Source organism: Kitasatospora papulosa (assembly GCF_000717245.1).
Classification (GTDB): Bacteria; Actinomycetota; Actinomycetes; order Streptomycetales; family Streptomycetaceae; genus Streptomyces; species Streptomyces papulosus.
Genome location: NZ_JNYQ01000003.1, coordinates 226071 through 283741, shown reverse-complemented (window position 1 = coordinate 283741; position 57671 = coordinate 226071). Strand labels below are relative to the sequence as shown.

The following is a 57671-nucleotide window of genomic DNA, read 5'->3' as shown; positions in this document are numbered from 1 at the left end:
GCCGCCCTGGGCGGGTCCGGGCACCTGCGCCGTGACCACGCGTCGCCCCTGGCGGGGGCGGACCAGCAGGACCAGTCCGCCCACCAGTCCGCCCGCGCTGGCGCCGACCGCCGTACCGAGCGGCGTGGAGGGGGAGACCGGATCGACCGGGGGCACGGCGTGCGAGAACTTGATCAGCTTCACCCCCGTGTCCTTCGCGACGTGCCCGCTGCTGACGACCACGGCCTCGGTCACCGCGTTGGCGATGTCCGCCGCGCGGTCCCGGTCGGCCGACGTCCCGGTCACGGCGATCATCGGCGAGTCCGGGGAGGTCTCGGACCGCACGTGGGTGCGCAGTTCGCGCACGGGCTCGCCCGCGGCGCCCTTGGCGTAGGCGAGCGTGGCGTCACTGGTGGCCAGCCGGCCGTAGGACTGCGCGTAACCCAGGGCGGCGGCCGGGTTGATGTCCTTGCCCGCGGTGACCATGGCGTAGCTGGTGGCGGCGTACTCGGGCTGGGCGAGCACACCGTAGGAGAATCCGCAGGCGGCTCCGAGCAGGACGCAGGCCGGCAGGGGCCACCGGCCGGTACGGGCGAAAGCGGGGCGGAGCGCGCGCAGCCGTCCGGCGACGGTCGGCTGCTGCTCGGGCGAGTCGGTCATGGATGTGCTCTCTCGGTCGGGGGAACGGTGACGGTGTCGACGGCCTGTGCGTAGACGTCCATGAGGCGCCGGCTGCTCAGCCGGATGTCGTAGTGGTCCACGGCGGAGGGCGGCGGCAGCCTGCGCGCGCCGCCCTCCACGTGGTGCCGCAGGGCGGCCGCCAGCTCCGCCGTGGCACCGGTCGTGCCGGAGGCCGATCCGATGCGGGTGGTACCCGGCACGCGGCCCGCCGGCAGGTCCTCGACGGCGGGGCAGGCCGCGTGCACCACGGGCAGCCCGGCGGCCAGGGCCTCGACCACGGCGAGTCCGAAGGACTCCTCGCGGGACGCCGAGACGAACAGGTCGACCGCGCCGAGCACCGCAGGGACGCCGGGAGCGCTGCCCGCCCCGCCGCACTCGCCGAGGAACCTGACCCGTCCGGTCACCCCGAGCCGGGAGGCGAGAGCCCGCAGCGGCGCGGCTTCCGGGCCGTCGCCGGCCAGGACGAGCCAGGCGTCCGGGACCGCCGCGACGGCACGGATCAGCACGTCGAAGCGCTTGCCGGGAACCAGCCGGCCCACGCCCCCCACCACGTAGGCCGCGTCCGGGAGCCCGAGCAGGGCCCGTGTGCACCGCCGCAGACCGCTGTCGAAACCGAAGGCCGCGGCATCGACGCCGTTGGGCACGGTGTGGATCCGGGCGGCCGGCACACCCCAGTCCCGCAGCCTGCGCGCGACGGTGTCGGAGACCGCGACCGTCGCCGACCCCAGCCGCTCGGTGCGCAGATAGAGCTCACGGGTGCCCCGGGTCAGCGGCCGTCCTTCGATCTCCGCGCGCCCCAGCGAGTGCTCCGTCGCCACGACGGTGGTGCCGGCCAGGCGTGCCGCGACCCGGCCATAGACACAGGCGCGGTACAGGTGCGTGTGCACGAGGTCGTAGGAGCCGCGCCGGATGAGCCGCGCCAGCCGGGGCACCGCGCCGAGGTCCCGGTTGCCCCTCATCCCCAGGTTCCGGACGTGTACGCCGTCGGCCCGCAGCCCGTCCGCGACCGTCCCCGGGTTGGTCAGCGTCACGACGTCGCAGCGCACCGGAAGGTGCCGGAGCAGCAGCCGCAACTGCTGTTCCGCCCCGCCGGCGCCCAGCCCGGTGATGACGTGCAGCACCTTCATCCGGCCTCACCCCGGTGCGCGTTCCCGGCCGAGCGGTACCGCAGCCGGTGCCGTACCTCCTTGGCCCGCAGCCGGGCGCCCCGGTCGGCATGGCTGACATGCGTGCGGGGCAGGGCGAGCGGCCCCGTGAGGGCGCCGGGTACCAGGGCGCACCCGTAGGCGTATCCGGCCTCACGCACGGACTCGGCCACCCGCCGGTCGGCGATTCCGTACGGATAGCAGAAACCGGAAGGCGCCCGGCCGGTGACGCGGCGCAGTTCCTCCCGGCTGCCGTGGGTCTCCCGCCGGAGCTCGTCGTCCGACAGCTCCGTCAGATCCCGGTGCAGCAGCCCGTGCGAGCCGATCTCCATACCCGCGGCGGCGACGGTACGGACGCCCTCCTCGGTCAGGAGCGGCCTGCGCGGACCGAGAGGGTCCCAGTCGTTGGAGCCGCCGGGCCGTCCCGGCAGGACGAACACCGTCGCGGTGCAGCCGTGGGCGAGCAGCACCGGGAGCGCCTCGTCGAGGAAGTCCGCGTACCCGTCGTCGAACGTGAGCCCGACCAGCCCGCGCTTCCCGGCGGCTCGGGCGCGCAGCAGTGCCGCGGTTCCCACACCGGTCAGCCCCCTGCGGCGCAGCCAGGTCAACTGCTCGTCGAGGCGGTCGGCGGAGACGGTGATGCCGTACGGGTCGTCCGTGGGATCGCTCACCGAGTGGTAGGTCAGGATCCACGGCCGGGACCTGACCGGGAGCGTACGGGCACGGGGTGGCGAGGTGTCAGCGGCCATGGGGGAACCTCTGTCGGATGAGAGCCAGCAGATGGACGGCTTCGGGAGCCCGGAGCACGAGGCCGGTGAGCAGGAACGTCAGGGGTACGACGAGACAGCCGGCGGCCAGCCCCGTGACCGGACCGGGCACCAGGTCCGTGGCCAGCCGGCCCGCCGCCGCCGCGACCGCCGCGGCCGCCACCGGGCGGGCCAGGGAGAGCGCGACCGTCCCGGGGCGCACGGCGACCGCTCGCGTGCCCAGTCCCAGCAGCATCAGCAGGGCGGCGGTGGTGATCCCGACGGCGTTGGCGGCCGCGATGCCTTCGACACCGTACGGACCGGTCAGGAGCAGACCGGCGGCCGTGGTGACCAGGAGACCGGCGCCCATCGCGCCGAGCGGATACCAGGTGGGCCGGCCCGCCGAGAAGTACGGACGGCACAGGGCGCCGACCAGCGTGTGGCCGAGCAGACCGAGCGCGTAGACCCGCATGACACCCGCCGTGGCGGCGGTGTCCGCGGCATCGAAGGCACCGCGTTGGAAGAGGACTTCGACGATCCGGGGCGCACAGCCGAGCACCGCCGCCGTGCCCAGCAGCACCACGGTGCCGGCCAGGGCGAGATCGCGTTCGACCCGCCGCCTGGCTCCCTCCCGGTCCCCGGCCGCCAGGGCCCGCGCGACGACCGGGAAGGTCACCGTGCAGATCATCATGGACAGCACCATCGGCAGCTGCGCGACCTTCTGGGCGTAGTTGAGATGGGAGATGGCACCGTCCGGCAGGGACGAGGCGAGGAACCGCTCCACGAAGACCTGCGACTGACGGCTCACCACGAACAGGACCACCGGGGCCAGGACCGTCGCGCCGAGAAGGGCCGACCCCCCTCCCCGCACCGTCCGCCTCCCGCTCCGGCCGGGCATCAGCCGTACGAACGTGGGAAGCAGGGGCAGCACCATCAGCAGGCTCCCGACGGCGACACCCGCGGCGGCGGCGCGTACCCCCCACACGGAGTGCAGGGCCAGGGTCATACCGATGATGCCGATGTTGTAGGCGATGTACACACCGGCCGGCGCCAGGAACCTGCCGTGCGCCCGCAGCGCCGCGCTGAAGTACCCCGTGATCCCGAAGGTCAGCACCGTGACGGCCGTCAGACGTGTGCAGTCCACGGCGAGCCGGGGGTCGTCCAGTCCCGGCGCCAGGACGCCGACGGCCCAGGGTGCGCCCCAGACCAACAGCCCGCCCGCGCACGCGAGCGCGGCGGACAGCCGGGGGAGGGTGTCGGCCACGAGGGTACGGACCGGGTCCTGCACATGGCCGCCTTCGGCCCGGCGGGTCAGCGCCAGGCTGAACGCCGGGACGAGCAGCAGCGCCATGCCGTCCTCGATCAGCAGAGTGGCGGCCATCTCCGGGACCGTCCACGCGATCAGGAAGGCGTCACTGGCATGACTGGCGCCGAAGAGCCGGGCGATCGCCTGGTCCCGGACGAGCCCCAGCAGGGCGGCGACCACGGTCAGTCCCGCCGCGCCGCCCGCCGCCCGCGCGAGGAGACGCCCCGGCCGCGTCCGCGCACCGGGCGTGGACAGCTTGTCCGCCGTCGTCCCCGGATCCGGATCCGTGGCCGTCCCGCTCACGCGTCGGCCGTCCTCTCCGTGCCGCCGAGCGCCCACCACGCGGCGAGGCCGAGCACGACGCCGGTCAGGACGGTGGAGGGACCGCCGATGTCCGCGTACAGGAAGTCGACGGTCTGCCAGGTCATCAGCCCGACAGCCGCGAGACCGCAGTCGACGGCCGCGGCCCCCGTGGCCCGGGCGAGGACCAGCCTGCGCACCCCGCCGGCCAGGAGAGCCGCCCACGAGCCCACCAGCGCGGTGAAGCCGATGAGTCCCTGCTCGCTGAGCACCAGCAGGTACATGTTGTGGGGGGAGAGCAGGGGCTGCCTGCGGAACTCCTGGCCGGCCCCCGCCGTGTCACTCCCGGCGGAGAGCCCGATCGAGGCGTGCCCGTCCCGGTGCGCCGGGAAGCCCTTGAGTCCGACGCCCGTGGCGGGGTGCTCGCGCCACATGCCTGCCGCGGCGGCCCACATGGTGTAGCGGTCGTTGACCGACCGGTCCGGGGCGCTGGTCACCTCGGTGATGCTGGTCAGCCGCTGCGAGATCATCTCGGACCCGACGCCGAGACCACCGACCAGGACGACTCCGGCGGCGCCCAGCACGGCCAGGGCACGGACGGCCTGTCGCAGGCCGGTCAGCGCGATCACGGCGAGGGCCCCGGCCGCCGTCGCGATCCACGCCCCCCGGCTGAAGGACAGCGCGAGCGGGACCACCAGCAATGCGGCGGTCACGGGAGCCCACAGCCGCAACCGGCGAGGGGTGCCGGCGGCCGGGCGGAGCGCGTACGCCGTGGCCGCGACCAGGCCGTAGCCGACCACCGTGGCCATCCCCATCACGTCACCGGGGCCGAACGTACCGACCGCGCGGACGTCCTCGCCCATGTAGGAGGCGCCGGAGCCGGTGACGTACTGGTGGACACCCGTGGCACCCTGGACGAGCGCCAGCAGGACGAGCGCGCCCGCGACGGCACGGAACCCCTGGGCGTCCCTGACCAGCAGAAGGACGGCGGCCGGCACCAGCACGAAGATCTGCAGGTACCGGACGAAGCCGGGCAGCGCCGCCACCGGGTCCGCGGCGGTGACCGTGGCCAGGGCGAGGCCCACGGCCGGCAGGCCCAGCACCACCGCCGCTGCCGGGGTGAGGGGACGGCGCCGCAGGTGGAGCAGAAGGCCCGCGCAGACGAGGACGGCCACGCCCGAGAGCAGATCCGCCGCCGGTACGCCGTACACGGTCCCGGCGCCGTCGCCCGGCAGGGCCACGAGCAGGACCGTCGCGATCAGCGGCAGTACCTGCCACCGGTGGGCCCACCCGGGAGGGCGCTCCTCCTCCTCGACGGCGGGTACGGCAGGCGCCGCGCTCACGGTGAGTGCCACGGGTCAGCTGCCTCCGAGCCGGAACACCGAGCCGGCCGTGCGCGCCAGCACGCACAGGTCCTGCCACAGCGACCACGTGTCGATGTACCTGTTGTCGAAGCGGGCGCGGTCCTCGATGGAGGTGTCGCCGCGCAGGCCGTTCACCTGCGCCAGCCCCGTGATCCCGACGGGCATCCGGTGGCGGGCCCGGTAGCCGGGGTGAATGCGGCTGAACTGCTGCACGAAATACGGGCGTTCGGGCCGTGGACCGACCAGGCTCATGTCGCCCCGTACGACGTTCCACAGCTGTGGCAGCTCGTCGAGCGACGTCCTGCGCAGCAACCTGCCGACCCGGCTCATACGCCGGTCCTCCGACACGTTCCACCGGGTGGCCGACTCGTGGGCGTCGGCGGGCCGCAGGGTGCGGAACTTGAGCAGGACGAACGGCCGCCCGTGTTCACCGATCCGCTCCTGGCGGAAGATGACACCGGGGCCGTCGGACACGCGGACGGCGAGCGCGCAGACGGCCAGCACCGGCGACGCCACGACCAGGGCGAGTCCGGCCAGCACCGCGTCCATGGCCCGCTTCACCCGGTGCGCCAAAGGCCGTCGGGATCCGGCGGACAGCGACTGCGCCGCGAAACCCCAGACATGGTCCGGTCTGCCCGTCGGCCGGACCTGCGCGACCGCGCCCTGATCGGTGATCAGCCACACCTGGCAGCCGTGCCGTCTGAACAGGGAGAGGAGTTCCGCCCCGTCCGGCGCCGTCTCCGGCGCGACCGTGAACACGGCATGCCGGACGGAGTTCTGGACGACCGCCCGGCCCGCGTCCTGCACCGACGAGAGGACGGGCAGCGCCACCCGTCCCGGCGTCTCCTCCGCTCCCGTGCCGGAGCCGGCCACCCTGCCGACCGGCCGCATCCCGTACCGCCGGTGTTCCTGCAGCACGGCGATGACGCGGTCGCCGACCGGACCCTCGCCGACCACCAGGGCCGAGCGAGGACTGCGGGCGGCCGACCACAGCCGGACCCTGTGGACGACCGCGCGGGCACTGCAGCCCACCAGGGTCTGGATGACGGCCGCACAGCCCAGGACCGTCCAACCCACGGCATCGCGCGGGTCGTCGAGCGTCACCGCCTCGGCCACGACGTACCACTGCACGACGGCCAGCCACGCCAGCGCGGGCAGATCGGCCAGGACGGACGGTGAGAGCTCCGGCCGGTAGAGACCCCGGTACGCGTGCAGAAGCAGCTGGACGGCGGCCTGTACGAGGACGACGGCCGGCGGCCACAGCCCCGGCGCGACCACGGCCACCGCCACGCCGAGCGCGAGGACGTCGGCGGCCATCAGCGCCGCCGGGGCGCGCCGCCGGGGCGCGCGTACGGCGGACCGTGGGGCCGTGGCGTCCTCCCCGCCGCTGCGGGGCGGCCGGACCGCGGTCGCCGCACGCCGTACGGCGGTCGCCTGGGCGGCCCGGGGGACAGGTGCACTCTCCGTCGTCATCGCTCGGTGCGCTTCCTCGTCGTGGAGTGGGACTGGCCGACAAGTTCCTCGTAGAGATTCAGGACCGCGCCGGCGGTCCTCGACACGTCGAAGACCGACCGTGTGCGGTGCTGCGCCGTGCGGCCCAGCTCCGACCGGAGCGCCGGGTCGCCCAGCAGCGCGGTCAGCGCCGTCGCGAGGGCCGGTGGGTCGTCGGGCGGGACGAGACAGTGGGGCAGGTGCCCGGGCGGCAGGCTCTCCCTGGCCCCGGCGACGTCGGTCAGCAGGACGGGGACGCCGCAGGCCATGGCCTCGAGGGGAGCCAGCGCCATCCCCTCCCAGCGGGAGGGGAGGACCAGGAGGTCAGCCGCGTGGATCCAGGGCCGCACATCCGCGGTGGCACCCGCGAACAGCACGTCGGCGGGTGCGGCGCGCCGCAGTTCGTCCCCGTACGGTCCGTCACCCACCAGAACCAGCCGCGCACCGGTCGCCGCTGTTGTCCGCCAGGCCCGGAGCAGTACGTCCTGGCCCTTCTGCCTGCTCAGGCGTCCCACGCACACGGCGAGCGGCACGTCTGCCGGAACGCCGTCGAGGAGGGGGAGGGCGGCCCGGGCAGCCGTCCGCGCGTCCTCACCGCCGGGGTGGAAGCGGCCGAGATCGATGCCGTTGTGGATCACCGACCAGCGTGCCGTGATGCCGGCGCGCTGTCCGGCCCCGCGCTCGGACTCGCTGACACAGAGGATGCGGTCGCTCCACCGGGCGCCGAACCGCTCCCATGCCACGGCCAGTCGGGCCGCCCTGCCCTCCAGGGCCTCGAACGACCAGGCGTGCGGCTGGAAGACGGTCGGAACCCGGCCGCGTACGGCCAGACGTCCGGCGAGTCCCGCCTTGGCGCTGTGCGCGTGGATCAGGTCGGGAGCGCACGCGCGGATCAGCCCGAGCGCGCCGGCCACCTCCCGTCCCAGCCCCGGACCCGGGGCCCGCTCAGCGGGCCACGCGCACACCCGGGCTCCGGCGGTGGACGCCCCGGCGGCCAGCGTCCCGTCCGGAGGGCAGGCGACGACGGGACGGAGCCCTGCCCGTACCTGCGCCGTGACCAGGTCGGTCACGACCCGTGCGACGCCGCCCTCCACCGGCTGGACCAGATGAAGGACTGTCAGCCGACTTCTGTCGGTGCAACTCTTCTGCAGCACACATGGCTCTCTTTCATATGCCCCCGAAGAGCCGGTTCGGGTGAACACCGGCGGCAAGGAATTTGGCGGCGGAGATCAAATGAGTAGAACGGTAAACCGAAACGCACTGTTGCAGACCGTGGGTGGGAAAACACGCAGATTCGTGCTCGTGTCCACATGGATTGACGCCCCACAGGCCGCCGACCAGAGGTTCCCTGAATCGTGCGGCGTGTCAGTCGGCAATGTCTCCCCTTGCCCGCAGCTGTGGCGCATGATGGCCGGACTGTATGTCTCTGTGCATTCCCGGGGCCGCGTATCCGGCGAACGGTAAATGCGCCGCATTCACCGGCGAGTTGCGCGGCCGAATGTCAGGCCGGGGCTGTTCCGGTCGTCCGGGCGGTATTTCCCGGCCCCTCTGCGTGCGTACGTGTTCCGCACGAATCCGCCGAACACGCCGGCGCGGCCGTGGTGTCCGCAGCGCACCGGACCGGCGCCGACCGGGCGGTGTACCCGCGCGGGGGGCCGAAGGGGCAGTATCGGGTACGACTCGTGATGATCGTCCGCCCCGTGGCGGTCCGCGAACGGCCGATGAGTACAGAGGAGAAACGATGGTTCACGAACGGGCCGGTCAGCCGGCGCAGCCCGGAGACCTGGTGGATGTGGCACGGCTGGTGACGGCGTACTACACGGTCCGACCCGACCCGGCCGAGCCCGGCCAGCGCGTGGCCTTCGGAACCTCTGGGCACCGTGGATCGGCGCTCGCGGCAGCCTTCAACGAGGACCACATCGCCGCCACCACCCAGGCGATCTGTGACTACCGGGAGCGCCAGGGCACCGACGGCCCGCTGTTCCTCGGCGCCGACACCCACGCACTGTCCGAGCCCGCCCGGATCACGGCCGTGGAGGTGCTGGCCGCCAACGGCGCCACCGTCCTCATCGACAGCGACGACGGCTACACCCCCACCCCGGCCGTCTCGCACGCGATCCTGACGTACAACCGTGACCGCACGGGCGGCCTCGCCGACGGCATCGTGGTCACGCCCTCGCACAACCCGCCCGCCGACGGCGGTTTCAAGTACAACCCGCCGCACGGCGGTCCGGCCGGTTCGGACGCCACCTCCTGGATCCAGGACCGGGCCAACGCCCTGATCGAGGGAGGGCTGAAGGAGGTCCGGAGGATCCCCTACGCCCGGGCGCTCGCCGCGGAGACCACCGGACGGCACGACTTCCTGACCGGTTACGTCGACGACCTCCCCGCGGTCCTCGACCTGGACGCCGTACGCGATGCGGGGATCCGGATCGGTGCCGACCCGCTCGGCGGCGCCTCGGTCGCCTACTGGGGGCGCATCGCCGAGCGCCACCGGCTCGACCTCACCGTGGTCAACCCGCTCGCCGACCCCACCTGGCGTTTCATGACGCTGGACTGGGACGGCAGGATCCGCATGGACTGCTCCTCGCCGTACGCCATGGCCTCCTTGATCGAGCGCCGCGACGCCTACACCGTCGCCACCGGTAACGACGCCGACGCCGACCGGCACGGCATCGTCACGCCGGACGGCGGACTGATGAACCCCAACCACTACCTCGCCGTCGCGATCCGGTACCTCTACGCGCACCGTGAGGGATGGCCCGCCGCCGCGGGCATCGGCAAGACCCTGGTCTCCTCCTCCATGATCGACCGCGTCGCCGCCGATCTGGGACGGCGGTTGGTCGAGGTCCCGGTCGGCTTCAAGTGGTTCGTCGACGGTCTCTACGACGGAACACTGGGGTTCGGCGGCGAGGAGTCCGCGGGGGCGTCCTTCCTGCGCCGCGACGGCCGGGTGTGGACCACCGACAAGGACGGAATCCTGCTCGCGCTGCTCGCCTCGGAGATCACCGCCGTCACCGGCTCCACCCCCTCGCAGCACTACGGTGAACTCACCGCCAGGTTCGGGGATCCGGCCTACGCCCGGGTCGACGCCCCGGCGACCCGTGAGGAGAAGGCGGTACTGGCCCGGCTCTCCCCTGAACAGGTCAGGGCCGGCACGCTGGCCGGCGAACCGATCACGGCCGTGCTCACGGAGGCGCCCGGCAACGGCGCGGCCCTCGGAGGACTCAAGGTGTGCACCGACAGCGCGTGGTTCGCCGCGCGCCCCTCGGGCACGGAGGACGTCTACAAGGTGTACGCGGAGAGCTTCCAGGGGGCCGAGCACCTGGCAGAGGTCCAGGACGAGGCACGCGCCCTGGTCTCCGACGCACTCGGCGCCGCGGGCTGAGCATCCCCCTCCCGTGTCCGGCACCGCCGGACACGGGAGGCGGGCAGGCCCCAGGCCGCTCAGGCGTCGGGCACGGTGTGCCTGACCTGCTGGAGGAAGGCGGCGTTGTCGGGAGTCCTGCGGATCCTGTCCAGCAACGCCTCCAGCGTGGCCTGGGCGTCCCTCGTGCGCAGGGCACGCCGTAGGCCGCGCACGGCGGCCAGGTCGGCCGGGGGCAGCAGGAGTTCCTCGCGGCGGGTGCCGGACGGCGTGACGTCGACCGCGGGGAAGACCCGCCGGTCGGCCAGTGCCCGGTCGAGACGGAGCTCCATGTTGCCGGTGCTCTTCAGTTCCTCGAAGAAGTAGTCGTCGGCGCGGGAACCGGTCTCCACGAGCACGGTCGCCAGGATGGTGAGCGATCCGCCCTCCTCGGCGAGCCGTGCCGCCCCGAACAGCTTCTTGGGCCCCATGAGCGCCGCCGCGTCGACGCCGCCGCTCAGCGTCCGTCCGCCGGCGCCGGCGCTGTTGTTGTGAACGCGGCACAGCCGGGTCAGGGAGTCCAGCAGGACGACCACGTCCCGGCCCTGCTCGACCAGGCGCTTGGCACGTTCCACCGCGAGGTCCGCGAGCGCGACGTGCTCCTTTGCTGGCCGGTCGAACGTCGAGGAGTAGACCTCTCCCCGCACCGAACGGCGCATGTCCGTGCCCTCCTCCGGGCGTTCGTCCAGGAGCACCACCATCAGATGGCACTCGGGGTGGTTCTCTGCGACCGACGCGGCGATCTGCTGCAGCAGGACGGTCTTCCCGGTCTTCGGCGGCGCGACGATCAGGCCGCGCTGGCCCTTGCCCACCGGTGCCAGGAGGTCGATGATCCGCGGGGCCGGGCCGCCCTCCGGGCGCTCCAGGCGCAGTCGCTCCCTGGGGTGCAGGGGCGTCAGATCGCGGAAATGCGGCCGGCCCCGGAGCGTGTGAGCGGGGCGGCCGTTGACGGTGTCCACCCCGGACAGGGCGCGAGGGCGCTCACAGGTCCCTTCGACGAGGTCGCCCCTGCGCAGGCCGTACCGCCGGATCAGCGCGGGCGGCACCTGGACGTCGCGTGAGGAGGGACGGGCCCCGTCGGCGTGCAGCACGCCGTGTCCGCCGGCCCCGGTGTCGAGGACACCGAGGGTACGGACGGGCTGATCCTGGGAGGTGACGGGACGTTCGAGTGTGCTGGTCATGGTGTGGTCCTTTCGCGGACATGGCGCGTGAGGGGTCCGGCGAAGGCGAGGCGGTGTGATCACGCCTCGTACGACGGGCACGAGAAGCCCGGACCGGACGGAAAAGGTGATGCGAGAAGCTGATCGCCGGTCGTCGAGGACGGGCGTAACAGCGAAGGGGAAGCACCGGCGCCCGAACCGGGCGTTCACGTGTGCTGCTCGCACCGTACCACGCGATGTGGCGAACGGGAAGAGGCGGGGCGCGTCACCGCGTGCGGTGCGCCCCGTTCCGCCGGGACCGGGCGGGGACGGCGTACGGCCCCCGCCCGGTCTGTCCTCAGCGTTCGCCGCGAAATGCCCTCAGGATCTGCTCGGCGGCCAGCGTGGCCGTCAACTCGCCTGCGCGTACCTGTTGTTCGAGCTCCGGGGTCAGGGTGCGTACCGCCGGATGGCTGCGCAGGCCGTCCAGCAGCTCGTCGCGGACCATCGCCCAGGTCCAGTCCACCTGCTGCTCGCGGCGCTTGGCCGCCAGCCGCCCGGTGGACTCGAGGAGCGTACGGTGCTGTTCCAGCCGTTCCCACAGGGCGTCCAGCCCGGTCGACTCCCTGGCGCTGCACGTCAGCACCGGGGGAGTCCAGGCCGCGTCCACCGGGTGCATCAGCCGTAGCGCTCCCGCCAGTTCACGCGCCGCCGCGCGGGCGTCGCGTTCGTGCGGGCCGTCGGCCTTGTTGACCGCGATGGCGTCGGCCAGCTCCAGGACACCCTTCTTGATGCCCTGCAGCTGGTCGCCCGTACGGGCCAGGGTGAGCAGCAGGAAGGTGTCGACCATGTTGGCGACCGCCGTCTCCGACTGCCCCACGCCCACGGTCTCCACCAGCACCACGTCGTAGCCGGCCGCCTCCATCACCACGACGGACTCGCGGGTCGCCTTGGCCACCCCGCCGAGCGTCCCCGCGGTGGGGGAGGGGCGTACGAACGCCCTCGTGTCCACGGCCAGCCGCTCCATCCGGGTCTTGTCGCCCAGGATCGAACCGCCCGTACGGCTGGACGACGGGTCCACGGCAAGCACCGCGACCCGGTGCCCGAGCCCCGTGAGCAGGGTGCCGAGGGCGTCGATGAAGGTGGACTTGCCCACCCCAGGAACCCCGCTGATCCCGATGCGCCGCGCCCGCCCGGAATGGGGCAGCAGCTCACTCAGCAACCGCTGCGCCTGCACCCGGTGGTCGGGACGGGTCGACTCGACGAGAGTGATCGCGCGGGCCACGAACGCCCGCTTCCCGCCGAGCACGCCCTCGGTGTAGGCGCCGATGTCGATCTCGGTGTGTCGCGCCATCCGTCAGCGGCTCACAGCTCGTGGCCGAGCGCGGCACCGAGCCGCGTGACCAGGTCGTGGGCGGCGTCCGGGATCACCGTGCCGGGCGGGAACACCGCGGCGGCACCCGCCTCGTGCAGCGCGTCGACGTCCGCCGGCGGGATCACCCCTCCCACCACGATCATGATGTCCTCCCGGCCCTCCGCGGCCAGTTCCTCACGCAGTGCCGGCACCAGCGTGAGGTGACCGGCGGCCAGCGACGAGACGCCCACGATGTGCACGTCCGCCTCGACCGCCTGCCGGGCTACCTCACCCGGCGTCTGGAACAGCGGGCCGACGTCGACGTCGAAACCCAGGTCCGCGAAGGCCGTCGCGATGACCTTCTGACCGCGGTCGTGCCCGTCCTGGCCCATCTTGGCGACGAGGATGCGCGGACGCCGCCCCTCCGCCTCCTCGAAGTCGTCGACCAGAGCGCGTGTGCGGTCCACGGACGGGGACTCTCCTGCCTCTTTGCGGTACACCCCGGAGATCGTACGGATCTGGCCCGCGTGCCTGCCGTACACCTTCTCCAGCGCGTCCGAGATCTCCCCCACCGTCGCCATCGCCCGGGCGGCGTCGACCGCCAGCGCCAGGAGGTTGCCCTCGAGACCCGGCCCGGGGTCCCGCTCCGCCGCGGCGGTCAGGGCGGCCAGCGCGTCCTGGCAGGCCGATTCGTCGCGCTCCTCACGCAGCCGGCGCAGCTTCTCGATCTGCTGGGCGCGCACGGAGGTGTTGTCGACCTTGAGCACGTCGATCTCCTCGTCGGTCTCCACCCGGTACTTGTTCACCCCGATGACGGGCTGGCGCCCGGCGTCGATCCGCGCCTGCGTCCGGGCCGCCGCCTCCTCGATCCGGAGCTTCGGGATGCCCGCGTCGATGGCCTTGGCCATCCCGCCGGCCGCCTCGACCTCCTCGATGTGCTGCCAGGCCCGCCTCGCCAGGTCGTGCGTCAGCCTCTCGACGTACGCACTGCCTCCCCAGGGGTCGATGACCCGGCAGGTGCCGGACTCCTGCTGGAGCAGCAGCTGGGTGTTGCGGGCGATCCGGGCCGAGAAGTCCGTCGGGAGGGCGAGCGCCTCGTCGAGCGCGTTGGTGTGCAGCGACTGGGTGTGCCCCTGGGTCGCCGCCATCGCCTCGACGCAGGTGCGCGTCACGTTGTTGAACACGTCCTGCGCCGTCAAGGACCACCCGGACGTCTGCGAATGGGTGCGCAGGGAGAGCGACTTGGCGTTCTTCGGGCCGAACTCCCGGACCATCTTCGCCCACAGCAGGCGCGCGGCCCGCAGCTTCGCGATCTCCATGAAGAAGTTCATGCCGATCGCCCAGAAGAAGGAGAGGCGCGGGGCGAACGCGTCCACGTCGAGGCCCGCGGCCTGCCCGGCCCGCAGGTACTCCACCCCGTCGGCAAGGGTGTAGGCGAGCTCCAGGTCGGCCGTGGCCCCGGCTTCCTGGATGTGGTAACCCGAGATGGAGATGGAGTTGTAGCGGGGCATCTTCTGCGAGGTGAACGCGAAGATGTCGGAGATGATCCGCATCGAGGGGGCGGGCGGATAGATGTAGGTGTTGCGGACCATGAACTCCTTGAGGATGTCGTTCTGGATGGTCCCGGCCAGCTTCTCGGGTGCGACCCCCTGCTCCTCCGCGGCGACGATGTAGAGGGCGAGCACGGGAAGCACCGCGCCGTTCATCGTCATCGACACCGACATCCGGTCCAGCGGGATGCCGTCGAAGAGCTGGCGCATGTCGTAGATCGAGTCGATCGCCACACCCGCCATGCCGACGTCACCCGTCACCCGGGGGTGGTCGCTGTCGTAGCCGCGGTGGGTGGGCAGGTCGAACGCGATCGACAGCCCCTTCTGCCCGGCCGCGAGGTTCCGCCGGTAGAAGGCGTTGGACTCCTCGGCTGTGGAGAACCCGGCGTACTGACGGATCGTCCAGGGCTGGTTCACGTACATCGTCGGGTACGGCCCGCGCAGATACGGCGCGATGCCCGGGTACGTACCGAGGGAGTCGAGCCCTTCCAGATCCCTGCCGGTGTAGAGCGGCTTGACCTCGATGCCCTCCGGGGTCTCCCAGAGCAGCTCGTCCTCGGACCGGCCGGCCGACTCCTTGACCGCGGTGCGCCACCGCTCCTCGGACACCTCGGCGGGAGCGTCTCCCGCCAGGGGCACGTCGGAGAAGTCCGGCACCACGGGCACGTCGGTCCCGGTCGTCTCAGGGGTCTGCATCACGCCACTCCCATGCGGTCGAGTTCGGAGGAGAGAACGGCGACCACGTCGCATCCGGCGAAGACGTGGACGTCGGCGCCCGCGTACTCGGCGGGGCGACCGGCCAGGAAGACCTGCTCGGCGCCGGCCGCCCGCAGGGCCGCGGCGACGTCGTCGGCCTGTTCGGCGTACAGGGCCTCGGTCGAGCACAGGCAGGCGATGCCCGCGCCGCTGGCGGCGAAGGCCGCGGCGGCGGTCGACGCGTCCACGGAAGCCGGCTCGTGGACGGGCTCGATGCCGCCGGACAGGAAGAGATTCGCCGCGAAGGAGGCACGGGCCGTGTGCACCGAGGCGGGACCGAGAGCGGCGAGGAACACCTTCGGGCGGCTGCCCGTGGCCGCGAGATGCGCGTCCGACCTGGCCCGAAGCGTCTCGAAGGCTTCGTCGCGCCGGACCGTGGGCAGCCCGCCGCGGGCCGGCCCCGCCGGTGCGGTCTCGCGCTCGACCGGCCGCTCGTCGAGTGCCGGGAACTCGCTGACCCCGGTGACCGGTTCCTTACGGCGCGCCAGGTCCTTGCTCCGGGCCGCCCAGGTGGCCGCGAGCCGCTCCTGGACCATGCCCGACCGCAGCGCGCCGGCCTGACCGCCGGCCCGCTCGATCTCCTGGAAGAACGCCCAGGCGGACGAGGCGAGTTCGTCGGTCAGCCGCTCGACGTACCAGGACCCGCCCGCCGGGTCCGTCACCCGGGCCAGGTGGGACTCCTCCATCAGGATCGTCGAGGTGTTGCGGGCGATCCGCCGGGCGAACGCGTCCGGAAGCCCGAGCGCGTGGTCGAACGGCAGCACGGTGACCGACTCGGCCCCGCCGACGCCGGCGCCCAGACAGGCCAGGGTCGTCCGCAGCATGTTCACCCAGGGGTCACGGCGCGTCATCATCACCGACGACGTCACGGCGTGCTGGCGCTGCGCACCGGCGTCCGGAGCCCCGCAGACCTCCGCTACCCGGGCCCACAGCCGCCGGGCCGCACGCAGCTTGGCGATGGTCAGGAACTGGTCGGCCGTCGCCGCGTACCGGAACTCCAGCTGTGCGCAGGCCTCCTCGACGGAGAGCCCGGCCGCCGTGAGCTCCCGGAGGTAGGCGACGCCCGTCGCCAGCGAGAGCGCCAGCTCCTCGGACGCCGAGCCGCCCGCGTCGTGGTAGGGCAGCGCGTCCACGGCCAGGGCGCGCAGCCCCGGGTACAGGCGGGAGCACAGGAGCGCCCAGTCGACGGCGGTGCCGAGCTCCGGCTCCGCACCCGTACGGGCAGCCTGACCGAGCGGATCCACCCCGAGGCTGCCGCGCGCGGCCTCCTTCGAGAGTCCCCGGGCCTCGTACAGACCCAGCAACTCCCGTACGGCGGGGTCGGGATCGGCCCCCGCGTCGAGCACCAGGGGAGCCAGGTCGAGGTGGACACCCTCCAACGCCCGGGCGAGGCCCTGGACCGGAACACCACCGGGCCCGCCGACAGCCAGCCAGAGCGACGTGACACCGTTCTCCAGGTCGCCGAGCAGGGCCTCGTTCAGGCGTACGGGATCGGCCAGTTCGTGACGCTGGCGCACGTCCCAGCCGTCCGTGGTGTTCCCCGTGGCCCTGCTGCCCCGGGTGAAGGGGGCGAAGCCGGGAAGACCGGGGTCCGGTGACGCGTCGGCGGAGGTGTACAGAGGGCGGACCGTGAGTCCGTCCTCGATCGAGGTGGACAGTGCTTCCTCTGCTGCCGCGCCCGCGACGTCCTTGCCCGACCTGCGCAGCACGCCTTCGACGAGGCTCTGCCACTGATCGTGGGAAGGGTCGGTGAACTCGGCGGCCGGAGAAAACCCGTCAGCAGGCAGGACCGTCATGCTCAGATGCTAGGTCAGCACTCTGGAGCGCAGCAGGGCAACTGGCTGTGACCTTGCACTCTCCGAAATGTGCGGGATCTCCCGGGTGGGCGGGCCTTGTCCTCGGGCCGTGAGGGGGAGGGCGGAGCCCGGCGCGCGCGGAGGACGGGCGCCGGGCAGCCCCTCTCAGGCGCCGACGTAGGCAGCGAGGTGCTCGCCGGTGAGGGTGGCGCGGCCGGCGACGAGGTCGGCAGGCGTGCCCTCGAAGACGATCCGGCCTCCGTCGTGACCGGCTCCGGGCCCGAGGTCGATGATCCAGTCGGCGTGTGCCATGACCGCCTGATGATGCTCGACGACGACGACCGACGTGCCGGAGTCGACGATCCGGTCGAGCAGGCCGAGCAACTGCTGGACATCGGCGAGGTGGAGGCCCGCGGTCGGTTCGTCGAGGACGTACACGCCGCCCTTCTCCGCCATGTGGGTGGCCAGCTTCAGCCGCTGCCGCTCGCCGCCGGACAGCGTGGTGAGCGGCTGGCCCAGGCTGAGGTAGCCGAGTCCCACGTCGGAGAGCCGGCCGAGGACGCGGTGCGCGGCGGGGACACGCCCCTCGCCCGTGCCGAAGAACTCCTCGGCCTCGGTCACCGACATCGCGAGCACCTCGCTGATGTCACGGCCGGCGAAGCGGTACTCCAGCACGGCGGGCTGGAACCGCTTACCCTCGCACTCGTCGCACGTCGAGGCGACACCGGCCATCATCGCCAGATCGGAGTAGACGACGCCCGCCCCGTTGCAACCGGGGCACGCGCCTTCGGAGTTGGCGCTGAACAGGGCCGGCTTCACGTCGTTGGCCTTCGCGAAGGCCTTGCGGATCGGGTCGAGGAGCCCCGTGTACGTCGCCGGATTGCTGCGCCGCGAGCCGCGGATCGCGCCCTGGTCGACCGACACGACGTTCTCGCCGGGCGGGATCGACCCGTGCACGAGCGAGCTCTTGCCGGAGCCGGCCACACCCGTGACCACGGTCAGCACCCCGAGCGGCACGTCGACGTCCACGTCGCGCAGGTTGTGCGTGTGCGCGCCGCGGATCTCCAGCACACCGGTGGGCTCGCGCACGGTCTTCTTGACGGCGGCCCGGTCGTCGAAGTGCCGGCCGGTGACGGTGTCCCCGGCCCGCAGCCCCTCGACGGTGCCTTCGAAGCAGACCGTGCCGCCCGCGGAACCCGCCCCGGGGCCGAGGTCGACGATGTGGTCGGCGATCACGATGGTCTCCGGCTTGTGCTCCACGACCAGCACCGTGTTGCCCTTGTCGCGCAGCCGCAGCAGCAGGCCGTTCATCCGCTGGATGTCATGCGGGTGCAGGCCGATGGTCGGTTCGTCGAAGACGTAGGTGACGTCGGTGAGCGAGGAGCCGAGGTGCCGGATCATCTTGACGCGCTGCGCCTCGCCGCCCGAGAGCGTGCCCGACGGCCGGTCGAGCGAGAGGTAGCCGAGGCCGATCTCCACGAAGGAGTCGAGTGTCCCGCCCAGCGCGGTGAGCAGCGGTGCCACGGACGGTTCGTCCAGACCGCGGACCCAGGCGGCCAGATCGCTGATCTGCATCGCGCAGGCGTCGGCGATGCTGATCCGGTCGATCTTCGAGGATCTGGCACCCTCGCTGAGCCGGGTCCCCTCGCACTCGGGACAGGTGGTGAAGGTGACCGCCCGCTCCACGAACGCCCGGATGTGCGGCTGCATCGCCTCCTTGTCCTTGGACAGGAAGGACTTCTGGATCTTGGGGATCAGGCCCTCGTAGGTGAGGTTGACCCCGTTGACCTTCACCTTGACCGGCTCCCCGTACAGGAAGTCCTGGAGCTCCTTCCTGGTGTACCGGCGGATCGGCTTGTCCGGGTCGACGAAGCCCGACTGGGCGTACACCTGCACGGTCCACTGACTGTCCGACTTCCAGCCGGGGATGGTGAAGGCGCCCTCGGAAAGGGATTTGGAGTCGTCGTAGAGCTGGGTGAGGTCGATGTCGGAGACCGTGCCCCGGCCCTCGCAGCGCGGGCACATGCCGCCCGTCCGGTCGAAGGTCGCCTTCACGGTCTTCTTGTTGCCGCGCTCGACGGTGATCGCTCCGCTGGCCCTGACCGAGGGCACGTTGAAGGCGTAGGCGCCGGGGGGACCGATGTGCGGTTCACCGAGACGGGAGAAGAGGATGCGCAGCATCGCGTTGGCGTCGGTGACGGTACCGACCGTGGAGCGCGGGTCGGCGCCCAGTCGCTGCTGGTCGACGATGATCGCCGTTGTCAGTCCTTCGAGCACGTCGACCTCGGGCCGTGCCAGCGTCGGCATGAAGCCCTGGACGAAGGCGCTGTAGGTCTCGTTGATCATCCGCTGCGACTCGGCGGCGATCGTGCTGAACACCAGTGAGCTCTTGCCTGAGCCGGAGACCCCCGTGAACACGGTCAGCCGGCGCTTCGGGATCTCGACGCTGACGTCCTTGAGATTGTTCACGCGTGCGCCGTGCACGCGGATCAGGTCGTGGCTGTCGGAAGCCTGCGGCGCGGGCGCCCGCGTGTCCGTCCTCGTGGCCATGCTCGTCGATTCCCCATCTGTTACGCGGCGGCTGCCGTCGGTGTCGCCTGCGCGGTGGCGGCAACGGTCGTTGTCTATCAGAACTGCGGTGTCGGCCGGGGCTGAATCATGTGCGGGGCGGGCCGCGGCGCCGCACGGTGCCGGAGGGACCGTCGCGCCCCGCCGCGCCGAGGACGCCCCGCGGGGAGGCCGTGACCTCGTCGCGCTCGTCGGCGCTGAAGGGGCGGGATGAAGGGGCGACAGGCATGCGGTCGACGCTACTGGGCGGCGGAGGGCCCTCGCTTCTTCATTCCTGACCGGTCGCAGGGCCGCAACGGGGAGGCGGCTGCCACGCTCATATCGCTTCTGTCAGTACTTCTCACAGTGCGTCACCGATTGCCCGAAGTTATGCTGCTGTCGATCCACCACCTCAGTCGATCCACCACCTCAGGGGAAGGACGCATCGTGGCCGTGGGACCCGTGGAGTACCTCGTCGTCACCTTTCCCGGCGGCCGCTTCGCCGACGCGATCGCGCCCGTGCTGGCCGACGCCGTCGCGTCCGAGGCGGTCCGCATCCTCGACCTCGCCTTCGCTCGCAGAGCAACAGGCGGAGCCGTCGAGCAGGTCGAGCGGGGTGAGATGGACCCGCAGGGGCTCGTCCCCTTCGACCCGCCGGACGACCGGCCGGCCGGGCTGCCCCGGATCACCGAGCTCGGTGCGCTCGAAGGCCTGCACGAGGGGAGCGCTGCCGCGCTGATCGTGTGGGAGGACCTCTGGTCGGTACCCCTCACCCGGGTGGCCGAGGAGGCGGGCGGCCGGCTCCTGGCGCACGAGAAGGTCCCGGCGGACGGCGGCGACGACGTCATCACGCTCCTCGAGAGGCTCGCGGACCTGAAGCAGCGGGGCATCCTCACCGACGAGGAATTCTCGGCGCAGAAGACACGGATCCTCGCGGACTGACCCGCACCGGCCGACGCCCGTACCTCACGTTCCCTTTGTCGATATGCGCACGCCGTGCGACGTTGATTCCGACCTGCAGTCTGTCGGGAAAGAGGCAGTTCATCGTGCAGACCGCCCGGGCCGTCCCCGCCACGACCATCGTCAATCTGCGCGATCTGGGCGGAATCGCCCTGGGGCGCCACCGCCGCCTGCGCCAGGGAATCCTCCTGCGCTCCGGGCAGCTGAGCGACTTCGACGCCGACCACGACAGGGCGGTGGCGGCACTCGGCATCCGGACCGTCGTCGACCTGCGGACCGCGGACGAGCGCCGATGGGCGCCGGACCGCCTCCCGGCGGGCGCGCGGCTCTTCGTCGCCGACGTGCTCGGCGACGACCCGGGGGTCACGCCCGCCCGTCTCAAGGCGCTGCTCGGTGACCCGGTCGGAGCAGCCGCTCTGCTCGGCGGGGGGAGAGCGGAGGAGCTCTTCGCGCAGACGTATCGGAAGATGGTCCTCTCCCCGGGGGCAGCGGCCGCCTACCGCGCCTTCCTCGACACCGCGTCCGATCCCCGGGCGAGGCCGCTGCTCTTCCACTGCGCGACCGGCAAGGACCGGACCGGGTGGGCCGCCGCCCTGCTGCTCATGATGGCGGGTGCGTCCCGTGAGGCCGTCCGGGCGGAGTTCCTCGCGGTGAACCGTGCGGTGCCCACCGCCTTCGGACCCGCGGTACGCCGTTTCCTCGACGAGGGCGGGGACCCGGGCATCGCGTCCGCGGTCGTCGAAGCCCGGCCGCGGTATCTCGAGGCGGCCCTCGACGCGATGGACGAGCGCTGGGGCGGGCTCGACGGCTACCTCGCCAAGGCGCTGCGTCTTCCCCCGGCGGTGGCCGAGCGGCTGCGCGCCGACCTGGCCGTCCCCGCCTGACCGCCGGCCCGGAACGCGCATGGGCCCGGTGGCACGTCCGCGGACGTGCCACCGGGCCCATGCGCCGTACGGCGACGCTCAGATCTTCAGCAGATGCTCGCTGAGGTCGCGGTAGTGCTGAAGCGCCACACGGAGCTCCTCCGTCTGGGCTTCGGTGTCCTGATCGTGCCAGCTCGCACGCAGGACGCGCTTGCGCTCGGCCAGGGCCTCGGTCAGGCCGGAGACGATCTGGTCGAACGTGCTCTCCGCCTCCTCGACGGCCCGTCGCGGGCTCTCGACGAAGTCGGTCACCGCGTGCTGCATGCGCTGCGACAGCTTGTCCTGGTCACCCCGGGGGACCAGGGGCGAGCCGGTGCCTGTGGCCTCCCGACGGCCGGGCCGCTCGGCATGGGTGGCCGTGGGGGCCGTTCGCGGGGCGGGCGGTACGCCGGCGTCGTCAGCGCCGCCGAGCTTGCGGTCCAGGCCCTTTCTGTTTCCCGGATCGACCGAGCCCGCTGCCTCCGGGGTCCTGCCGGGGGTGGTCACGGGCGTCCGCTCGGGGGCGTTCGCCGCCGGGGCGCCCTGACGGGGCTCGGTGCCGAGAAGGGGCTTCGTCGTGCGCTCGGTGTGGTCGTTCATGCTGCACTGCCTTTCGCCTGATGCCGGTCCGTGCGGACCGACTCGTCGTGCCGGTCCGTCGTGGCCGACTCGTTCGGTGAGTCCGCGAGGAGTACGTCGAAGAGGGCCCGGGACTCGATCAGGGCCTTCCGCATCTCCTCGGTGCCGCCCTGGCCACGCACGGCGGTGTGCACCCTGCGGTAGCCGTCGACCTGCTCGGCGTGGTGGACCGAGAGGGCGTCCGTCTGCTCCTGGAAGCTGTCGCCGTCCGGGAAGCCCCGGTCGTGCGCCAGTTGGGCGAGCAGTGCGTCCGCCTCGACGATCGCGTCCCTGGGGGAGTCGATGAAGCGTTCCTGGACCTCGGCCCAGCGGCGGCTGTACGCCTCGCGGGCCTCCGGCCGCAGAGGCCGCTCGGAGAGGGAGCCGTGTGCCTTCACACGCTCGGAGAGCTCGTGCTCGGCCGCCTTGGTGTCGCCGTCGTGACGGGCGACCGTCCGGTCGTACTCGGGGCCGAAGCGGCGCTGCAGTCCTCGTCCGCCGGTCCCACGCCCGCGAAGGAGGAAAGCGGCGACGGCTGCCACCAGGACGACGGCGACGATGATCACCACGATCGTCATGGCCGACGCTCCCGTCGGCTCGCGGTCGGTGCGTCGTGCTGTTCCACTCTCGTCAACTCCTTCCAATGCGGGCCCGGTTCGGTGTAGGGGGCCGGGCCGCGTGCATCAGGCGTGTAACCCCCTCCACGCCGTTCATGCAGGAAGGCCGCCGGCAACCTGGAAATGGCCGGACCGGACGGTGTTCCACCGGAATCGGCGCCGTCCCTCACGAGTGGCCCGAGGGGCGCGTGGTGACCGAGCGCGGAACCGCGGGGGTCGCCTCCGGGACCCGGGCGGACCGGCGGATCCGCGAGGCCTCGCCCGTGCGTGCCCCGTCTCCCCGCATGCGTGATACTCGACCGATGAGATCGAGCACGACGGACCGGCGCGGCGGGGTCCGGGTCAGACGGGCCGTCGCGCGCGACGCCAGGCGGCTCACCCGGCTGGTCACCACGTCGGGCGCCTACGAGGGCCCCTATGCCCCCATGGTCCAGGGGTACAAGGTGGGTCCCGACTACATCGAGGCGCACGACGTCCATGTGGCCGTGGACGACGACGGCCTGGTGCTCGGCTTCTACGCGCTGGTGCTGTCCCCGCCGGAGCTCGACCTGATGTTCGTCGCCGACGCGGCCCAGGGGAGGGGTATCGGGAGGCTCCTCGTCGGCCATCTCCTCGGACAGGCACGCCGAGCCGGCCTCACCGCCGTGCGCGTGGTCGCGCACCCTCCGGCCGAGGGGTTCTACCGCAGCGTGGGCGCCGAGCGCACCGGAACCGTAGCGGCCCGTCCGCCCGCGGTGATGTGGGACCGGCCCGAACTGCTGCTTCCGGTCGACGCCGGCCCCTGAGCCGGAGGGCCCGGCCGTGATCGGGGATCACGGCCGGGCCCTCCGCGCCGGTGCGGGAACCGCTACGACCAGCCGCCGTACGGACGGGTGATGAGCTCCATCCCGTGACCGCTGGGATCCGGGAAGTACACCCCGCGTCCGCCGTCGTTGTGGTTGATCTCGCCGGGGTGCCTGCGGTGGGGATCCGCGTAGTAGTCGATCCCCTGCTCCTCGATGCGGCCGAAGGCCGTGTCGAACTCCGCCTCCGAGATGAGGAACGCGTAGTGCTGCACCGTGATCGATCCGGCGGGAACGGTCGCGAAGTCCAGCGTGACGCCGTTCGCGAGGACGACGGGGATGAAGGGTCCCCATTCGGTACCGATGGTCAGACCCAGAAGATGTGCCAGGAACTCCGCGGACTCGCGGTTGTCCCGGCTGTGGATGATGGTGTGGTTCAGCTCGACCGACACTGTGGAATGCCTCCAACGGGCATCTCACGGGCTACCTCCACGCCTCACCCGGCCGGTGACCGACGCGCGATGCCGTACCTCGATCTTAAGCGAGTTGTCACGGTGCGTCGAGGTTTGGCCCTTGGTCGGTGTCGACATCCGGCCGCCGGTGTGGTGCTTTCCCCGGTGGCTGCCACCATGAGGAGACCGGCGGGTGGGCTGTCCCGCGGCTGCCGACGACGTCGGGAGCCCAGGAATCACCGGGGCTCCGCGGGGCACCAGTACCACCTCGACGAGGTGGGGAGGCACCATGGGACAGATACCCGCGGGCAGTGATGGAGCCGGAAGAGACCGGGACGGAGGAGATCCGGCCGGATTGGACCCGCGCAGCGGACGGCGGGAGACCGAGGAGGAGCGGGCGGACCGGCAGTGGGGCGAGTTGCTCCAGGAACTCCGGGTCGCGCAGACCGGCGTCCAGATTCTCTTCGGCTTCCTTCTCGCGGTCGTTTTCCAGCCCCGCTTCGCGGACCTGTCCGACGTCGACCGGAACATCTACGTCGTGACCGTGATGCTCGGCTCGGCGACCGCGGCCGCGCTGATAGGCCCCGTGTCCTACCACCGGCTCCTCACCGGACGCCGGATGAAGCCGCAGACCGTGACCTGGGCCTCACGCCTGACGAAGCTGGGGCTCGTGCTGCTCTTCTGCACGATGTGCAGCACGCTGCTCCTCATCCTGCGCGTGGCGCTGCACAACGTGACCGCACTCTGGCTGGTGGGTGGAATGGCCCTCTGGTTCCTGGTCTGCTGGTTCGTGTTCCCGCTGTGGGCCATCGCCCGGGGCGACGGCGGTGGGCCGGCCGACGGGGAGGACGCCCGGGACGCCGACGACTCCGGGCCCAGGTCCTGACCACCGTCAGCCCTCGTCCACGGTCGCCGGGCTGCGTACGTCCGTCACGGTGAAGAGTCCGCCGTCCGGGTCCCGCAGGGTCGCCTCGCCGCCGCGCCGCACCGCGCGCCGCTCCATGAGCGTGCCGCCGTGCCGCTCGGCGGCGAGGACCGTCGCGTCCACGTCCGCCACCGGGAACTGCACCTGCCAGTGCGGGCGCACCTGCGGATCCGGAGCCGCTTCCACGGCGCCGGAGCTGATACGGGCCAGCGGGCGTCCGTTGCAGCGTACGAGCACTTCCTCCCGCACATAGGCGATGTCGCAGCCCCCGGGCTCCCCGCTCGCCCAGCCGAGGACCTCGCCGTAGAAGATCGCGGCGTCGAAGGCGTCCCTGGTGCGCAGCCTGAGCCAGGCGTGCGCCCGGTTCCCGGACGGCGCCAGCGTGGCCGCGCGTCCCGTCCACTCCCAGACGCCGAAGGACGCGCCGTCCCGGTCGGCGGCAAGGACCGCCCGGCCCTGTCCCACCGTCAGCGGCCCCACCGCCACGGTGCCGCTGCGTTCACGGATACGAGCCGCGACGACGTCGGCGTCCCGGACCGAGAAGTACGGCATCCAGGCCACGGCCACCTGGTAGGCGGACGCGACCGCGCCGATACCGGCCACCGGCACTCCGTCGGACCGCGCCATCACGAAGTCCCTGCCCAGCGGTCCGGCGCGGAACGTCCACCCGAGAACGGCGCCGTAGAAGAGCTGGGCGTCCCCGAGGTCCCGGGTCACCAGATGGACCCAGCACGGGGCGCTCGCGCCGCTCAGCACCGCCGGTTCCGGCACAGTCCGCGGATCGCCAGGAGTCATGGTCCACTGCCCTATCGGTACTGCGGCACGACTTCTTCCGCACCGCGCGGCCAGGACCAGCCTCATGCGCCCCGGCGACTCCCGCAACACGCGACGGCGGCGATCACGCCCCGCCCCGGGGCGGGGCGTTCGTGATGTCGAGGAAGACGTGCTCTGCCTCCGGCCAGGAGCCGGCTATCGAGCGCTTGATCCGGACGGCGACCCGCTCGACCTCCTCGCTGTCGATGCCGGGTGCCAGATCGATCCTGGCCGCCACCAGCACCGAGTCGAGGCCGAGGCCCATGGTGAACAGCGCCGCCACGTTGTCGATCTCGTCCTGGGAGGCGAGGAGTTCCTCGACCCCCCGGCGCATCCCGGGATCCGCGGATTCCCCGATGAGCCGGTCGCGGGCGTCCTTGCCGAGCCGGAAGGCGACGTAGACCAGGAGCAGGCCGATCCCCAGGGAGGCCGACGCCTCCCACACGACGTTCCCGGTCACCATGTGCAGCACCATCCCCGCCATGGCCAGCACCACACCCAGCACGGCCGTGCTGTCCTCGGCGATCACGGTCCGCAACGCGGGGTCGCGGGCGGCGTCCTTCGCGCCGCGGAGCTGCAGCAGCGCACGCACCAGCGACGCTCCCTCCGCCAGCAGGGCGACCCCGAGGACGATCAGACCCACCGTGTAGCCCTCGTGCGACTGCTGCTCGTGGCTGCCGAGCGCCTCGAAGCCCTGGAAGAACGAGAAGCAGCCGCCGACGACGAAGATCCCGACAGCCGCGAGCAACGACCAGAAGTAGCGCTCCTTGCCGTAGCCGAAGGGGTGACGTGCGTCCGGCGGGCGGCGGCTGCGCCGGAGAGCGGCCAGCAGGAAGACCTCGTTCACGCTGTCCGCCACGGAGTGGGCAGCTTCGGACAGGAGGGCGGGTGAACCCGAGAGGAGGCCCCCCACCCCCTTTGCCGCGGCGATGACGAGGTTGGCGGCGAGCGCCACCAGAATGGTGACGCGGGTCTTGCGGTCCGACTCCGGCCGCTTCATATGCCCCCCGGTTCCATGTTTCTCCGATCGAAGGCGAAAGGTGACGCCGCCCAGGAACGAGTCCGGGCCCGCTCGACGAGGGGCCCGGACTCGTGTCCATACGTCTGGCGGCGCGCTCGTGGGTCAGTCACGCCGGTGCTCGTCCTCCGGCGGCGGGATCACCTCGTTACCGCGGTCGCTGAGTTCGTACGGCGAGAGAGCGCGGCCGTTCTCGGGAAAGTGGTCCGAGCTGTGCCGGCCGCTCTCCCGGATCTCCGTCCGGTGGTCCGGACGCTGCGGCTGCTCGTCCGGGCGGGGCGGGCGCGACTCCTTGTCGCGGCGCCTCATCCCGAACCAGAAGCCTCCGATCAGCACGACCACCACGAACAGGCCGATGATGCCGATGACCACACCCACTGCGCCCGGCCCGCCGGCCGCCACGGTGCCGGCGAGCGGTTCCCATGCTCGGTTCGTTACGTCCATGCATGGCGCATACCCCGGGGAATCGATCACAGACAGCCATTGACATGAATTCATGTTTTATGGCGATGTCACGGTAAATGTGTTTCGTATGGTGCAAATCGGCTACACGATGATGACCGAGCAAGCGGGACCCCGGGCCCTTGTGGGGGACGTGGTCGCGGCGGAGGAAGCCGGCTTCGACTTCTCGGTCATCTCCGACCACTACTCTCCCTGGTTGGCTGCCCAGGGGCACGCGCCCTACGCATGGTCCGTCCTGGGCGCCGCGGCGCAGGCCACTTCCCGGATCCCGCTCATGACGTACGTGACCTGCCCGACCACCCGCTACCACCCGGCCGTGACCGCGCAGAAGGCGGCCACACTCCAACTGCTCGCGGAGGGCCGGTTCCGCCTCGGTCTCGGCTCGGGGGAGAACCTCAACGAACACGTCGTCGGTGCGGGGTGGCCCGCGCCGAACGTCCGGCTGGAGATGCTCGAGGAGGCCGTGCACATCATCCGCGCGCTCTTCGACGGCGGCTACGTCACCCACCACGGCACCCACTTCGACGTGGAGAACGCGAAGCTCTGGGACCTGCCCGAGCAGCGGGTTCCCATCGGAATCGCGGTCTCCGGGGAGCGGTCCTGCGAACTCGCCGGCACCCTGGGCGATCTGGTCATCGCGACCGAGCCCAAGGGGGACCTCCTGAACGCGTTCGACCGGCACGGGGGGACGGGGAAGCCCCGGGTGGGACAGGTGCCCGTCTGCTACGACACCGACCGGGACGCCGCGATCGCCCGTGCCCACGACCAGTTCCGCTGGTCGCTCGGCGGCTGGAAGGTCAACTCGGAGCTGCCGGGGCCCTCCGCGTTCGACCAGGCGACCGCATTCGTCCGCAAGGACGACATCACCGGGTCGATCCCGTGCGGCTCGGACGTCGACGCCTTCGTGGAGGCGGTCCGCCCCTACCGTGAGGCGGGATTCACCGAGGTCGCGCTCGTCCAGATCGGAGGCGCCCACCAGCGGCCCTTCATCGAATGGGCCAGGACCACACTCCTGCCCGCACTGCGTGAGCTGTAGCACGCCGTGCGCACGCGGCGCTGTCGCACGTGTCCCCGCCACTCACCGGGTACGAGATATCCCATCGCCCGACGTCCCCGGCTGCCCCGACGGCGGCTCGTGTCGCCGACACGGAGCGGTGGGGCGAGCCTGGAGTGAGGACCCGGACCCGCTGGAGGGAACGCGAGGCCGGCCCCGGAGAGAGGCCGCCGAACAGCGCGCACCGCGCTGTCAGTGAAAGGAACGCACGTTGAACAGCACGCAGGAAGCAGCACAGGAGCACCAGGAGAGCGGCGACGTCGTGGTGGCGGTCACCGGCTGTCCGAAGGAGGACGCACGCACCGTGTTCGACGTCCTGCGCCGCTCGTTCGTCTCCGACCGCCCGGCGTCCGACACCCCCGAGGACGCGTCGGACACGCGCCCCACCGTGTGGACGGCGACCGTCGACGTCTCCGAGACGAAGGCCGCGCCCGCGCCCGCCCGGCTCTCCGTACCGGTGATGGTCGAGGCGCAGGGGGGCTATTGGGCCGTCGACCGTCTCCGGAAGCAGCTGGCCGACGCCTTCTCCGTGCGGCTCGTCGGAACGGCGGCGGGCGACCAGGAACAGGAGATCCGCCTGCGCCTGGAGAGCCACCGGCCGGTCTGACGACACCACCACCGAACCCGGAAGGTACGCGCACATGGACGGCACCCAGGGGACCACCGACGCGGGAGCGGCCCGGACGCCGCCTCTCGACGACCGCTCCACCTTCACCCTGTACGTCAACGGCACAGCCCGGGACCTGACGCTCGACCACCGCACCACGGTGCTGGACGCGCTGAGGGAGCACCTGGGTCTCACCGGAGCCAAGAAGGGCTGCGACCACGGTCAGTGCGGGGCCTGCACCGTACTCGTCGACGGCCGGCGCGCCAACAGCTGCCTGCTGCTGGCCGTGGCGCAGGAGGACGCCCACATCACCACCGTCGAGGGACTCGCCGAGGGGGACCGGCTCCACCCGCTGCAGTCGGCATTCCTGGAGAGGGACGCGCTCCAGTGCGGCTACTGCACCCCGGGCCAGATCTGCTCCGCGGCCGGAATGCTCGGTGAGGCCCGGGACGGCTTCCCCTCCCACGTGACCTCGCCGACCGCGCTCACCGCCGGAGGCCCGGTCCCGCTCGACGCCGACGAGATCCGCGAGCGGATGAGCGGCAACCTCTGCAGGTGCGGCGCCTACCCGCACATCGTCGACGCGATCGAGGACGTGGCCCCGTGAAACCCTTCGCCTACCTGCGTCCCGCCTCCGTGGCCGAGGCCGTCCGCGCCGGTGCCGGACATCCCGGCGCGCGCTTCCTCGGAGGCGGCACCAACCTCGTCGACCTGATGAAGCTCGGGGTGGAGTCGCCCGGCCTGCTCGTCGACGTGAGCCGGCTGCCGCTGGACCGGATCACCAGGACCGACGACGGCGGTCTCCGCATCGGCGCGACGGTGCGCAACAGCGACCTCGCCGCCCACCCCGACGTGCGTGGCGCCTACCCCGCCCTGTCGCAGGCCCTGCTGGCCGGTGCGTCCGGGCAGCTCCGCAACACCGCCACCACCGGGGGCAACCTGCTCCAGCGCACCCGCTGCCCGTACTTCCAGGACGTCTCCAAGCCCTGCAACAAGCGCGCCCCCGGATCGGGCTGCCCGGCCCGCGAGGGGGCGCACCGGGATCTCGCGGTGCTGGGCCACTCGCAGGACTGCGTCGCCACGAACCCCTCGGACATGGCGGTCGCCCTCGCGGCCCTCGACGCCACCGTCCAGTTGCACGGCCCCGAGGGCGAGCGGACGGTGCCCGTGACCGACTTCCACCGGCTGCCCGGCGACAACCCCGACCAGGACACGGTGATCCGCCCCGGCGAACTGATCACCGGGGTGGTGCTGCCCCCGCCTTCCGACGGCGCCGTCTCCCTCTACCGCAAGGCCCGGGACCGTGCCTCGTACGCCTTCGCCCTGGTCTCCGTCGCAGCCGTCCTGAGCGTGCGCGACGGCCGCGTGGACCGTGTCTCGCTCGCCTTCGGCGGGGTGGCGCACCGGCCCTGGCGTGCCCGGGTCGCCGAGGACCTGCTGCGCGGTGCCCCGCCGGCCGAGGACGCCTTCGCCCGTGCGGTGGACGGGGAACTCGAAGCGGCCAGGCCCCTGCGCGACAACGCCTTCAAGGTCGACCTCGCGCGCCGGATGGCCGTCGGCGCCCTCGTCGAACTCACCTCCCGCGCCGTACCCGCCTGATCGGCCGGACCGCACACCCCCGACGAACCGAGGACTTCCGCCATGAGCGACTCCACCCGGGTGCTGGGAGCGCCCGTAGTCCGCCGCGAGGGCCGGGACAAGGTCACCGGCACCGCCCGCTACGCCGCCGAGCACACCTCGGCGGACTGCCTGTACGGCTGGATCGTGCCCGCCACCGTCCCCACCGGCCGTGTCACCGCGATCCGTACCGCCGACGCGCTCGCCGTACCCGGGGTGCACACCGTCCTGACCCACGACAACGCGCCGAGGCTGAAGGAGCCCGACGACCCGATCCTCGCCGTGCTCCAGGACGACCGGGTGCCGCACCGGGGCTGGCCCGTCGCCCTCGTGCTGGCGGAGAGCCTGGAAGCCGCCAGGGCCGGCGCGTCCGCCGTGCACGCCGAGTACACGACCACCGGACACGACGTCGTCCTCACCGGGGACCACCCGGGGCTGTACATCCCCGAGGAGGCGAACGGCGGCCACCCGGGCCTGCGCGAACGCGGTGACGCCATGCGCGCCTTCGAAGCCGCCCCCGTGCGGATCGACGCGACCTACACCCTGCACGGGCTGCACAACCACCCCATGGAACCGCACGCCTCCACCGCCAGGTGGTCCGACGGACACCTGACCGTCCACGACTCCAGCCAGGGATCGACCGCCGTGCGCAACAGCCTCGCCACGGCCCTGGGACTCGACCGGAACCGGATCACCGTGGTCTCCGAACACGTCGGCGGCGGCTTCGGCTCCAAGGGCACCCCGCGCCCCCAGTCCGTCCTCGCCGCGATGGCCGCACGGCACACCGGCCGCCCGGTCCAGCTCGCGCTGCCGCGACGGTACATGGCGGCGATCGTCGGTCACCGGGCGCCGACCCTGCAGCGGGTGCGCCTGGGAGCGGACCGTGACGGTGTCCTGTCCAGCGTCTCCCACGAGATCGTCACCCAGACCTCGCGGATCAAGGAGTTCGTCGAACAGGCCGCCGTTCCCGCCCGCGTCATGTACGCCTCGCCCCACAGCCGCACGGAACACCGCGTGGCGGCACTCGACGTGCCCAGCCCGTCCTGGATGCGCGCACCGGGGGAGGCCTCGGGCATGTACGCGCTGGAATCGGCCATGGACGAACTCGCCTGCGCCCTCGGTATCGATCCGGTCGAACTGAGGCTGCGCAACGAACCGCAGGCCGAACCCGACAGCGGACGCCCCTTCAGCAGCCGCAACCTCGCCGCCTGTCTGACGCAGGGTGCGGCACGCTTCGGCTGGAACGACCGGGACCCCCGGCCCGCCGCCCGCGAGGAGGGGCCCTGGCTGCTGGGCACGGGGGTCGCCTCGGCGACGTACCCCGTCCTCGTTTCCAGGTCGGCGGCCTCCGCGCAGGCGGCCCCGGACGGCTCGTACCGCGTCCGGGTCAACGCCACCGACATCGGCACCGGCGCCCGCACCGTCCTGGCGCAGATCGCCGCCTCGGTCCTGGGCACGGACCCGGAGAACGTCCAGGTCGACGTCGGCAGCAGTGATCTGCCCACCGCGTCCGTCGCGGGCGGCTCCTCGGGCACCGCTTCCTGGGGCTCGGCGGTGCACAAGGCCGCCACCGCCCTGGTGCGGCGGCTCGCCGAGCACACCGGCCCGCTGCCGCCGGACGGCCTCACCGTCACCGCCGACACCGGCGACGAGACGGCCCAGGAATCCCCGTACGCACGGCACGCCTTCGGTGCCCACTTCGCCGAGGTGGCGGTCGACTCCCTCACCGGTGAGGTGCGGGTGCGCCGGCTCCTGGGGATGTACGCCGCCGGACGGATCCTCAACTCCCGCACGGCACGGTCCCAGTTCATCGGCGGCATGGTCATGGGCCTCGGCATGGCCCTCACCGAGGGAAGCACCATGGACCCGGCCTTCGGCGACTTCACCGAGAGCGACCTGGCCTCCTACCACGTGCCGTCCTGCGCGGACGTCCCCGACATCCAGGCGCACTGGATCGACGAGGACGACCCCCACCTCAACCCCATGGGCAGCAAGGGCATCGGCGAGATCGGCATCGTCGGCACCGCGGCCGCCCTCGGCAACGCCGTGCGCCACGCCACCGGCGCCCGGCTTCGCACCCTCCCGCTGACCCCGGACAAACTGCTGCCCTACCTGCCGTGACACCCGCCGGGGGATTCCTCGGTTGCACGACCGGCCCCCCGGCGTCACTCTGATGAGTGACCGAGAAGTGATTACTGCTCACGCTTCGTGTTCGGGGGTCGTCGGGTCGAACGGGGTGAAGCACGTGAGCCTCGTGGTGAGGAGCCTCAACGATGACCGTTCCACTCGACCGGCACTACCTGGTCGAACTGCAGGTGTCGGCAGAGCGCATTTCCCAGTTGCGGCGCATAGTCGCCGCACACCTTCGTCACTGGAGTCTCGAACTGCACGTCCGGCCGGTGTGCCGGGCGGCCGAGGAGCTCCTGACGAACGTCCAGCGACACGTCGGCGAGGGACACCGGTGCGTCCTCGAACTCCGCTGGACCGGCCGGCACCTGACGGTGTCCGTGTCCGACGAGGATTCCCGGATGCCCCGGCTGCGGGACGGTGGCGGCGGCGGTCTGAGCCGCGTCATGGCCCTGAGCGACAGCTGGGGCACCTGCCGGACCACCGACGGCAAGGCCGTGTGGTTCACGCGCTACGCGGAGAGTCCGTGCACCACCGGGCTGCTCCCGCCGGCGCCTCTGCCCGGCGGCCGCACGTTCGTCGAAGGCCCGGTCAGCGGGAGCGGCCCCGTCGCCGAGAGCGGCCCGTTGGCCGAACTCGTGTGACGCACAGCCCGGTGCCGACCCGGCCGGCGTGGACGGTGTGCCTGTGGCACGCATGATCCGCACCGGCCGGGTACGCGTGCGTGAGAGGTCGCGTTGCGCGCCGATGCGTGGCGCGCAACGGTCGAAGGACAACGCAAGGAGGCACAGCCATGCCCATCGCGACGGTGAATCCCGCGAACGGCGAGACGCTCAGGACGTTCGACGCACTGGACGAGCAGGGCACCGAGCGCAGGGTCGCCGCGGCCCATCGCGCCTTCCAGCACTACCGCACCACGGACTTCGCCGAGCGCGCCCGGCTGCTGAACAGGGCCGCCGATCTCCTCGACGAGGACCAGCGGGACATCGCCCGCACCATGACGACCGAGATGGGCAAGCCGGTCAAGGCCGCCCGCGCGGAAGCCGCCAAGTGCGCCAAGGCCATGCGCTGGTACGCGGCCAACGCCGAACGGCTGCTGGCCGACGAACACCCCGACGACACCGACGTCAAGGACTCCGGTGCCTCCCGCGCACGGGTGCACTACCGGCCGCTGGGTGTGGTGCTCGCCGTCATGCCCTGGAACTTCCCGCTCTGGCAGGTCATGCGCTTCGCCGCGCCCGCGCTCATGGCCGGCAACACCGGCCTGCTCAAGCACGCGTCGAACGTCCCGCAGACCGCCCTCTACATCGAGGACCTCTTCACCAGGGCGGGATTCCCCGAGGGCTGCTTCCAGACCCTGCTCGTCGGCTCGGGCGCCGTCGAAGCCGTCCTGCGCGACCCCAGGGTCGCCGCCGCGACCCTCACCGGCAGCGAACCGGCCGGCCGGGCCGTCGCCTCCGTCGCGGGGGACGAGGTGAAGAAGACCGTGCTGGAACTGGGCGGCAGCGACCCCTTCGTCGTCCTGCCGTCCGCCGACGTCGAGAAGGCCGCCGACACGGCGGTGACCGCCCGCGTCCAGAACAACGGGCAGTCCTGCATCGCCGCCAAGCGGTTCATCGTCCACGCGGACGTCTACGACGCGTTCGCCGAACGCTTCACCGCGGGGATGCGCGCCCTCACCGTCGGGGACCCTCTGGAGGAGTCCACCGACGTGGGCCCGCTCTCCAGCGAGCAAGGCCGCACCGACCTGGAGGAACTCGTCCACGACGCCCTCGGCAAGGGCGCGACGGCGCTGTGCGGGGGCCGACGCCCCGACGGCCTCGACCGTGGCTGGTTCTACGAGCCCACGGTCCTCACCGGGATCACCCCGGCCATGCGCATCCACCGCGAGGAGACCTTCGGACCAGTGGCGACGCTCTACCGGGTGGCCGACCTCGACGAGGCCGTGGAACTCGCCAACGACACCCCGTTCGGGCTCAGTTCCAACGTCTGGACGCGGGACGAGGACGAGATGGAACGCTGTGTGCGCGACGTGGAGGCCGGCGGGGTCTTCTTCAACGGTATGACCGCCTCCCACCCGGCCCTGCCGTTCGGCGGGGTGAAGCGCTCCGGGTACGGCCGGGAGCTGGCCGGGCACGGCATCCGCGAGTTCTGCAACGCCACCACCGTCTGGTACGGGCCCGGCTCGGACGCCCGCTAGATCCGCCCCACGCGACTGCTCCAGGGAGACGCCTCATGACCGACGCCCGAACGCCGTCCGGGGCCTCCGCCCCCTCCGACGCTGAGATCGCGGCACTGGACGCGCACTGGCGTGCCGCCAACTACCTGGCGGTCGGCCAGATCTATCTGATGGCCAACCCCCTCCTGGAGGAGCCGCTGGCCCCCGAGCACATCAAGCCGCGACTGCTCGGCCACTGGGGCACCTCACCCGGACTGAACCTGGTCCACACCCATCTGAACCGGATCGTCCGGACCCGGAAGCGCCGGGCGATGTGCGTCTGGGGGCCCGGCCACGGCGGCCCCGCCGTCCTCGCCAACTCGTGGCTGGAGGGCAGTTACTCCGAGACGTACCCCGATGTCAGCCGCGACCGTGCCGGGATGGGCGCGCTGTTCAAGCAGTTCTCCTTCCCCGGCGGTGTTCCCAGCCATGTCGCACCGGAGACCCCCGGGTCCATCCATGAGGGCGGCGAGCTGGGGTACGCGCTGACCCATGCCTACGGCGCCGCCTTCGACCACCCCGAGCTGCTGGTCGCCTGTGTGGTCGGCGACGGAGAGGCGGAGACGGGACCGTTGGCCGCGTCCTGGCACTCCAACAAGTTCCTGGACCCCGTGCACGACGGCGCGGTCCTGCCCGTCCTGCACCTCAACGGGTACAAGATCGCGAACCCCACGGTGCTGGCCCGGCTGCCCGAGGACGAACTCGACGCACTCCTGCGCGGATACGGCCACGATCCCGTGTACGTCGAGGGGGACGAGCCGGCCGTCGTCCACCGCGCGCTGGCCGCCGCCATGGACCTCGCCGTGGACCGCATCGACGGGTACCAGCGCGCGGCGCGCTCCGAAGGCGCGTCCGCGCGTCCCCGCTGGCCCATGATCGTGCTGCGCACCCCCAAGGGCTGGACCGGCCCGGAGGAGGTGGACGGGCTCCCCGTCGAGAACACCTGGCGGGCCCACCAGGTGCCGCTGCCCGGGGTCCGGGACAATCCCGATCACCTGCGTCAGCTCGAGGAGTGGATGCGCTCCTACCGCCCCGAGGAACTCTTCGACTCCGAGGGCAGGCCCACCGCCCAGGTCCTGGAATGCGTTCCCGAGGGGACCGCCCGGCTCGGGGCGACACCGTACGCCAACGGCGGGCTGCTCCTGCGCGACCTTCCGCTCCCGCCCCTCGAGAACCACGCGGTGCGGGTCGACAGGCCGGGGACCGTCCTGCACGAGCCCACCCGGATCCTGGGCGGACTGCTCGAGGACGTCATGGCGGCCACCGCCGACCGCAGGAACTTCCGGGTGGTCGGGCCCGACGAGACCGAGTCCAACCGCCTCGGCGCGCTCTACGAGGCCACCGGAAAGGCCTGGCAGGCGGAGGTCCTTCCGACCGACGAACATCTGGCCCGTGACGGCAGGGTGATGGAAGTCCTGTCGGAACACCTGTGCCAGGGCTGGCTGGAGGGTTATCTCCTCACCGGCCGGCACGGCCTGTTCTCCTCGTACGAGGCCTTCGCCCATATCGTCGACTCGATGGTCAACCAGCACATCAAGTGGCTCCGCACGTCGCGGCGGCTGCACTGGCGCGCACCCGTCGCCTCGCTGAACTACCTCCTCACCTCGCACGTCTGGCGTCAGGACCACAACGGCTTCTCGCACCAGGACCCCGGCTTCGTCGACCACATCCTCAACAAGAGTCCCGAAGTCGTCCGGGTCTACATGCCGCCGGACGCCAACACTCTGCTGTCCACCGCCGATCACGTGCTGCGCAGCCGTGACTACGTCAACGTGATCGTCGCCGGGAAGCAGCCCGGCTTCGACTGGCTCACCCTCGACGAGGCACGCGCGCACTGCGCCCGGGGGGCCGGGGTCTGGGAATGGGCCGGGACCGAGGACGGCAGCCGCGAACCCGACGTGGTGCTGGCCTGTGCCGGCGACGTACCCACCCTGGAGACGATGGCCGCGGCCGGACTGCTGCGCCGTCATCTTCCGGAGCTCGCCGTGCGTGTGGTCAACGTGGTCGACATGACCCGGCTGCTGCCGCACGAGGAGCACCCGCACGGCATGCCCGACGCGGAGTACGACGCCGTCTTCACCCGGGACAGGCCGGTGATCTTCGCCTACCACGGCTACCCCTGGCTGGTGCACCGTCTCGCGTACCGGCGCGCGGGGCACGCCCATCTCCATGTGCGCGGCTACAAGGAGGAGGGGACCACGACCACGCCGTTCGACATGGTGGTCCGCAACGACCTGGACCGCTACCGGCTGGTCATGGACGTGCTCGACCGGGTGCCCGGGCTGGGGGTCCGTGCCGTCGCCGTACGGCAGGCGATGTCGGACGCCCGCACCCGGCACCACGCCTGGATCCGGGAACACGGCACGGACATGCCCGAGGTCGCCGACTGGGCCTGGGAGGGCTGAACAGCCGACGACGCACTCCGGCCGGCCCGCAGGAAGCGGGCCGGCCGGAGTGTGCGGGGCGTCGGACGCTCAGCGCACGGTGGTGGGCGAGGCCGCCGGTACCGCGGGGGTCACGACCGCCGTCACGGTGGTGCGGACGACGGGGGACACGGCCCCGCCTCCGACGATCCGGAGGGCGTTCTCGCCCGTGATGCCCAGCTTCACACGCATGCTGTACTCGCCACTCCTGGTGGTCCTGATCGTGGCGGGCAGCGTCACCCATCGCTCGCCCTGCCTCTGCTGCAGCGTGACCGGGGTGCCGGACGTGATGTTCCGGGCCGCGCCGTGGATACGGAACTCCTCCCAGGCCGCGACGCTGCGCGCGGTCGCGTAGGCGGAGACGGCCGGCCGCTCGGCCAGGTCCTGCGCGCGCTTCCCGGACGGCGGTGCGGGGACACCGGACGAAGCCGCGGCTCCGCCCACCGCTCCGGTCAGCGCCACCGCTGTGAGCAGGGCTGCCGCCGACGCGCGCCTGAGTCGGTCCATGACTGGCTCTCCTCCGTGTCCGACGCGATCGGGGAGATCGACGTGGTGGGATCGACTGCGGAGCGCCAAATCTAGACAATATTCACATAATCCCCACGCAAGGACACGCGATCAGAAACGCAGGACCGCCGCGAGCCTGCCGTGGTGCGCGAGGGAGTCGTCCGCGACGACGGCGACCTCGCAGCCCTTGTCCAGTGCCGCTTCGACCAGTTCGTCGACGATGTCCTCGCGGATCTGTCCGTCCTCGGACGGCGTGGCCTCCGTGCCCACCGGCTCCAGGTGGCCGTCGGTGATCCTCACCGTCTCGTCGAAGTGCTCCTCGACCGCGACCAGGCCCGCACGGCCCTCCCGTACGGCCAGCCACACCTCGTCGAGTCCGCCGGCGAACGAGCGGCTGCTGTGGGCCTTGTCCAGCCTGTCCCGGATCCGTGAGGCGGTCTTCTCGCGCCAGTCCTCCAGCGCCGGGCCCAGCTCCTTGAGCAGCTCGGGAGCCGTCGTGTCCGCCGTCGTCCCCTTGGCGACCCGGCCCACGGCCTGCTTCGCGCTCTCGCCCACCTCGTCGAGCAGGGAGAGGGCCGGTGCGAGGCCCACCAGGAAGAGCGGACGCGGATCGGCCGCCAGGACCGCGCGCAGCTGTTCGTCGACCGAGCGCAGGAAGTTGCGGGCGTCCTCGCTGCTGTAGGTGCTCGGGGTGTCCCCGATCTGCTCCTTGCGCTGCGGGTTCGGCTCCTCGTGCGGGGCCGTGAGCGGGAAACCGTTCCTGTGCTCGGGACGCAGGCCCTCGCTCGTGCCGGAGAACAGGGAGGCGTGCTCGGCGGACAGGCTGAGCACCCAGAACAACTGCGCCCCCGCCTTTGCCGCGACCAGGTTGCGGGTGAGGTAACTGTCGCTGAGGACCACTCGTTCGGGCGCGGTGCGCGGAAGCTGCCAGATCTGGTACTCGTCGGCGTCGGCGAAGATCACGAGGGACTCCAGGGCGCGGCGCTGGTCCACCTCGGCCACCGCACGGTCCAGCTGTGCCTTCACCGCGGCCCGGGCCTCGTGGGTCACCCGGGGGTCGGCGTCCAGCCGGTTGCCGGCCTCGGCCACGAGGTTGCGCAGCCGCACGGCGTCCTGGGCGTTGTCCGGCGCACGGCGGTGGGTCGGCATCGTCAGGGACAGGGCCGGATAGGGCCTGGTGGCCCGGAGTTCCTGCAGCAGGCCGGGCGTCAGCGCGTCCGTGTCCATCGTTCCCTCCCGGGGGTTCGGGGTCCGCGGTGCTGGGGCCGCCCCCTGGTGCGGAGCGGTCGTTCGACGAGTCAATTCATACCTTTTGATCCTAATATGGGCGAATTATTCGTCTCCCTCTGGAGGTGTATGCGATGTCCACGTCCGCCCCGCCGGATTCGCGGACCGCCGCCGGACCCGAGGGCACGGCGGAGGGGCTGCCCGGCCCGGGGCCCGTGCGGCGCCCGGCCGGCCTCCGGTGAGCGCCTCCGAGGCCGTGACGGACGCGCTCCGCGAACTCCACGCACGCTTCGCCGGCGTGGACGAGGGCCGACAGGCCGACTACATCCCCGAGTTGACCAGGTCGGATCCCGACGACTTCGGGCTCGCCCTCGTGAGCATGGACGGGCACGCCTACAGCGCCGGGGCGGCGGACACCCCCTTCACCCTGCAGTCGGTGTCCAAGCCCTTCGTCTACGCCCTCGCGCTGGCCGCGCTCGGCCTCGACGAGGTGAGCCGTTGGGTGGGCGCCGAACCGAGCGGCGAGGCGTTCAACGCCATCAGCCTGGAACCCGGTACCGGACGGCCTGCCAACGCGATGGTCAACGCGGGCGCCATCGTGACCACCGCCCTGGTCCCCGACAGCCGCGAGGAACCCGCGTTCGGCCGCATCCTGAGCTGTCTGAGCCGGTTCGCCGGGCGGAAGCTGGACGTCGACGAGGACGTCCACGGCTCCGAGGCGGCCACCGGGGACCGCAATCGGGCGCTCGCCTACCTGATCCGCAGCACGGGAAGCCTGCCCGTCGACCCGGTGCAGGCGGTGGACACCTACTTCCGGCAGTGCGCGGTGCGGGCCACGGCCGTCGATCTCGCCGTGATGGCGGCGACCCTGGCCTACGGCGGTGTCAATCCGGTCACCGGGGAGCGGGTCGTCTCCCCCGAGGTCGCGGCCCAGGTCCTCGCCGTCATGGCGACCTGCGGAATGTACGACTCCTCCGGCGACTGGCTGCTCAGGGTCGGGCTGCCCGCCAAGAGCGGGGTCTCCGGCGGCCTGCTCGCCGCCGGGCCGGCCCGCTTCGGTCTGGCCGCCTACAGCCCGCTCCTGGACGCGTCGGGCACCTCGGTACGCGGCCACGCGGCGCTCGGCGCGCTCTCGGAACGTCTCGGGCTCCACCTCATGAGGAACCCGGCCCTTCCCGGCTCCACCGTCACCCTGGTCACCACCGCCGACGTGCTCCCCTCGGCACCGACCGGCCGGCTCGCACGCGCTCTCCACGAACGCGTGGGTGTCGTCGCAGCCCAGGGCGCACTCGACTTCACCGCGGCGGAGCGTGTGCTGTACGCGCTCGACGAGTCGGGCTCGGAGGACGGCGGGCCCGTGGTGCTCGACCTGCGGGAGGTGACCGGCGCCGACTCCGACGCCCTCGTGCTGCTGCACGCCGGCCTCTCCCGGCTCGCGCGGGAGGGCAGGCGTGCGGCCGTCGTCGATCCGGGCGACCGGCTGGGTCCCCCGGACCTGCTCCGCGAGCGGACCGGCCAGGACCTGCCGCGCTTCGGCTCCCGGGAGGAGGCCGCCGAGCAGTGCGCGCGGGTCCTGGCCGGTCCAGGCTGAGCCCCTACCAGATGGCCTCGACCCACTCGGGGTGGTCGATGAACGGGTTCCGGTTGTGCTGGAACCGGTCGAATATGACCTGGTTGCGGTTCTTCTCGAAGCTGTCCGGCGGGTCCTCCTGGCTCCACTGCTTGAGTACGGACAGCCGCCCGATGTTCGGGGCCGACCCGTTGCTCACGCGGTCGTTCGGCTCCAGGTCGGCGAAGGCGTCGTCGCCCTCGTACCGCACCGCCATGTAGAGGATCATCCGGGCCACGTCCCCCTTGACCGCGTCGCGCGGCTCGAAGGAGTCGCCGTCGGTGTAGTTGCCGGGCGCCCCCGACACGGCGCTGCCGCCGTTGTCGAAGTCCTTGTTGCCGCGGATGGAGTTCACCTGCACGTCCTCGGGGCGCAGGTGGTGGATGTCCGTGCCGGGACCGGTCGCGGTGCCGAAGTCGCCGTGGGACTTCGCCCAGACGTGTTCCCGGTTCCAGTCGCCGACATCGCCGCCGTTCCCGCTCTTGGACTGGGAGCGGCCGGTGTACAGCAGGATCACGTTGGACGAGTTCGCCGGGTCCTGGTCCGTGGCCTTGAGGGCGTCCCAGACCTGGCTGTAGGAGAGCTTGGTCTGGTCGCTGATGATCGTGTGCAGCGAGCTCTTGAGCGCGGTGCCCGTCTTGCCGAGGGCGTTCTGGTAGTACGTGTCGTCGAGGGTGGCGGCCGGCGGCGTCGCGGGGGTGGCGGCGGGTGCGGCGGACGCGATGCCGGTGAGCACGACGATCGAGGCGGCGGTCGCGATCAGTGGACGCGCGTAGAAACGGCGACGACTGGACATGTGGGGTGTCCTCTCCGGGGTGGCGGAACGGTGTCGTGAGGGCCGGGTGTCGGCTGTTGGACCGGGAGCCTTCCACACGCACGGTGCCGGTCGTGTGAACGTTGCGTATTTATCATGTGCAAGTCAAGTGACAGCTGATCGGACCCCCCTCCCGGACTTCGGATGCGCGGATGCCCGTCGGGCGCGAGAATTGCCGCAAGGACGAGGAGGCGGTATGAGCGAAGAGTCCGAATCCCTATCCGTGTCCGCGCGGGACGCACGGGGTGTGACCCCGGACCGTCTGCTGCACACCGGCGGCAACGATCAGCCCACCGCGGAGGATCTGGTACTCGCCTCCGGGCGTGACCTGACACCCGAGAGCCTGGAGTGGGCACGGCGCAGGCTGTCGGAGGAAGGCCGCTCGGCCATGGACAAGCGGCTCCCGTAGAACCGACGCGGAGCGCCGGGGGCGGGAGCGTGCGAGGCGCCTCCCGCCCCTCGGCTAGCCTGAACGCAATATGAACCGTTTGACGACGTCACAGGGCGAATTCGATCTCGCCCGCTATCCCGAGAACCCGCGCGACCCCCTCCGTGCGTGGGACGCCGCCGACGAGTACCTGCTGCGGCGGCTGGGGGGAGAGGACGGGAGCGAGCCGGTCCGTCCGTCCGGCACCGTGGCCGTGGTCGGCGACCGCTGGGGTGCCCTCACCACCGCGCTGGCCGCCCGTCGCCCGGTCCAGATCACCGATTCGTACCTCGCGCGGCAGGCCACCCGGGCCAACCTGGCGCGCAACGGCGCCGACCCCGACTCCGTACAGGTCCTGTCCGTACGCGACACCCCGCCGGCCCGGATCGACCTGCTGCTCGTGCGGGTGCCCAAGAGCCTCGCCCTCCTGGAGGACCAGCTCCACCGGCTCGCGCCCGCCGTGCACGCCGGGACCGTCGTCATCGGTACCGGCATGGTGAAGGAGATCCACACCTCCACCCTCAAGCTGTTCGAGCGGATCATCGGGCCCACCCGCACCTCCCTCGCGGTGAAGAAGGCGCGGCTCATCTTCTCCACCCCGGACCCCGCACTGCCCAGGACCCCCAGCCCCTGGCCGTACCGCTACGAACTGCCCGGCGACATCGGGGTGCTCTCGGGCCGTACGGTCACCAACCACGCCGGGATCTTCTGCGCCGAACGCCTCGACATCGGCACCCGCTTCTTCCTGAAGCACCTGCCGGAGCGGACCGGGCCCGACAGGGTCGTCGACCTCGGCTGCGGGAACGGTGTGGTGGGTACGGCCGCCGCGCTGGCCAACCCCGACGCGTCCGTCGTCTTCACCGACGAGTCGTACCAGGCCGTCGCCTCCGCCGAAGCGACGTTCCGCGACAACACCGGGCCGGACGCCGAGGCCGAGTTCCTGGTCGGTGACGGGACGGCAGGAGTGCCCCCGGCGAGCGTGGACCTGGTCCTCAGCAACCCGCCGTTCCACTCGCACCAGGCGGTCACCGACGCCACGGCCCGGAACATGTTTTACGGGGCGCGTGCAGCCCTGCGCCAGGGCGGCGAGCTGTGGGTCGTCGGCAACCGGCACCTCGGCTACCACACTCAACTCCGCCGGATCTTCGGCAACTGCGTGACCGTCGCCGGTGACCCGAAATTCGTCGTCCTGCGGGCCGTCAAGCGCTGACCCGCGTCAGGGGAGGCCGTCCCGGCCCAGCCAGGACGGCACCTCGGGCACCCCGGCGTCCCAGGCGGGTGGAGGGCCGGGACCTGGTCCGGGTTCGTGCGCGCGGGGAGTGGCGTCCGTGGGCTCCGCCGGCTCCGGCTCCGCAGCGGATGGCGCCCGGACCGGCTCGGGGGCCGCGCTGTCGTACAGCTGCTCGGCCACCGTGAAGCGGCAGTGCCAGGGCTGCCAGACCCCCTCGACGACCAGCAGGAATCCGTCCGCCTCCCGGTACAGCGCCCGGCCCTTCGGGTTGGAGGGATGCACCGGCTCGAAACGCTCGGCCCGGACCCGGAGGGCCGCGAGCGCCTCCTCGCGGCTGCCCTCCACGTGGCCGATCACGCCGACCGACCACATCCGGCCCTGCCTGCCGTACCCGAGGTTCTGCTCGACGACCAGTCCCCACCTGGGCACAGCCCACCCCCTCCCGGAACACGCGCGGTCGCGGTGCGCACCCGACCGCGCCGGAACGCCATCCTACGAGTCATGATCCTGCCGGCCCGGCGGCCGTCCCCGCCGGTGGCGGACCGCCGCCCGAGCGTCGCCGGAACCGACGGCGGCCCGGCCCCGTGTGAACGGCGCAGACGGGCAGCCATACTGGACGGGCCGGGGCGGGCGCAGGAGCAGCGGGAAGCGGATCGAACGGGGGCGACGACAGGCGATGACGGACAGAAGGCTGATCCAGAGCCGGTACCAGCTGCTCGATCTGATCGGGCGCGGAGGCATGGGCGAGGTGTGGCGTGCGCGCGACGAGTCGTTGGGCCGGCACGTGGCGGTCAAGTGCCTGAAGCCCGTGGGGCCTCAGCACGACGAGGCCTTCACCCGCGTACTGCGCGAGCGGTTCCGCCGCGAGGCCAGGGTGGCCGCGGCGCTCCAGCACCGCGGGGTCACCGTCGTCCACGACTTCGGTGAGTCGGACGGGGTCCTCTACCTCGTCATGGAGCTCCTGGAGGGACGTAACCTCAGCCAGCTCCTGGAGGACAACAAGCAGCACCCGTTGCCGGTCGCGGAGGTCGTCGACATCGCCGAACAGGTCGCGGACGCCCTCGGCTACACCCACCGGCAGGGCATCGTGCACCGGGACCTCAAGCCCGCCAACATCATGCGGCTCGACGACGGCGCGGTGAAGCTCTGCGACTTCGGCATCGCGCGGCTCGGCCACGACATCGGCTTCACCTCCCGCCTCACGGGGACCGGCATCGCCATGGGCACCCCGCACTACATGTCGCCCGAGCAGATCAGCGGCGGCGAGGTCGACCACCGCAGCGACCTCTACTCCCTGGGCTGTGTGCTGTACGAGATCGCCACGGGTGTGCCGCCGTTCGACATGGAGGACTCCTGGTCCGTGCTCGTCGGCCACCGCGACACCGTCCCCGAGCCGCCACGCACCCACCGCGCGGAACTCCCCAGGTTCTTCGACGAGGTCGTCCTGGAACTCCTGGCCAAGACCCCGGACGAGCGGCCGGCCGACGCGGGTGACCTCCGGCAGCGCATCGCGCTCGGGCGCACCGGCGAGCAGCCGCAGGCCGGACAGGCCCGTCCCGCCCCGCCCGTCCCCGTGGCGACTCCCGGAGCGGGGGAGCCCGGACTGCCCTCCTGGACCCGCGACATGACCACCGGTCACAAGGCCGTCGGTGCCGGGGCCTCCGCGACGGCGGCCGTCGAGCACGCCACCGCGCTCACCGCCGCCTGGACCACGGGGACGGGGCAGGCCCTCGCCGGCGGCCTCACGCCGGAGGGCTCGGGCGGTCCCGCTCCCTCTCCCGGCCCGCCCGCCACCCCGGACGGCCGGCACAGAGCCGGACTCGACCTCGGGCGCCTGGGGCACTGGGAGGAAGCGGGTGACGTCCACCGGGCCGTCGCCACCGAGCGCGAACAAGCGCTCGGCCCCGACCACCCCGACACCCTCGCCAGCAGGTACGAGATCGGATTCACCCTCAGCCGCACCGGACACACCGCCGACGCCCTGCGCGAGTTCGGCCGGGTCGCCGAGGGCCGCGCACGCACCCTGGGTCCCGACCACCCCGAGACCCTCGCGGCCCGGCAGGAGGCGGCCTACGTCCTCGGCCAGCTCGACCGGCACTTCGAGGCGCACCAGATCTACGCCGCGGTACTCGCCTCGCGGGAGCGCTCCATGGGGCCGGACCATCCCGACACCCTGCGCTGCCGTCACAACCTCGCCTTCAACCTCAGCAGACTGGGCCGCCTGGAGGACTCGTACCGCATGGCCCGCGAGGTCGCGGACGCCCGCGGCCGCGTGCTCGGCCCGGCGCACCCGGACACCCTGGTCACCTTGTACGAAGTGGCCTACGCACTCGGGCGGCTGGAGCGCTGGGCCGATGCCCTGGAGACCTACCGGGAGGTCGCGCGCGCACGCGCCGGCACGCTCGGCGCCGACCACCCCGACACCCTGTCCGCGCGCTACGAGGTGGGCATCAGCCTGGGACGCCTGGGCCGCAGCGCGGAGGCCCTGGAGCTCTACCGCACCCTGGTCGAGGACCGCACCCGGATCGGTGGCCCCCTCGACCCCGAGACGCTGCGTGCCCGGCACGGCGTGGGAGTGAACCTGGGCCGGCTGTCGCGCTGGGACGAGGCGCTGGCCGAGTCCCGTGAGGTCTGCGCCCTCCGGGAGCGCACCCTGGGCCCCGGCCACCCCGACACGCTCGTCAGCCGCCGGGAGGTGGCCGTCGGGCTGGGCTGGCTCGGCCGCTGGACCGACGCGCTCGGCGACTACCGTGCGATCGCCGAGATCCGCGAACGCACCCTCGGCCCGGACCACCCCGACACCCTCGCCGGCCGCAACGACGAGGCACACTGCCTCGAACAGCTCGGCCGGGGAACGGAGGCGGTGGCGGTCCACCGCAGGGTCGCCGACCTGCGCCGACAGCGCGGGGTACCACCGCACTGAGCCACGGGGCCCACCGTCCCACCGGCCGTCAGGCCTGGCCGCGCCGTGCCCGGTAGAGGTCCCGCAGCAGCGCGATCTCGGCCCCGTGGTGCAGCACTTCCTGGTTGACCCACCACACGGTGCTCAGGAAGGCATCCTCCGGATCACTGCCGTAGGGGTAGGTGCAGTACCCGACCGTGTCGAGCGCCGCGTCGTCGGCTCCGGCCAGCGCCGCCCGCCACGCGGCGGCGGAGGCGGCGAAGTCCGCGAGTGCCTCCGCCGCGTCACCCGCCACCCGGTAGTCCTCGCGGGTCATGCTGTGGCCGCCCGCGGTGTGATCGGCACGCAGGGCCAGCATCTCGGCGAGATGACTCAGCCGCCATGCCAGCGTGGTGAAGGGCGGCGGTGTGGGATGCGGGAACGGCGCCGTGTCACGTCCCCAGGCGCCCGCACCCGTCAGGAACGTGGCGCCCGGGCCGGGGCCCGCGACGCGCCGACGGACCGACCAGCAGTCGGGCACCGGCTCCCACAGGTACTCCTCGTCGGTCAGCGCCGGGGCCGCCACCTCCGTGCCGTTGCCGCTGTCCACGAAGGGCCCTGCCAACCGGTTCCCGAGGCGCTCGCAGGCCCAGTCGAACTGGTCGAGCAGCGGTGTCAGACGGGCGGGGACACTCATGGACTCTCCTGCGGCGGGGTGTTTCGGGAGCGGCTGCGGGCACCCTCCCACAGGCCTGGGCGCACCGACCAGCGGATTACCGCGTCCCCGCGCACGCGCGGTCCGCCACGGTCCCGCACCCTGTCCGGGGACGCGCCGCGCGTGTTACGAAGGAGCATGTCCGCAGACGAGACGCCCTCAGCCGCTACGCCCGCACACGACTCCTACGACGCGGTCGTCGTCGGCGGCGGCCACAACGGCCTGGTCGCCGCCGCCTACCTCGCCCGCGCCGGACAGAGCGTCCTGGTCCTGGAGCGTCTCGGCGCCACCGGGGGAGCGGCCGTCTCGACCCGGCCCTTCGACGGGATCGACGCCCGGCTCTCCCGCTACTCCTACCTCGTCTCGCTCCTCCCGCAGAAGATCGTCCAGGAACTCGGCCTCGGCTTCGCCGTCCGCAAGCGCACCGTCTCCTCGTACACCCCGGCCGTGCGCGGCGGCCGGTCCACCGGGCTGCTGGTCGGCGGTGAGGGCACCCGGGAATCCTTCGCGGCGCTCACCGGTGACGGCCGCGAGTACGAGGCATGGCAGCGTTTCCAAGGAATGACGCGACGGGTCGCCGAGCGGGTGTTCCCGACGCTCACCGAGCCTCTGCCGTCCCGCGAGGACCTGCGGGCACGTCTCGACGACGCGGACGCCTGGCGGGCTCTGTTCGAGGAACCCATCGGTGTCGCCGTCGAGGAGAACTTCGCCGACGACCTCGTACGCGGTGTCGTCCTCACCGACGCGCTGATCGGAACCTTCGCGGACGCCCACGACCCGTCCCTGATCCAGAACCGCTGCTTCCTCTACCACGTGATCGGCAACTCCACGGGGGACTGGGACGTCCCCGTCGGCGGCATGGGCGCGCTCACCGACGCCCTGGCCGACGCGGCACGCGCCGCGGGCGCCGAGATCCGCGTCCTGCACGAGGCGACCCGCATCGAGACGGACGGCACCCGCGCCGAGGTCACCGTCCGCTCACCCGACGGGGAGCGTGTGGTGGGCGCGCGCAGGGTCCTCGTCAACGCGTCGCCGCAGGCGCTGGCAGCGCTCCTCGGTGACGAGCCGCCCGCACCGGCCGAAGGCGCACAGCTCAAGGTGAACATGCTGCTCACGCGGCTGCCGAAGCTGCGCCACCGATCCGTCGACCCGCACCGGGCCTTCGCCGGCACCTTTCACATCGCCGAGGGATACGGACAACTGGCCACCGCCTACCGCGAGGCGGCTGCCGGACGTCCGCCCACCGCCCCGCCCTCCGAGATCTACTGCCACTCGCTGACCGACCCGTCGATCCTCGGCCCCGGCCTCGCGTCCCGCGGCTACCAGACCCTCACCCTGTTCGGGCTCCACACCCCCGCCCGGCTCTTCGCGGCCGACAACGGGACGACACGCGACGCGCTGCTCGGAGCGACCCTGGCCGAACTTGACGCCCACCTGGAGGAACCGATCACGGACTGCCTCGCCCTCGACGGCGACGGCAGGCCGTGCATCGAGGCGAAGACCCCCGTGGATCTGGAACGGGAACTGAGGCTGCCCGGCGGCCACATCTTCCACCGGGACCTGTCCTTCCCGTACGCCACGGGGGAGACGGGCCGCTGGGGCGTGGAGACCGCGCACGCCAACGTCCTGCTCTGCGGGGCCGGTGCGGTCCGCGGCGGCGGTGTCAGCGGGGTGCCCGGCCACAACGCCGCCATGGCGGCGCTGGGCCGGTGACCGCCCGTCCTGCCGTCCGAACACCCCGTGCAGCGTCCCGGGCTTGTGCGGCAGGTCGTACTCGGCGCCGCCTCCGGGACCGTCGTACGGGACTGTTCAGGAAGCGGTGCAGGCACCCACGACGGGTGCCGACGTGCCGCCGTTGGTCTGGACGGTGAATCCGAAGGTCGTCGAGGCTCCCGCCGCCAGGGTTCCGTTCCAGGAATGCCTCACCGTCATCACGTCGCCCGTCGTGGTGGGTGTGCCGTTCCAGACGGCGGAGACCTTCTGGGGCGACGCGACGGTCACCGGAACCGCCCATCCGGTGATGCCCGAACCGCCCGCCTTGACGGTGACCTGGCCGTTGTATCCGCCGTTCCACGTCGAGGTCCGGGTGTACGTCGCCGTGCAGGCGCCGTCGCCGCCCTCCCCGCCGTCGTCACCGCCTCCGCCGGAACCGCCGAGCGCGGCGAGCACCGCGTCGTAGGCCGGCTTCTTGTTGTAGTCACCGTCGAAGAGCAGCGGGGTCCCGCCGCTGCGCCACGAGTACTTGTCCGTGACACCCCAGACCGTGATGCCCGTGCACCGGGTGACCGCCAGGCAGGCGTTGACCACCTTGGTGTAGTTCGCCGCCTGGGCCGAACCGGAGCCCTCGATGTCCAGTTCGGTGATCTGTACGTCGACTCCGAGATCGGCGAACCGCTGCAGGTTGGCCTGGAAGTCGGAGGGGACGGGCGAGTTGCTGTTGAAGTGCGACTGGAACCCCACGCAGTCGATGGGGACACCGCGCTGCTTGAAGTCCTTCACCATCTCGTACACAGCGTTGCTCTTCGCGTTCTGCCCGTCGGTGTTGTAGTCGTTGTAGCAGAGCTTCGCGCCGGCATCGACCGTACGTGCGGTCCGGAACGCCTCCTCGATGAAGCCGTTGCCGAGCTTGTCCTGGAACGGAGAGCTGCGCCGGGCCCCGCTGCCGCCGTCCTGGAAGGCCTCGTTCACCACGTCCCACGAATGGATCTTGCCCTTGTAGTGGGTCATCACCTGGGTGATGTGGTTGTTCATCGCCGAGCGGAGGTCGGTGGCGGCCAGAGGGCTCACCCACCCGGGAAGCTGGGAGTGCCACACGAGGGTGTGGCCCCTGACCTTCATCCCCTTGCTCTGGGCGTGGCTGACGATCCGGTCCGCCGCCGAGAAACTGAACGAGTTGCGGGAGCTCTCGACCGCGTCCCACTTCATCTCGTTCTCGGGTGTGACCGAGCCGAACTGGGCGTCCAGCGTGGATGCGTACGCCGCTTCACCGAGGTGGTTCGCGGCGACCGCCGCGCCGAAGTAGCGTCCCTTGGCAGCCGCGGCGTCACCGAGGGCGCCGGCGGCTTGGGCGGTGCCCGCGAGTGCCACGACACCTGCCGCGGCGAGGACGCCCGCGGTGAGGAGTGACAGGGCGCACCGGGCGCGGGCCTGTGGACGCCGACGGGTGCGGCCGCCGACCGGGGGATTCTGAGCCATCACGATTCCAGCCTCTTCTTCCGGTTGCCGGGCAGTTCGAACGCGGTGCCCGGGCGGGGGGATTCGGACCGTTCGAGGTGCTGTGTAACCGTCGGCGGACGCACGGGGAAGGGCGTACCGGCCGACGGGAAGACGAGCTGTGGAACAAGGGGAGTGAGGGAGAGTATGCGCTCGGTGGGAAGTCGCGTCAACGCAGTGTTTCCGAAAGATTTCCGAGCCAACTGGCGCTCATCTGAGGGGAGTTGCCTATCGTGCCTGGTGGTACGACGGTCCTTCCCGGACATTCCGGGTGAGGTGTCCGAAGGCTCCTCCGGTGAGACTCGGGCGCGGCGAAGACGGACGGGGCGGCAGGGCGAAAGTTTCGGGATCTCTCCGGGCGTGACGGGCGCGACGGGTATCGCGGACCACGGCGGAGGCCCGCGCCGCCCGCCGCGCCGTGGTGTGCGCGGCCTCAGCCGCCGACGAGTGAGAGGCCGAGGACGACTCCGGCGGAGACGGTCACCCTGCCGGGCGTCAGGTCGCCTTCTCCGCCGCCGCCGTGGTTACCGCTGTGGCTGCGGTAGCCCTGCATCTGTTCGGCGTCGACGTCCTTGATGTGGATCACGGGCCCGAGGTGCACCCCGGCCGCCTCCGCGTACAGCGCGGCCTTCTCCCGGGCCGCGGCCACGGCCGCCGTGCGGGCACGGGCGCGCAGTTCCCTCTTCGTGCGTACGTCGAACTCGACGCCCTTGACCTCGTTGGCCCCGGCGTCCACGACGTCGACGAGCACCGCCTCCAGGATGTCCAGCTCGCGCAGTTCGATCACGAAGGACGCGGTGCACTCGTAGCCCAGGAAGGTGCGTTCGTTGCCGTAGCTCCACTGGGACGCCAGGTTCAGCCTCGAGGTGGACACGGCCGTCTCCGGCACCCCGTGCCCGCGCAGCACCTCACGGATCCGGTTCACCCCGGTCCGCGTGGCGGCGAACGCGTCGCCCGGCTTGTTCTTCGTCTGCGATATCGCGACGCGGAGGCGTGCCAGGTCGGGGGCGGCGTCCACACTCGCCGCTCCGAACACCGACACGCCCCACGGGCTGTCTATGGACTGGGTTCCGTTCATGCCGGTCATCCAACCAGCCTGAGCCGCTCAATCGGCGGAAACGGTCCAGCCGGTCGCCTCGATGCGCCGGGCGTCGCCGGTTCTGTTGCCGTCGAAGAGCGTCCGCCCGCCGTCCTCGACCCGTACGTCGTCCACGTAGACGCCGCGCCCGACGTACAACTGGTCGGTGACGTACCGCCAGCGGAGCCGGACCTCCGTGCCCCGCCAGGTGTTCAGGTCGGCCTCGCCCCGGTGCCACACGCGCCCCGACCAGCCCGAGACCGAGCCGTCCGGATGCGGCAGGGGCTTCCCGGTGCCGCCCTCCTGTGCCGGTGCCGAGGTGAAGGGGACGGGCCGCCAGGTCGCCCCGGAGTCCGACGAGGCCTCCAGCCGGAGCAGGTCCGAGGCCGGTTCGGTGTCCCACCAGAGGGCGAAGGTCAGGGTCGGACGTGCGGCGACGAGGCGGAGCGCGGGCAGCGCGAGTGTCGCGGAGGTGGCGTTCGCCATCCCGGAGAACCAGGCGGTACGTCCCCGGAACGGGCGGACCGGCACCGCGCGCGCCATCCGGTTGGCCGTCGCCACGCGCGGAGCACTGCCCGAACGCCAGGTGCGCACCGGGTGGACGGAGTTGCCCAGCACGATCAGGAACGAGTCGGTCGTCGGATCGAGGACCAGGCTCGTGCCGGTGAAGCCGGTGTGCCCCGCCGTGCGCGGAGTGGCCATCGCGCCCATGTACCAGTGCTGGTACAGCTCGAAGCCCAGTCCGTGCTCGTCGCCGGGGAACGCGGTGTTGAAGTCGGTGAACAGGAGTTCCACGGATTCCTCGGCCAGGATCCGGGACCTGCCGTAGACGCCCCCGTTGAGCAACGTGCGGGCGAGCACGGCCAGATCCCAGGCGCACGAGAAGACGCCCGCGTGACCGGCCACCCCGCCCAGGCTGTACGCGTTCTCGTCGTGGACCTCTCCCCAGACCAGCCCGCGCTCCAGTCCCGACCAGGGCAGCCGGGCGTCCTCGGTCGCCGCGATCTTCGGCTTCCATGAGGCGGGCGGGTTGTACCGGGTGCGGCGCATCCCGAGCGGAGCGGTGATCTCGTCGCGGAGCAGGGTGTCCTGGGTGCGGCCGGTGATCTTCTCCAGGATCAGCTGCAGCGAGATCAGGTTGAGGTCGGAGTAGAGGTACTTCGTCCCGGGAGGCGAGGCCGGGACCTCGTCCCAGAGCAGCCGTAGCTTTCCCTCTCGGGTCGGCTCCTTGTAGAGCGGGATCCAGGCCCGGAAGCCGGATGTGTGCGTGAGGAGCTGACGTACCGTGATGTCCTGCTTGCCGCCCCCGCCGAAGTCGGGGAGGTAGGACACGACCGGCGCCTCCAGCTCCAGCGCGCCCCGCTCGATCTGCTGCACGGCGAGGATCGAGGTGAACAGCTTGGACACCGAGGCCAGGTCGAAGACGGTGTCCTCGGCCATCGCGATCTGCTGGTCCGGCGGAAGCTCGACCCCCGTGTCGGTGGTCTCGTCGTACGCCGCATAGCGGACCGCCTGCCCGATCGGCCGGTGCAGGGCCACCGTGCCGCCCCGCCCCGCGAGCAGGACGGCTCCCGCGTACCAGGGGTGAGCGGGGGAGTCGGCGAGGTACTTCTCCGCGTCGGCGACGAGCAGGTCGAGCTGGTCCGGCAACAGCCCGGCACGCTCGGCCGGTCCACGGCGCAGCGTCCGCCCTCCCTGCCCTGCTCCCATACCCGTCCCGGTTCCCGTTGCCGCGCCCGGAGTTCCGCCGCCCGGCGACCCCGTACCCCGCTCGACGCCGGCCGCCGCTCCGGCGGCTCCCGCGAAGGGGATCGGCGCGAGAGCGAGTGCTCCGCCCAGCGCCAGTATCCCGCCGCTCAGCCCCCGGCGGCTCATTCCCCGTCCCGACACGTCACCGGCCATCCGGAATCCCTTCCCCTCACGTCGAAAGCGCCTGCGCGAAAATAACTTTCGAAACTTCGTACGGTGATGAAACTTCCTGCCGAAGGAGAGGCTACTGGTACCGCGGCCACCCGTGGGACCCTTGGCGGCACAAAGAAAATGACGGCAAGTCAGTTCTCAAGGCGCCGGACAGAGCGAGACCTTCGGGGCTGTTGCGGCGCGGGAGGCCGAGGAGGCCGCCGGCCTGGACCCCCGCGGCCGTGATCCTGGGCGATCCGGCTGCGCTCGCCCGCGGTGTCCGACGCCAGGACCATGACCTCCGCTGCCGCGTCCCGCCGGACCCGCCGGCCCGGCAGGGCGTGCCGACACAGGAGTTCCGGGCCCTTGACCCGCGACCACCCGCCACCCAGGATCACGCCATGACAGGTGTACGGAGCAGCACAGTAGACGGAGTCGTGACGCGCAGCGCACGGCGCACTCCCGGGCGCACCGCCGTACGGTACGCGGAGCGGACCTGGACCTACGCGGCGCTCGACGAGGCGGTCGGTACCGCGGCCGCGGTGCTGACCACCGCCCACGGACTGCGGCCCGGTGACCGGGTGGCCTCCTACGCCCACAACTCCGACGTGTACCTCATCGCCTACCTGGCCTGCGCCCGGGCCGGACTGGTCCATGTGCCGGTCAATCAGAACCTGACCGGCGAGGACCTGGCGTACATCCTCCGTCAGTCCGGCAGCGCACTCGTCCTCACCGACCCGGCCCTCGCACCGCGCGTCCCGTCCCATCACGCCGTCCGTCCGCTGCGCGACGCACCCGGCTCCCTGCTCGATGAACTCGCCACCCCCCGGCCGTTCTCACCGGAACGGGAACCGGGCGCCGACGACCTCGTCCAACTCCTCTACACCTCCGGCACCACGGCCCAGCCCAAGGGCGCGATGATGACGCACGGCGCCCTGGTCCACGAGTACGTCAGCGCCCTCACTGCACTCGACCTGCGCGCCACCGACCTGCCGGTGCACTCGTTGCCGCTGTACCACTCCGCGCAGATGCACGTGTTCCTGCTGCCGTACCTCGCGGTGGGTGCCGAGAACACCATTCTCGACGCCCCGGACGCCGGACGGATCTTCGACCTCGTCGAAGCGGGGCAGGCGGACAGTCTCTTCGCGCCACCGACCGTCTGGATCGGTCTCGCCAACCACCCGGAGTTCGCCACCCGTGAGCTGTCCGCCCTGCGCAAGGCGTACTACGGGGCGTCGATCATGCCCGTGCCCGTCCTGGAACGTCTGCGTGCGCGGCTGCCCGAGCTTGCGTTCTACAACTGTTTCGGCCAGAGCGAGGTCGGTCCCCTCGCCACCGTGCTCGGTCCGGACGAGCACGAGGGGCGGATGGACTCCTGTGGCAGGCCCGTGCTCTTCGTCGACGCGAAGGTGGTCGACGAGCACGGCAAGGAAGTGCCCGACGGCACGGCCGGTGAAGTCGTCTACCGCTCCCCGCAACTGTGCCAGGGCTACTGGGACAAGCCCGAGGAGAGCGCCGAGGCGTTCCGCGACGGCTGGTTCCACTCGGGTGACCTCGCCGTACGCGACCCGGAGGGCTACTTCACCGTGGTCGACCGGGTGAAGGACGTCATCAACTCGGGCGGTGTGCTCGTCGCCTCCCGGCAGGTTGAGGATGCCCTCTACACCCACCCCGCGGTGGCCGAGGTCGCGGTGGTGGGACTGCCGGACGCGCGCTGGATCGAGGCCGTCACCGCGGTCGTCGTCCTCCGGGGCGAGGCCTCGGAAGCGGAGCTCATCGAGCACGCCCGAGGGGAGCTGGCCCACTTCAAGGCCCCGAAGCGGGTCCTGTTCGTCGGCGAACTCCCACGCAACGCCAGCGGCAAGATCCTCAAGCGCGAGCTGCGGGACCGGTTCGCCGACTCCGACTCCGACGCCGCCGGGGGTCCAGGCCCCGGCGGCCGGGCGGCTCCGCGGTCCGACTGACCGACACCCCGTCCCGGGACGTCGCAGCCGCGGTCGCACAGCACCGGCCGCGGTGTGAGCGTCCACGGCAGGCGTACCCCGTTCGCAGTCCTGGCGTGATCCGTCCTCAATTCCCCTCCGGGATCGGGTGACCTGCGTGAACGGCTGCCGCGCGGCGGTGCCTCGAGCCTGGCCGGGTGAGAGGGGGTCGGGGACTCGTGTTGCGCGGGTGACGGACTGTCGGTTGCCTCGGGGGCGGAGCACAGCAGAGGTGCCGCGCAGACGGCCGGACCCTGCTCCCGTTGGAGGAAGCACATGCGCAACACACGCATCGGTGCGGTCATCTGTCTGGCCGTGGGCTCGCTCGCGCTGGCGGCTCCGGTAGCCGGAGCGGCGGCTGACCCGTCCGGCGAACAGACCATCCGCATCAGCCCGGCGAAGGCCTCACCGGGCTCCCAGGTCACCGTCAGCACCAGAGCGTGCGGCAAGGAGACCTACGGGAAGGGCACATCGGAGGCAGGAGGCGCCTTCCACCTCTTCGAAGGTGACAGGGAGGGCGTACTCGTCGGTGCGTTCGACATTCCGGCGGGGACCCGGCCGGGCACCGACACCGTGACCGTGAAGTGCCCGCCGCGGGTCAAGATCACGGACACCTACCGGATCGTCGAACGCACACCCAGCGGTGGCGTCGACGCCGGCTTCGGCGCGCCCGCCGGCCAGGGCCCACAGCTCGTCGCAGGCAGCGTCCTGCTCGCGGCAGCGGCGGCCGGGGGAGTGGTCAGACTGCGCCGCCGGACCACCGGGACCCGCTCCTGACCGTACGAGACCGGTCCGCGGGCCCGGAGTGCCGTTCCGGCCCAGGCCCGCGGACGCACCGATCCCACCCCCTGCGAAGCAGAGGCACACGCGATGGACACCGGGCGCACGACCAGCACGTCGGCCCAGCAGTTTCCCGCGGTCAGACACCTTGTCTGGGCGCTGGTGGCCGGCATGGCACTGGTGATCAGCGGGACGCGCGACGACCGGCCGCCCCCGCCACCGGCTGCCGGGACCGCGGCTCCCGTCGCCCCGGCAGGGATCACCGCCGACCCGGTGGAGCCCGCGCGGGCGCTCGCCTACCTGGCCCACGGACGTCCCGTACCCGGTCCGCCCTCCTATGTCAGCCGGTCCTCCGTGACACCCGCGCCCCTGTCGTTGCCGCAGGTCCGTCCGGCTCCTCTGCGTCCCTGGCCGGCGGGTCCCGCACCTGCAGGGCCCCGTGCGGACGGTCCGGCCGGCAGCGTCCTCGATAGTCCGGCACCCGGCCGCCCCGCCGTGAAGCCGCTCGCGCCCTCCACCCCCCTTCGGCTGCGGATCCCGGCGATCAAGGTGGACGCGCCGATGATGAAGCTCGCTCTGAACGCGGCGGGGGCCCTGGTACCGCCACCCGACAACAACCCCGTGCTCGCGGGCTGGTACGCCGGAGGAACGGTGCCCGGCGCCGTGGGCACCGCCGTCACGGCCGGGCACGTGGACACCAGTCTGGGCCCCGGCGTCTTCCAGCGGCTGGGGGCCGTGCGCAAGGGCGCCACCGTCGAGATCGTCCGGGCCGACGGACGCACCGCCGTATTCACGGTCTACGCCGTCGAGGTCTACGGCAAGAAGGCCTTCCCGGACCGTAAGGTCTACGGCCCCTCGACGCGTCCCGAACTCCGGGTGATCACCTGCGGAGGCGACTACGACAGGAAGGCGGGCTACCAGGACAACGTCGTGGTCTTCGCCGCCATGACCGCCTCGCGCTGATCACGCCGGCCCGCGCCGGAGCCCTGGGGGTGCGTCAGCCGCCCTTCCGCAGGTCGACGATCCGCCTGATCTTCCCGACCGACCGCTCCAGCGTCTCCGGATCGACGATCTCGACGCCGACGCTCACACCGACCCCGTCCTTGACCGCCGCCGCGATGGACAGGGCGGCGGCCTCGCGCTCGGCCGTCGTCGCACCGGTCCGCGCCTCCGCGCGTACGGTCAGCGCGTCCAGCCGGCCCTCCCGTGTCAGCCGCAGCTGGAAGTGCGGGGCCACTCCCGCGGTCCGCAGCACGATTTCCTCGATCTGGGTGGGGAAGAGGTTCACCCCGCGCAGGATCACCATGTCGTCGCTGCGTCCGGTGACCTTCTCCATCCGCCGGAAGACGCGTGCGGTGCCCGGCAGGAGCCGGGTCAGGTCCCGGGTCCGGTAGCGGATCACCGGCATGGCCTCCTTGGTGAGCGAGGTGAAGACCAGCTCTCCCTCCTCGCCGTCCGGCAGTACCTCGCCGGTGAACGGGTCGACGACCTCCGGGTAGAAATGGTCCTCCCAGATGTGCAGTCCGTCCTTGGTCTCGACGCACTCCTGAGCGACCCCGGGGCCCATCACCTCGGATAGCCCGTATATGTCGACCGCGTCGATGGCGAACCGCTCCTCGATCTCCGCTCGCATCCGCTCCGTCCAGGGCTCGGCGCCGAAGATGCCGACCTTCAGCGACGTCGTACGGGGATCGACGCCCTGGCGCTCGAATTCGTCCAGCAGGGTCAGCATGTACGAGGGCGTGATCATGATGATCTCGGGGCGGAAGTCCTGGATCAGCTGGACCTGGCGCGCCGTCATTCCCCCGGAAGCCGGGATGACGGTGCATCCGAGGCGTTCCGCTCCGTAGTGAGCGCCGAGACCTCCGGTGAACAGGCCGTATCCGTAGGCCACGTGAACCTTGTGGCCGGGGCGGCCACCCGCCGCCCTGATCGACCGGGCGACCACGTCCGCCCAGGTGTCCAGGTCACGGTCGGTGTACCCGACGACCGTCGGACGGCCGGTCGTTCCGCTGGAGGCGTGGATGCGCCTCACCCGGTCCTCGGGAACGGCGAACATCCCGAACGGGTAGTTGTCGCGCAGGTCGGACTTGACCGTGAACGGGAAGCGGGAGAGGTCGGCGAGTGTCCGGCAGTCCTCGGGGCGCAGCCCC

Annotated in this window: 49 protein-coding genes (2 of these 49 cut by a window edge); 21 read left to right on the top strand and 28 right to left on the bottom strand. The window is 72.0% G+C overall.

Going from position 1 to position 57671, the window contains the following annotated elements:
- The 7 genes in view from IA22_RS0109760 to IA22_RS0109730 are tightly spaced (at most 3 nt apart) and all read right to left on the bottom strand, a layout consistent with a single transcriptional unit that may run on beyond the window.
- On the bottom strand, positions 1-639 hold the 5' portion of the coding sequence (locus tag IA22_RS0109760) for a YveK family protein (protein ID WP_030123339.1). It extends 30 nt beyond the left edge of the window; the window shows 639 of its 669 coding nt (coding positions 1-639); the start codon lies at positions 637-639; its stop codon lies beyond the left edge, outside the window.
- A complete protein-coding gene (locus IA22_RS0109755) occupies positions 636-1787 on the bottom strand; it encodes a glycosyltransferase (RefSeq protein ID WP_030123337.1) in 1152 nt (383 codons plus the stop codon). The genes IA22_RS0109760 and IA22_RS0109755 overlap by 4 nt, the downstream gene beginning before the upstream one ends.
- The gene (locus IA22_RS0109750; RefSeq protein WP_030123336.1) at positions 1784-2554 is read right to left on the bottom strand and encodes a polysaccharide deacetylase family protein; all 771 of its coding nucleotides are present in this window, start codon (positions 2552-2554) and stop codon (positions 1784-1786) included. The genes IA22_RS0109755 and IA22_RS0109750 overlap by 4 nt, the downstream gene beginning before the upstream one ends.
- Complete coding sequence (locus IA22_RS0109745) at positions 2544-4160, bottom strand: lipid II flippase MurJ (RefSeq protein ID WP_030123335.1); 1617 nt, start codon at positions 4158-4160, stop codon at positions 2544-2546. The genes IA22_RS0109750 and IA22_RS0109745 overlap by 11 nt, the downstream gene beginning before the upstream one ends.
- Positions 4157-5512 (bottom strand): O-antigen ligase family protein, encoded by a 1356-nt coding sequence (locus IA22_RS0109740; RefSeq protein ID WP_030123334.1) that lies wholly within the window; start codon positions 5510-5512, stop codon positions 4157-4159. The genes IA22_RS0109745 and IA22_RS0109740 overlap by 4 nt, the downstream gene beginning before the upstream one ends.
- Positions 5513-5515: 3 nt before the next feature.
- Positions 5516-6994 (bottom strand): sugar transferase, encoded by a 1479-nt coding sequence (locus tag IA22_RS0109735; RefSeq protein ID WP_030123333.1) that lies wholly within the window; start codon positions 6992-6994, stop codon positions 5516-5518.
- Positions 6991-8166 carry a glycosyltransferase family 4 protein gene (locus tag IA22_RS0109730; protein WP_030123332.1) on the bottom strand — a complete coding sequence of 392 codons (1176 nt, stop codon included), beginning with the start codon at positions 8164-8166 and terminating at the stop codon, positions 6991-6993. Before IA22_RS0109730 ends, IA22_RS0109735 begins: the two co-directional genes overlap by 4 nt.
- A 587-nt stretch (positions 8167-8753) precedes the next feature.
- On the opposite strand from IA22_RS0109730, the gene pgm reads away from it, so the two are divergent.
- On the top strand, positions 8754-10400 hold the full coding sequence (pgm, locus tag IA22_RS0109725) for a phosphoglucomutase (alpha-D-glucose-1,6-bisphosphate-dependent) (RefSeq protein WP_030123331.1): 1647 nt from the start codon (positions 8754-8756) through the stop codon (positions 10398-10400).
- A gap of 59 nt (positions 10401-10459) precedes the next feature.
- Here the strand turns inward: pgm and rho are convergent, their stop codons facing one another.
- From rho to IA22_RS36775, 6 genes are all read right to left on the bottom strand, one after another.
- Positions 10460-11599 carry a transcription termination factor Rho gene (gene rho / locus IA22_RS0109720; protein ID WP_030123330.1) on the bottom strand — a complete coding sequence of 380 codons (1140 nt, stop codon included), beginning with the start codon at positions 11597-11599 and terminating at the stop codon, positions 10460-10462.
- Positions 11600-11915: 316 nt separating this feature from the next.
- Entirely contained in the window at positions 11916-12911 is a 996-nt protein-coding gene (meaB, locus tag IA22_RS0109715) for a methylmalonyl Co-A mutase-associated GTPase MeaB (RefSeq protein ID WP_014157963.1), read from the bottom strand.
- An 11-nt stretch (positions 12912-12922) separates the two neighbouring features.
- Positions 12923-15157 (bottom strand): methylmalonyl-CoA mutase, encoded by a 2235-nt coding sequence (scpA, locus tag IA22_RS0109710; RefSeq protein ID WP_030123329.1) that lies wholly within the window; start codon positions 15155-15157, stop codon positions 12923-12925.
- A complete protein-coding gene (mutA, locus tag IA22_RS0109705) occupies positions 15157-17013 on the bottom strand; it encodes a methylmalonyl-CoA mutase small subunit (RefSeq protein WP_030123328.1) in 1857 nt (618 codons plus the stop codon). The genes scpA and mutA overlap by 1 nt, the downstream gene beginning before the upstream one ends.
- A gap of 165 nt (positions 17014-17178) precedes the next feature.
- Positions 17179-19563 carry an ATP-binding cassette domain-containing protein gene (locus tag IA22_RS0109700; protein ID WP_030123327.1) on the bottom strand — a complete coding sequence of 795 codons (2385 nt, stop codon included), beginning with the start codon at positions 19561-19563 and terminating at the stop codon, positions 17179-17181.
- Positions 19564-19669: 106 nt separating this feature from the next.
- Positions 19670-19810, bottom strand: a complete 141-nt coding sequence (locus tag IA22_RS36775) for a hypothetical protein (protein ID WP_015575895.1) — start codon at positions 19808-19810, stop codon at positions 19670-19672.
- Positions 19811-20007: 197 nt separating this feature from the next.
- Here IA22_RS36775 and IA22_RS0109695 point away from each other — a divergent pair, with 197 nt between their 5' ends.
- A complete protein-coding gene (locus IA22_RS0109695) occupies positions 20008-20502 on the top strand; it encodes an SHOCT domain-containing protein (RefSeq protein ID WP_015575894.1) in 495 nt (164 codons plus the stop codon).
- 104 nt (positions 20503-20606) lie between these two features.
- Positions 20607-21404 carry a tyrosine-protein phosphatase gene (locus tag IA22_RS0109690; RefSeq protein ID WP_015575893.1) on the top strand — a complete coding sequence of 266 codons (798 nt, stop codon included), beginning with the start codon at positions 20607-20609 and terminating at the stop codon, positions 21402-21404.
- Positions 21405-21482: 78 nt separating this feature from the next.
- Here IA22_RS0109690 and IA22_RS0109685 read toward each other — a convergent pair whose 3' ends face one another.
- Together IA22_RS0109685 and IA22_RS0109680 are read right to left on the bottom strand one after the other, a co-directional pair.
- Positions 21483-22022 (bottom strand): hypothetical protein, encoded by a 540-nt coding sequence (locus IA22_RS0109685; protein WP_030123326.1) that lies wholly within the window; start codon positions 22020-22022, stop codon positions 21483-21485.
- Complete coding sequence (locus IA22_RS0109680) at positions 22019-22618, bottom strand: hypothetical protein (RefSeq protein ID WP_014157970.1); 600 nt, start codon at positions 22616-22618, stop codon at positions 22019-22021. Before IA22_RS0109680 ends, IA22_RS0109685 begins: the two co-directional genes overlap by 4 nt.
- Positions 22619-22959: 341 nt before the next feature.
- Here IA22_RS0109680 and IA22_RS0109675 point away from each other — a divergent pair, with 341 nt between their 5' ends.
- The gene (locus tag IA22_RS0109675; protein WP_030123324.1) at positions 22960-23442 is read left to right on the top strand and encodes a GNAT family N-acetyltransferase; all 483 of its coding nucleotides are present in this window, start codon (positions 22960-22962) and stop codon (positions 23440-23442) included.
- 62 nt (positions 23443-23504) lie between these two features.
- On the opposite strand, the gene IA22_RS0109670 is transcribed toward IA22_RS0109675, so the two are convergent.
- On the bottom strand, positions 23505-23891 hold the full coding sequence (locus tag IA22_RS0109670; RefSeq protein WP_015575890.1) for a VOC family protein: 387 nt from the start codon (positions 23889-23891) through the stop codon (positions 23505-23507).
- Between the two features lie 355 nt (positions 23892-24246).
- Here IA22_RS0109670 and IA22_RS0109665 point away from each other — a divergent pair, with 355 nt between their 5' ends.
- Positions 24247-24777: a DUF6328 family protein gene (locus IA22_RS0109665; protein WP_202435660.1), complete on the top strand. Its 531-nt coding sequence runs from the start codon at positions 24247-24249 to the stop codon at positions 24775-24777.
- Positions 24778-24783: 6 nt separating this feature from the next.
- Here IA22_RS0109665 and IA22_RS0109660 read toward each other — a convergent pair whose 3' ends face one another.
- From IA22_RS0109660 to IA22_RS0109650, 3 genes are all read right to left on the bottom strand, one after another.
- Positions 24784-25611: a VOC family protein gene (locus IA22_RS0109660; protein WP_014157974.1), complete on the bottom strand. Its 828-nt coding sequence runs from the start codon at positions 25609-25611 to the stop codon at positions 24784-24786.
- Between the two features lie 103 nt (positions 25612-25714).
- Positions 25715-26629, bottom strand: a complete 915-nt coding sequence (locus IA22_RS0109655) for a cation diffusion facilitator family transporter (RefSeq protein WP_014157975.1) — start codon at positions 26627-26629, stop codon at positions 25715-25717.
- Positions 26630-26752: 123 nt separating this feature from the next.
- A complete protein-coding gene (locus tag IA22_RS0109650) occupies positions 26753-27091 on the bottom strand; it encodes a DUF6479 family protein (protein WP_015575887.1) in 339 nt (112 codons plus the stop codon).
- Between the two features lie 88 nt (positions 27092-27179).
- Here IA22_RS0109650 and IA22_RS0109645 point away from each other — a divergent pair, with 88 nt between their 5' ends.
- The 8 genes from IA22_RS0109645 to IA22_RS0109610 all read left to right on the top strand — a co-directional run bounded on the left by IA22_RS0109645 (position 27180) and on the right by IA22_RS0109610 (position 37137).
- Entirely contained in the window at positions 27180-28145 is a 966-nt protein-coding gene (locus IA22_RS0109645) for an LLM class F420-dependent oxidoreductase (protein WP_030123322.1), read from the top strand.
- 229 nt (positions 28146-28374) lie between these two features.
- On the top strand, positions 28375-28770 hold the full coding sequence (locus IA22_RS0109640; protein ID WP_030123321.1) for a hypothetical protein: 396 nt from the start codon (positions 28375-28377) through the stop codon (positions 28768-28770).
- A gap of 34 nt (positions 28771-28804) precedes the next feature.
- On the top strand, positions 28805-29377 hold the full coding sequence (locus tag IA22_RS0109635) for a 2Fe-2S iron-sulfur cluster-binding protein (RefSeq protein ID WP_014157979.1): 573 nt from the start codon (positions 28805-28807) through the stop codon (positions 29375-29377).
- Positions 29374-30369 carry an FAD binding domain-containing protein gene (locus IA22_RS0109630; protein ID WP_030123320.1) on the top strand — a complete coding sequence of 332 codons (996 nt, stop codon included), beginning with the start codon at positions 29374-29376 and terminating at the stop codon, positions 30367-30369. The genes IA22_RS0109635 and IA22_RS0109630 overlap by 4 nt, the downstream gene beginning before the upstream one ends.
- A 42-nt stretch (positions 30370-30411) precedes the next feature.
- Complete coding sequence (locus IA22_RS0109625) at positions 30412-32508, top strand: xanthine dehydrogenase family protein molybdopterin-binding subunit (RefSeq protein ID WP_030123319.1); 2097 nt, start codon at positions 30412-30414, stop codon at positions 32506-32508.
- Between the two features lie 152 nt (positions 32509-32660).
- Positions 32661-33158, top strand: coding sequence for an ATP-binding protein (locus IA22_RS0109620; protein ID WP_014157982.1), 498 nt, complete (start codon positions 32661-32663; stop codon positions 33156-33158).
- A 149-nt stretch (positions 33159-33307) separates the two neighbouring features.
- Positions 33308-34714: an NADP-dependent succinic semialdehyde dehydrogenase gene (locus tag IA22_RS0109615; RefSeq protein WP_014157983.1), complete on the top strand. Its 1407-nt coding sequence runs from the start codon at positions 33308-33310 to the stop codon at positions 34712-34714.
- A gap of 35 nt (positions 34715-34749) precedes the next feature.
- Positions 34750-37137, top strand: a complete 2388-nt coding sequence (locus tag IA22_RS0109610) for a phosphoketolase family protein (protein WP_030123318.1) — start codon at positions 34750-34752, stop codon at positions 37135-37137.
- 69 nt (positions 37138-37206) lie between these two features.
- Here the strand turns inward: IA22_RS0109610 and IA22_RS0109605 are convergent, their stop codons facing one another.
- Both IA22_RS0109605 and IA22_RS0109600 read right to left on the bottom strand, forming a co-directional pair.
- Positions 37207-37662, bottom strand: coding sequence for a hypothetical protein (locus tag IA22_RS0109605; protein WP_030123317.1), 456 nt, complete (start codon positions 37660-37662; stop codon positions 37207-37209).
- Positions 37663-37773: 111 nt separating this feature from the next.
- Positions 37774-38889 (bottom strand): baeRF3 domain-containing protein, encoded by a 1116-nt coding sequence (locus tag IA22_RS0109600; protein WP_030123316.1) that lies wholly within the window; start codon positions 38887-38889, stop codon positions 37774-37776.
- Positions 38890-39127: 238 nt separating this feature from the next.
- On the opposite strand from IA22_RS0109600, the gene glsA reads away from it, so the two are divergent.
- Positions 39128-40480 (top strand): glutaminase A, encoded by a 1353-nt coding sequence (gene glsA / locus IA22_RS0109590; protein WP_030123314.1) that lies wholly within the window; start codon positions 39128-39130, stop codon positions 40478-40480.
- 4 nt (positions 40481-40484) lie between these two features.
- Here the strand turns inward: glsA and IA22_RS0109585 are convergent, their stop codons facing one another.
- Positions 40485-41294: an endonuclease I family protein gene (locus tag IA22_RS0109585; protein ID WP_030123313.1), complete on the bottom strand. Its 810-nt coding sequence runs from the start codon at positions 41292-41294 to the stop codon at positions 40485-40487.
- A 214-nt stretch (positions 41295-41508) separates the two neighbouring features.
- On the opposite strand from IA22_RS0109585, the gene IA22_RS0109580 reads away from it, so the two are divergent.
- Positions 41509-41721, top strand: a complete 213-nt coding sequence (locus tag IA22_RS0109580; RefSeq protein ID WP_014157990.1) for a hypothetical protein — start codon at positions 41509-41511, stop codon at positions 41719-41721.
- 70 nt (positions 41722-41791) lie between these two features.
- A complete protein-coding gene (locus tag IA22_RS0109575) occupies positions 41792-42949 on the top strand; it encodes a methyltransferase (RefSeq protein ID WP_030123311.1) in 1158 nt (385 codons plus the stop codon).
- Between the two features lie 6 nt (positions 42950-42955).
- Here IA22_RS0109575 and IA22_RS0109570 read toward each other — a convergent pair whose 3' ends face one another.
- Positions 42956-43399, bottom strand: a complete 444-nt coding sequence (locus tag IA22_RS0109570; RefSeq protein ID WP_014157992.1) for a hypothetical protein — start codon at positions 43397-43399, stop codon at positions 42956-42958.
- 247 nt (positions 43400-43646) lie between these two features.
- Here IA22_RS0109570 and IA22_RS0109565 point away from each other — a divergent pair, with 247 nt between their 5' ends.
- Entirely contained in the window at positions 43647-45893 is a 2247-nt protein-coding gene (locus tag IA22_RS0109565) for a serine/threonine-protein kinase (protein ID WP_014157993.1), read from the top strand.
- 28 nt (positions 45894-45921) lie between these two features.
- On the opposite strand, the gene IA22_RS0109560 is transcribed toward IA22_RS0109565, so the two are convergent.
- Positions 45922-46548, bottom strand: a complete 627-nt coding sequence (locus tag IA22_RS0109560; protein WP_014157994.1) for a DinB family protein — start codon at positions 46546-46548, stop codon at positions 45922-45924.
- 156 nt (positions 46549-46704) lie between these two features.
- Here IA22_RS0109560 and IA22_RS0109555 point away from each other — a divergent pair, with 156 nt between their 5' ends.
- Positions 46705-48279, top strand: a complete 1575-nt coding sequence (locus IA22_RS0109555) for a phytoene desaturase family protein (RefSeq protein WP_030123309.1) — start codon at positions 46705-46707, stop codon at positions 48277-48279.
- Positions 48280-48375: 96 nt separating this feature from the next.
- On the opposite strand, the gene IA22_RS0109550 is transcribed toward IA22_RS0109555, so the two are convergent.
- From IA22_RS0109550 to IA22_RS0109540, 3 genes are all read right to left on the bottom strand, one after another.
- On the bottom strand, positions 48376-49761 hold the full coding sequence (locus IA22_RS0109550; RefSeq protein WP_030123308.1) for a glycoside hydrolase family 10 protein: 1386 nt from the start codon (positions 49759-49761) through the stop codon (positions 48376-48378).
- A gap of 451 nt (positions 49762-50212) precedes the next feature.
- Positions 50213-50857: an SIMPL domain-containing protein gene (locus tag IA22_RS0109545; RefSeq protein WP_030123307.1), complete on the bottom strand. Its 645-nt coding sequence runs from the start codon at positions 50855-50857 to the stop codon at positions 50213-50215.
- A gap of 27 nt (positions 50858-50884) precedes the next feature.
- Positions 50885-52759, bottom strand: coding sequence for a serine hydrolase domain-containing protein (locus tag IA22_RS0109540; RefSeq protein ID WP_030123306.1), 1875 nt, complete (start codon positions 52757-52759; stop codon positions 50885-50887).
- 398 nt (positions 52760-53157) lie between these two features.
- Here IA22_RS0109540 and IA22_RS0109535 point away from each other — a divergent pair, with 398 nt between their 5' ends.
- The 3 genes from IA22_RS0109535 (at position 53158) to IA22_RS0109525 (ending at position 56481) form a co-directional block, all read left to right on the top strand.
- Positions 53158-54720: an acyl-CoA synthetase gene (locus IA22_RS0109535; RefSeq protein ID WP_033248049.1), complete on the top strand. Its 1563-nt coding sequence runs from the start codon at positions 53158-53160 to the stop codon at positions 54718-54720.
- A 294-nt stretch (positions 54721-55014) separates the two neighbouring features.
- On the top strand, positions 55015-55515 hold the full coding sequence (locus IA22_RS0109530) for a hypothetical protein (protein ID WP_015575869.1): 501 nt from the start codon (positions 55015-55017) through the stop codon (positions 55513-55515).
- 93 nt (positions 55516-55608) lie between these two features.
- Positions 55609-56481, top strand: a complete 873-nt coding sequence (locus tag IA22_RS0109525) for a class F sortase (protein ID WP_030123304.1) — start codon at positions 55609-55611, stop codon at positions 56479-56481.
- A gap of 34 nt (positions 56482-56515) precedes the next feature.
- Here IA22_RS0109525 and paaK read toward each other — a convergent pair whose 3' ends face one another.
- A protein-coding gene (paaK, locus tag IA22_RS0109520) for a phenylacetate--CoA ligase PaaK (protein ID WP_015575867.1) crosses the window boundary here: on the bottom strand, positions 56516-57671 show its 3' portion. 134 nt of this gene lie beyond the right edge of the window; only the last 1156 of its 1290 coding nucleotides appear in the window; the start codon falls outside the window, past its right edge; the stop codon is at positions 56516-56518.

Excerpts from the sequence above, each read along its gene's own strand:
- IA22_RS0109565 (WP_014157993.1), top strand. The coding sequence starts at position 43,647 with ATGACGGACAGAAGGCTGATCCAGAGCCGGTACCAGCTGCTCGATCTG.
- IA22_RS0109550 (WP_030123308.1), bottom strand. The coding sequence starts at position 49,761 with ATGGCTCAGAATCCCCCGGTCGGCGGCCGCACCCGTCGGCGTCCACAG.
- IA22_RS0109625 (WP_030123319.1), top strand. The coding sequence starts at position 30,412 with ATGAGCGACTCCACCCGGGTGCTGGGAGCGCCCGTAGTCCGCCGCGAG.
- IA22_RS0109555 (WP_030123309.1), top strand. The coding sequence starts at position 46,705 with ATGTCCGCAGACGAGACGCCCTCAGCCGCTACGCCCGCACACGACTCC.
- IA22_RS0109675 (WP_030123324.1), top strand. The coding sequence starts at position 22,960 with ATGAGATCGAGCACGACGGACCGGCGCGGCGGGGTCCGGGTCAGACGG.
- rho (WP_030123330.1), bottom strand. The coding sequence starts at position 11,599 with ATGACCAGCACACTCGAACGTCCCGTCACCTCCCAGGATCAGCCCGTC.
- IA22_RS0109575 (WP_030123311.1), top strand. The coding sequence starts at position 41,792 with ATGAACCGTTTGACGACGTCACAGGGCGAATTCGATCTCGCCCGCTAT.
- IA22_RS0109585 (WP_030123313.1), bottom strand. The coding sequence starts at position 41,294 with ATGTCCAGTCGTCGCCGTTTCTACGCGCGTCCACTGATCGCGACCGCC.
- pgm (WP_030123331.1), top strand. The coding sequence starts at position 8,754 with ATGGTTCACGAACGGGCCGGTCAGCCGGCGCAGCCCGGAGACCTGGTG.
- mutA (WP_030123328.1), bottom strand. The coding sequence starts at position 17,013 with ATGACGGTCCTGCCTGCTGACGGGTTTTCTCCGGCCGCCGAGTTCACC.
- IA22_RS0109680 (WP_014157970.1), bottom strand. The coding sequence starts at position 22,618 with ATGACGATCGTGGTGATCATCGTCGCCGTCGTCCTGGTGGCAGCCGTC.
- IA22_RS0109560 (WP_014157994.1), bottom strand. The coding sequence starts at position 46,548 with ATGAGTGTCCCCGCCCGTCTGACACCGCTGCTCGACCAGTTCGACTGG.
- IA22_RS0109545 (WP_030123307.1), bottom strand. The coding sequence starts at position 50,857 with ATGAACGGAACCCAGTCCATAGACAGCCCGTGGGGCGTGTCGGTGTTC.
- meaB (WP_014157963.1), bottom strand. The coding sequence starts at position 12,911 with ATGGCGCGACACACCGAGATCGACATCGGCGCCTACACCGAGGGCGTG.
- IA22_RS0109700 (WP_030123327.1), bottom strand. The coding sequence starts at position 19,563 with ATGGCCACGAGGACGGACACGCGGGCGCCCGCGCCGCAGGCTTCCGAC.
- IA22_RS0109755 (WP_030123337.1), bottom strand. The coding sequence starts at position 1,787 with ATGAAGGTGCTGCACGTCATCACCGGGCTGGGCGCCGGCGGGGCGGAA.
- IA22_RS0109655 (WP_014157975.1), bottom strand. The coding sequence starts at position 26,629 with ATGAAGCGGCCGGAGTCGGACCGCAAGACCCGCGTCACCATTCTGGTG.
- IA22_RS0109660 (WP_014157974.1), bottom strand. The coding sequence starts at position 25,611 with ATGACTCCTGGCGATCCGCGGACTGTGCCGGAACCGGCGGTGCTGAGC.
- IA22_RS0109650 (WP_015575887.1), bottom strand. The coding sequence starts at position 27,091 with ATGGACGTAACGAACCGAGCATGGGAACCGCTCGCCGGCACCGTGGCG.
- IA22_RS0109535 (WP_033248049.1), top strand. The coding sequence starts at position 53,158 with ATGACAGGTGTACGGAGCAGCACAGTAGACGGAGTCGTGACGCGCAGC.
- IA22_RS0109750 (WP_030123336.1), bottom strand. The coding sequence starts at position 2,554 with ATGGCCGCTGACACCTCGCCACCCCGTGCCCGTACGCTCCCGGTCAGG.
- IA22_RS0109605 (WP_030123317.1), bottom strand. The coding sequence starts at position 37,662 with ATGGACCGACTCAGGCGCGCGTCGGCGGCAGCCCTGCTCACAGCGGTG.
- IA22_RS0109540 (WP_030123306.1), bottom strand. The coding sequence starts at position 52,759 with ATGGCCGGTGACGTGTCGGGACGGGGAATGAGCCGCCGGGGGCTGAGC.
- IA22_RS0109600 (WP_030123316.1), bottom strand. The coding sequence starts at position 38,889 with ATGGACACGGACGCGCTGACGCCCGGCCTGCTGCAGGAACTCCGGGCC.
- scpA (WP_030123329.1), bottom strand. The coding sequence starts at position 15,157 with ATGCAGACCCCTGAGACGACCGGGACCGACGTGCCCGTGGTGCCGGAC.
- IA22_RS0109610 (WP_030123318.1), top strand. The coding sequence starts at position 34,750 with ATGACCGACGCCCGAACGCCGTCCGGGGCCTCCGCCCCCTCCGACGCT.
- IA22_RS36775 (WP_015575895.1), bottom strand. The coding sequence starts at position 19,810 with ATGCCTGTCGCCCCTTCATCCCGCCCCTTCAGCGCCGACGAGCGCGAC.
- IA22_RS0109620 (WP_014157982.1), top strand. The coding sequence starts at position 32,661 with ATGACCGTTCCACTCGACCGGCACTACCTGGTCGAACTGCAGGTGTCG.
- IA22_RS0109635 (WP_014157979.1), top strand. The coding sequence starts at position 28,805 with ATGGACGGCACCCAGGGGACCACCGACGCGGGAGCGGCCCGGACGCCG.
- IA22_RS0109580 (WP_014157990.1), top strand. The coding sequence starts at position 41,509 with ATGAGCGAAGAGTCCGAATCCCTATCCGTGTCCGCGCGGGACGCACGG.
- IA22_RS0109735 (WP_030123333.1), bottom strand. The coding sequence starts at position 6,994 with ATGACGACGGAGAGTGCACCTGTCCCCCGGGCCGCCCAGGCGACCGCC.
- IA22_RS0109530 (WP_015575869.1), top strand. The coding sequence starts at position 55,015 with ATGCGCAACACACGCATCGGTGCGGTCATCTGTCTGGCCGTGGGCTCG.
- IA22_RS0109615 (WP_014157983.1), top strand. The coding sequence starts at position 33,308 with ATGCCCATCGCGACGGTGAATCCCGCGAACGGCGAGACGCTCAGGACG.
- IA22_RS0109685 (WP_030123326.1), bottom strand. The coding sequence starts at position 22,022 with ATGAACGACCACACCGAGCGCACGACGAAGCCCCTTCTCGGCACCGAG.
- IA22_RS0109525 (WP_030123304.1), top strand. The coding sequence starts at position 55,609 with ATGGACACCGGGCGCACGACCAGCACGTCGGCCCAGCAGTTTCCCGCG.
- IA22_RS0109645 (WP_030123322.1), top strand. The coding sequence starts at position 27,180 with ATGGTGCAAATCGGCTACACGATGATGACCGAGCAAGCGGGACCCCGG.